42 protein-coding genes, 1 tRNA gene and 1 other RNA gene are annotated in these 56,194 nt (G+C 70.8%); 7 read left to right on the forward strand and 37 right to left on the reverse strand.

Translation table 11 applies throughout. The features are described 5' to 3' along the window. Nucleotides 1–78: 78 nt before the first annotated feature. The 5 genes from RB628_RS07615 to RB628_RS07635 all read right to left on the reverse strand — a co-directional run bounded on the left by RB628_RS07615 (nt 79) and on the right by RB628_RS07635 (nt 5,092). On the reverse strand, nt 79–720 hold the full coding sequence (locus RB628_RS07615) for an IclR family transcriptional regulator (RefSeq protein ID WP_318319526.1): 642 nt from the start codon (nt 718–720) through the stop codon (nt 79–81). A 326-nt stretch (nt 721–1,046) separates the two neighbouring features. Beyond that, a complete protein-coding gene (locus RB628_RS07620) occupies nt 1,047–2,858 on the reverse strand; it encodes a DEAD/DEAH box helicase (RefSeq protein ID WP_318319527.1) in 1,812 nt (603 codons plus the stop codon). A gap of 149 nt (nt 2,859–3,007) precedes the next feature. Then, on the reverse strand, nt 3,008–3,397 hold the full coding sequence (locus RB628_RS07625) for a type II toxin-antitoxin system death-on-curing family toxin (RefSeq protein ID WP_318319528.1): 390 nt from the start codon (nt 3,395–3,397) through the stop codon (nt 3,008–3,010). Then, nucleotides 3,394–3,594 (reverse strand): CopG family transcriptional regulator, encoded by a 201-nt coding sequence (locus tag RB628_RS07630; RefSeq protein ID WP_053741608.1) that lies wholly within the window; start codon nt 3,592–3,594, stop codon nt 3,394–3,396. Before RB628_RS07630 ends, RB628_RS07625 begins: the two co-directional genes overlap by 4 nt. Nucleotides 3,595–3,619: 25 nt before the next feature. Continuing rightward, nucleotides 3,620–5,092: an MFS transporter gene (locus tag RB628_RS07635; RefSeq protein ID WP_318319529.1), complete on the reverse strand. Its 1,473-nt coding sequence runs from the start codon at nt 5,090–5,092 to the stop codon at nt 3,620–3,622. Nucleotides 5,093–5,335: 243 nt separating this feature from the next. Here RB628_RS07635 and RB628_RS07640 point away from each other — a divergent pair. Further along, a tRNA-Cys gene (locus RB628_RS07640) sits at nt 5,336–5,407 on the forward strand. A gap of 157 nt (nt 5,408–5,564) precedes the next feature. On the opposite strand, the gene RB628_RS07645 is transcribed toward RB628_RS07640, so the two are convergent. From RB628_RS07645 to RB628_RS07695, 11 genes are all read right to left on the reverse strand, one after another. Further along, nucleotides 5,565–6,449: an SUKH-4 family immunity protein gene (locus RB628_RS07645; protein WP_318319530.1), complete on the reverse strand. Its 885-nt coding sequence runs from the start codon at nt 6,447–6,449 to the stop codon at nt 5,565–5,567. 146 nt (nt 6,450–6,595) lie between these two features. After that, complete coding sequence (locus RB628_RS07650) at nt 6,596–6,724, reverse strand: hypothetical protein (protein WP_318319531.1); 129 nt, start codon at nt 6,722–6,724, stop codon at nt 6,596–6,598. Next, nucleotides 6,721–9,033 (reverse strand): xanthine dehydrogenase family protein molybdopterin-binding subunit, encoded by a 2,313-nt coding sequence (locus tag RB628_RS07655; protein ID WP_318319532.1) that lies wholly within the window; start codon nt 9,031–9,033, stop codon nt 6,721–6,723. Before RB628_RS07655 ends, RB628_RS07650 begins: the two co-directional genes overlap by 4 nt. Next, nucleotides 9,030–10,793 (reverse strand): 2Fe-2S iron-sulfur cluster-binding protein, encoded by a 1,764-nt coding sequence (locus RB628_RS07660; RefSeq protein ID WP_412180609.1) that lies wholly within the window; start codon nt 10,791–10,793, stop codon nt 9,030–9,032. The genes RB628_RS07655 and RB628_RS07660 overlap by 4 nt, the downstream gene beginning before the upstream one ends. Beyond that, entirely contained in the window at nt 10,790–11,683 is an 894-nt protein-coding gene (locus tag RB628_RS07665) for an FAD binding domain-containing protein (RefSeq protein WP_318319533.1), read from the reverse strand. The genes RB628_RS07660 and RB628_RS07665 overlap by 4 nt, the downstream gene beginning before the upstream one ends. Nucleotides 11,684–11,996: 313 nt before the next feature. Next, nucleotides 11,997–13,640: a beta-N-acetylhexosaminidase gene (locus tag RB628_RS07670; protein WP_318319576.1), complete on the reverse strand. Its 1,644-nt coding sequence runs from the start codon at nt 13,638–13,640 to the stop codon at nt 11,997–11,999. 10 nt (nt 13,641–13,650) lie between these two features. Further along, the gene (locus RB628_RS07675; protein WP_318319534.1) at nt 13,651–14,520 is read right to left on the reverse strand and encodes a carbohydrate ABC transporter permease; all 870 of its coding nucleotides are present in this window, start codon (nt 14,518–14,520) and stop codon (nt 13,651–13,653) included. Next, nucleotides 14,520–15,473 carry a sugar ABC transporter permease gene (locus RB628_RS07680; protein WP_318319535.1) on the reverse strand — a complete coding sequence of 318 codons (954 nt, stop codon included), beginning with the start codon at nt 15,471–15,473 and terminating at the stop codon, nt 14,520–14,522. The genes RB628_RS07675 and RB628_RS07680 overlap by 1 nt, the downstream gene beginning before the upstream one ends. A gap of 4 nt (nt 15,474–15,477) precedes the next feature. After that, nucleotides 15,478–16,794, reverse strand: coding sequence for an extracellular solute-binding protein (locus RB628_RS07685; protein WP_318319536.1), 1,317 nt, complete (start codon nt 16,792–16,794; stop codon nt 15,478–15,480). Between the two features lie 233 nt (nt 16,795–17,027). Continuing rightward, nucleotides 17,028–17,324, reverse strand: coding sequence for a DUF3039 domain-containing protein (locus RB628_RS07690; RefSeq protein WP_053741615.1), 297 nt, complete (start codon nt 17,322–17,324; stop codon nt 17,028–17,030). Nucleotides 17,325–17,354: 30 nt separating this feature from the next. Next, nucleotides 17,355–17,930 carry a YqgE/AlgH family protein gene (locus RB628_RS07695; RefSeq protein ID WP_318319537.1) on the reverse strand — a complete coding sequence of 192 codons (576 nt, stop codon included), beginning with the start codon at nt 17,928–17,930 and terminating at the stop codon, nt 17,355–17,357. 301 nt (nt 17,931–18,231) lie between these two features. Between RB628_RS07695 and murA the strand changes: the two genes are divergently transcribed. Then, nucleotides 18,232–19,578 carry a UDP-N-acetylglucosamine 1-carboxyvinyltransferase gene (gene murA, locus RB628_RS07700; protein ID WP_318319538.1) on the forward strand — a complete coding sequence of 449 codons (1,347 nt, stop codon included), beginning with the start codon at nt 18,232–18,234 and terminating at the stop codon, nt 19,576–19,578. A gap of 289 nt (nt 19,579–19,867) precedes the next feature. Here murA and RB628_RS07705 read toward each other — a convergent pair whose 3' ends face one another. From RB628_RS07705 to RB628_RS07760, 12 genes are all read right to left on the reverse strand, one after another. Then, nucleotides 19,868–20,149, reverse strand: coding sequence for an HU family DNA-binding protein (locus tag RB628_RS07705; RefSeq protein WP_037692421.1), 282 nt, complete (start codon nt 20,147–20,149; stop codon nt 19,868–19,870). 366 nt (nt 20,150–20,515) lie between these two features. Continuing rightward, the gene (locus tag RB628_RS07710; RefSeq protein WP_318319539.1) at nt 20,516–21,931 is read right to left on the reverse strand and encodes an NAD-dependent malic enzyme; all 1,416 of its coding nucleotides are present in this window, start codon (nt 21,929–21,931) and stop codon (nt 20,516–20,518) included. A gap of 325 nt (nt 21,932–22,256) precedes the next feature. Then, nucleotides 22,257–24,578 carry a HelD family protein gene (locus tag RB628_RS07715; protein ID WP_318319540.1) on the reverse strand — a complete coding sequence of 774 codons (2,322 nt, stop codon included), beginning with the start codon at nt 24,576–24,578 and terminating at the stop codon, nt 22,257–22,259. A gap of 172 nt (nt 24,579–24,750) precedes the next feature. Next, entirely contained in the window at nt 24,751–25,533 is a 783-nt protein-coding gene (locus tag RB628_RS07720; RefSeq protein ID WP_318319541.1) for a zf-HC2 domain-containing protein, read from the reverse strand. 47 nt (nt 25,534–25,580) lie between these two features. Next, nucleotides 25,581–26,102, reverse strand: a complete 522-nt coding sequence (locus tag RB628_RS07725) for a sigma-70 family RNA polymerase sigma factor (protein WP_044471680.1) — start codon at nt 26,100–26,102, stop codon at nt 25,581–25,583. A gap of 361 nt (nt 26,103–26,463) precedes the next feature. Continuing rightward, a complete protein-coding gene (locus tag RB628_RS07730; RefSeq protein WP_318319542.1) occupies nt 26,464–27,075 on the reverse strand; it encodes a CGNR zinc finger domain-containing protein in 612 nt (203 codons plus the stop codon). Nucleotides 27,076–27,488: 413 nt separating this feature from the next. Continuing rightward, nucleotides 27,489–28,655 carry a uroporphyrinogen-III synthase gene (locus RB628_RS07735; RefSeq protein WP_318319543.1) on the reverse strand — a complete coding sequence of 389 codons (1,167 nt, stop codon included), beginning with the start codon at nt 28,653–28,655 and terminating at the stop codon, nt 27,489–27,491. A 122-nt stretch (nt 28,656–28,777) separates the two neighbouring features. Further along, the gene (locus RB628_RS07740) at nt 28,778–30,160 is read right to left on the reverse strand and encodes a nitrate/nitrite transporter (protein ID WP_318319544.1); all 1,383 of its coding nucleotides are present in this window, start codon (nt 30,158–30,160) and stop codon (nt 28,778–28,780) included. Between the two features lie 604 nt (nt 30,161–30,764). Beyond that, on the reverse strand, nt 30,765–32,018 hold the full coding sequence (locus tag RB628_RS07745; RefSeq protein WP_318319545.1) for an acyltransferase: 1,254 nt from the start codon (nt 32,016–32,018) through the stop codon (nt 30,765–30,767). After that, nucleotides 32,015–34,213, reverse strand: coding sequence for a polysaccharide deacetylase family protein (locus RB628_RS07750; protein ID WP_318319546.1), 2,199 nt, complete (start codon nt 34,211–34,213; stop codon nt 32,015–32,017). Before RB628_RS07750 ends, RB628_RS07745 begins: the two co-directional genes overlap by 4 nt. A 149-nt stretch (nt 34,214–34,362) precedes the next feature. Then, a complete protein-coding gene (locus tag RB628_RS07755; RefSeq protein WP_318319547.1) occupies nt 34,363–35,229 on the reverse strand; it encodes a hypothetical protein in 867 nt (288 codons plus the stop codon). Nucleotides 35,230–35,547: 318 nt separating this feature from the next. After that, nucleotides 35,548–36,519 carry a LysR family transcriptional regulator gene (locus RB628_RS07760; RefSeq protein ID WP_318319548.1) on the reverse strand — a complete coding sequence of 324 codons (972 nt, stop codon included), beginning with the start codon at nt 36,517–36,519 and terminating at the stop codon, nt 35,548–35,550. An 83-nt stretch (nt 36,520–36,602) separates the two neighbouring features. Between RB628_RS07760 and RB628_RS07765 the strand changes: the two genes are divergently transcribed. The 3 genes from RB628_RS07765 (at nt 36,603) to RB628_RS07775 (ending at nt 41,404) form a co-directional block, all read left to right on the forward strand. After that, entirely contained in the window at nt 36,603–37,943 is a 1,341-nt protein-coding gene (locus RB628_RS07765) for an MFS transporter (RefSeq protein ID WP_318319549.1), read from the forward strand. A 159-nt stretch (nt 37,944–38,102) separates the two neighbouring features. Next, on the forward strand, nt 38,103–40,391 hold the full coding sequence (yicI, locus tag RB628_RS07770) for an alpha-xylosidase (RefSeq protein WP_318319550.1): 2,289 nt from the start codon (nt 38,103–38,105) through the stop codon (nt 40,389–40,391). Further along, entirely contained in the window at nt 40,391–41,404 is a 1,014-nt protein-coding gene (locus RB628_RS07775; RefSeq protein WP_318319551.1) for a LacI family DNA-binding transcriptional regulator, read from the forward strand. The genes yicI and RB628_RS07775 overlap by 1 nt, the downstream gene beginning before the upstream one ends. A 187-nt stretch (nt 41,405–41,591) precedes the next feature. On the opposite strand, the gene ssrA is transcribed toward RB628_RS07775, so the two are convergent. The 5 genes from ssrA to ftsE form a co-directional block, all read right to left on the reverse strand. Continuing rightward, nucleotides 41,592–41,994: a transfer-messenger RNA gene (gene ssrA, locus RB628_RS07780) on the reverse strand. 121 nt (nt 41,995–42,115) lie between these two features. Continuing rightward, on the reverse strand, nt 42,116–42,598 hold the full coding sequence (gene smpB / locus RB628_RS07785) for an SsrA-binding protein SmpB (RefSeq protein WP_318319552.1): 483 nt from the start codon (nt 42,596–42,598) through the stop codon (nt 42,116–42,118). Nucleotides 42,599–42,644: 46 nt separating this feature from the next. After that, nucleotides 42,645–43,823, reverse strand: a complete 1,179-nt coding sequence (locus RB628_RS07790; protein ID WP_318319553.1) for a S41 family peptidase — start codon at nt 43,821–43,823, stop codon at nt 42,645–42,647. A gap of 67 nt (nt 43,824–43,890) precedes the next feature. Next, nucleotides 43,891–44,811 (reverse strand): permease-like cell division protein FtsX, encoded by a 921-nt coding sequence (ftsX, locus tag RB628_RS07795; protein WP_318319554.1) that lies wholly within the window; start codon nt 44,809–44,811, stop codon nt 43,891–43,893. 62 nt (nt 44,812–44,873) lie between these two features. Further along, complete coding sequence (gene ftsE / locus RB628_RS07800; RefSeq protein WP_318319555.1) at nt 44,874–45,563, reverse strand: cell division ATP-binding protein FtsE; 690 nt, start codon at nt 45,561–45,563, stop codon at nt 44,874–44,876. A 267-nt stretch (nt 45,564–45,830) separates the two neighbouring features. Between ftsE and RB628_RS07805 the strand changes: the two genes are divergently transcribed. Next, on the forward strand, nt 45,831–46,022 hold the full coding sequence (locus RB628_RS07805) for a hypothetical protein (protein ID WP_123989665.1): 192 nt from the start codon (nt 45,831–45,833) through the stop codon (nt 46,020–46,022). Between the two features lie 111 nt (nt 46,023–46,133). On the opposite strand, the gene RB628_RS07810 is transcribed toward RB628_RS07805, so the two are convergent. The 4 genes from RB628_RS07810 to RB628_RS07825 form a co-directional block, all read right to left on the reverse strand. Further along, nucleotides 46,134–46,757, reverse strand: coding sequence for a hypothetical protein (locus tag RB628_RS07810; RefSeq protein ID WP_318319556.1), 624 nt, complete (start codon nt 46,755–46,757; stop codon nt 46,134–46,136). Between the two features lie 303 nt (nt 46,758–47,060). Further along, nucleotides 47,061–48,167: a peptide chain release factor 2 gene (gene prfB / locus RB628_RS07815; RefSeq protein WP_318319557.1), complete on the reverse strand. Its 1,107-nt coding sequence runs from the start codon at nt 48,165–48,167 to the stop codon at nt 47,061–47,063. Between the two features lie 375 nt (nt 48,168–48,542). Further along, on the reverse strand, nt 48,543–49,826 hold the full coding sequence (locus RB628_RS07820) for a serine/threonine-protein kinase (protein ID WP_318319558.1): 1,284 nt from the start codon (nt 49,824–49,826) through the stop codon (nt 48,543–48,545). A 351-nt stretch (nt 49,827–50,177) separates the two neighbouring features. Then, a complete protein-coding gene (locus tag RB628_RS07825; protein ID WP_318319559.1) occupies nt 50,178–51,890 on the reverse strand; it encodes a serine/threonine-protein kinase in 1,713 nt (570 codons plus the stop codon). Between the two features lie 471 nt (nt 51,891–52,361). On the opposite strand from RB628_RS07825, the gene RB628_RS07830 reads away from it, so the two are divergent. Next, nucleotides 52,362–56,012, forward strand: coding sequence for an FHA domain-containing protein (locus tag RB628_RS07830; protein WP_318319577.1), 3,651 nt, complete (start codon nt 52,362–52,364; stop codon nt 56,010–56,012). The last annotated feature ends 182 nt before the right edge of the window (nt 56,013–56,194 follow it).

Here is a 56,194-nt window from a genome sequence, read left to right on the forward strand (position 1 = left end):
TCCCGCGTGGGGGCCACTTCCGGCCAAGGGTCACCGCCCTCCCCCTCGTTCACAGTAGGCCCGGCAGTCGCCTGCCGCTCAGCGCAGCGCCTCGGACACTTCCCGGGCGGCGTCCATGACCCGCGGCCCCACCCGCTCGGGCACCGTGTCGGCGAGCATCACGACCCCGACGCTCCCCTCGACCCCCGTCACGCCGATCAGCGGAGCCGCGGCCCCGCTCGCGCCCGCCTCCAGTTCCCCGTGCGTGAGGGTGTATCCGGGATCGATGGGGGGCTGCTGCCGGGCGGAGAGAATGGCCTTGCCGGCCGCGCCGCGCTCCAGGGGGTGACGGAAACCGGCCCGGTAGGCCACGTGGTAGTCGGTCCAGGTCGGCTCGACGACGGCCACGGCGAGCGCCTCCGTCCCGTCGACCAGGGTCAGGTGGGCGGTGGCGCCTATGTCCTCGGCCAGCGACCTGAGCGCGGGCAGCGCGGCCTCCCGTACGAGGGGATGCACCTGGCGTCCGAGACGCAGCACCCCGAGCCCGACGCGTGCCCGGCCGCCCAGATCACGCCGTACGAGCGCGTGCTGTTCCAGGGTGGCCAGCAGGCGGTACACGACGGTCCGGTTCACGCCGAGCCGGGTCGACAGTTCGGTTACGGTCAGCCCGTGGTCGGTGTCGGCGAGCAGCTTGAGGACGCGCAGTCCCCGGTCGAGCGTCTGGGAGGTCTCCGCGGTCACGACGCCCACTCCTTCACGTGGTGAGGTCGGCAGCCCCTGGCGGCGGATGCGTCACCGGTCCCGTGGGCGACGCGCGTCAGAGGCGGCCGATCGGCGCGGCCCGGGCTCTCCCGGACACGGTCGCTTCACGACTGCGCTCCGCGGCGGCGCTGCCACGGGGCGTGTACGTTGCGGGGACATTAGCGAAGGCGGTTCGCTCAGCGGAAGGCTCCGTCCAGAATCCGGGCACTCCGCGGTACGGACTACTGCGCTTCCTCCCGATATGCCCAGCGTGTGCACGACCACCCACGCCCCCTCACCGGACGCGCCGGGCAGTGGTGAGGCCGTCACCGCATCCGGGTTGCCCACTCCTGCACCTTGGCGATGCGCTGTCGCAACTGTCCCGCGGTGGCCTCCGCGCTCGGGGGCCCGCCGCAGGCGCGCCGCAGCTCGGTATGGATCACCCCGTGCGGCTTGCCGGTCTGATGGACGTACGCGCCGACCATGGTGTTGAGCTGCTTCCTCAGCTCCAGCATCTCCTTGTGGGAGACCACGGGACGCCGCTCGGCGGGCAGTTCGAGAAGGTCGGCCTCGTCGTCGGGCTTCTTGCGGCTGTGCGCGATCTGCCGGGCCTGCCGCTTCTGCAGCAGCAACTGCACCTGATCGGGTTCGAGGAGGCCCGGAATCCCGAGGTAGTCCTGCTCCTCGGCACTCCCCGGGTGCGCCTGCATGCCGAACTCGGCACCGTCGTACAGCACCCGGTCGAAGACGGCCTCGGACTCCAGCGCCTCGAAGGAGAACTGCTCCTGCTCCCCGGTGTCCTCGTCCTCCTCCCGGTTCGCCTCGTCCATCTCCTTCTCGGACTCGGCGTACGGGTCCTCCTCGCCCTCCTTCTTGGGCTTGTCGAGGGCGTGGTCGCGCTCGACCTCCATCTCGTTGGCGAAGGTGAGGAGGTCGGGGACGGTCGGCAGGAACACGGAGGCGGTCTCGCCGCGCCGCCGGGAGCGCACGAAGCGTCCGACGGCCTGGGCGAAGAAGAGGGGGGTGGAAATGGTCGTGGCGTACACCCCGACCGCCAGCCGAGGCACGTCAACACCCTCGGACACCATGCGGACGGCGACCATCCAGCGGGATTCGTTGTGCGCGAACTCGTCGATGCGGTCGGAGGCGCCGGTGTCGTCGGAGAGGACGACGGTCGCCCTGGTGCCCGTGATGTCGCGGATCAGCTTGGCGTAGGCGCGGGCGGACTCCTGGTCGGAGGCGATGACGAGCGCGCCGGCGTCCGGGATGCCCTTCCGTACCTCGGTGAGCCGCTTGTCGGCGGCCCGCAGCACGCTGGGCATCCACTCGCCACGCGGATCGAGGGCGGTACGCCAGGCCTGCGAGATCGCGTCCTTCGTCATCGGCTCCCCGAGCCGAGCGGCGATCTCATCACCGGCCTTGGTGCGCCACCGCATCTGCCCGCTGTAGGACAGGAAGATGACGGGCCGCACGACATGGTCGGCGAGCGCGTTCCCGTACCCGTAGGTGTAGTCGGCGGAGGACCGCCGAATCCCGTCGTTCCCCTCCTCGTACGTGACGAAGGGGATGGGATTGGTGTCGGAGCGGAAGGGCGTACCGGTGAGCGCGAGCCGCCGGGTGGCGGGCTCGAAGGCCTCAAGACAGGCCTCGCCCCAGGACTTGGAGTCACCAGCGTGATGGATCTCGTCGAGGATGACGAGAGTCTTGCGCTGCTCGACGCGATTGCGATGCAGCATGGGCCGCACGCCAATCCCGGCATACGTGACGGCGACGCCGTGGTACTCCTTGCTGAGCGGCCCGGCGCTGTACTCGGGATCGAGCTTGATCCCTATCCGCGCCGCCGCATCGGCCCACTGCTTCTTCAGATGCTCGGTGGGCGCGACCACGGTCACCTGCTGCACGACATGGTGGTGCAGCAGCCAGGAGGCGAGCGTCAGCGCGAACGTCGTCTTGCCGGCGCCGGGAGTGGCGACGGCGAGAAAGTCACGCGGCTGCTCCTGCAGGTACTTCTCCATCGCCTTCTGCTGCCAGGCGCGCAGCTTGCTGGCGGTGCCCCAGGGGGCACGGCCGGGGAAGGCGGGCGAGAGGTGATGGTTCGGGGCGGCAGTCGTGGAGGCACTGGCGGCGGTGGTAGTCACGGTCTCCGGGGGTGCTGGGTCGGGCGGCTCTGACACGGCTGAAGCCACAGCGACGACTGAGGCTACGTATGACAACCGGGCCACCCTACCGGCGGCCCGGGGCTGTCAACGTGCGTACGACGCGGGGTGACCCGGGGATGGGACTCAGCTCACATCGACGGCTCGGCCAGGTCTCGCAGTACCTCGGAGATGGCCTTCACCTCGTCCACGCTGCCGGAGGCCACCGCGATCACCAGACGTTCGGCGACATCGATGTCCGGCCGCAGCTGGACGTCGTTCAGCGCCAGGAAGACGACGCAGGACGTCCACGCGGTGCGCTTGTTGCCGTCAACGAAGGGGTGGTTGACAGCGAGCGACTGCAGGAGGGCCGCCGCCTTGTCGAACAGGTCGGAGTACGCCTCCTGCCCGAACATCGAAGCCGAGGGGCGATGCACGGCCGACTCCAGCAGACCGGCGTCGCGGACGACAACTTGCTGATCATCGACAGCGAGTCCTGCGATGTCCAGAACGTCCTCGGCCGACAGATAGATGCGCGTCACTTGAGCCGCTCCAGCAGTTCGGCCCACTTGACGGTCTGCTCCTTGGCTGCCTTACGGACCAGCGCCTCGTGAGCGGTCCTGGAGAGGTAGTCGTCCACAGCCTTCAGCAATATGGCGTGCATACTCGTGCCCTCCTCCTCGGCACGCAGCTTCAGAGCTTCCGTCTGGTCGTCGCGAAGACGCAGGTTCATAGCCATACTAAAACGGTACCACTTGATGGGGTCAGGTTGGTACCACTCGGGAGGGGGCGGCCCGCACCCGCGTCGTCACCCAAGCCCCCACCAACGCCACCCCCGCCATCGGCAGGAACACGGCGGCGAAGGCGGCCGGATGAGAATCGCCGCCCGACGCGGCGGAGGCATGAGCCACCGTCCCCCCGCCCAGCGCGGCGAAGGCCGCACCCCCGCCGGCCAGCAACAGCACATTGGAGAGCCCGTCGGAGATCTGCAGGGCGGCGGAGTTGGTACCGGCCTCCTCGGGGGCAGAGAGGTGAAGCAGCAGCACACTGGTACTGGCGATGACCAGCCCCATCCCGAAGCACCCGAACGCCCACACGACGGCAAGAGTCCACACCGGCACGGAGTCGATCAGCACGGCGGGCGCCCCGGCGATCGAGGCGGCGACCACCACCATCCCGAACGTCATCAGCCGCTCCCGGTACGGCTCCATCCGAGCCCGCGCCTGCACGAACGACCCCAGCGCCCACGTAACGCCCCCCGCCGCGAGCGAGAACCCGGCCATCGTCGGTGACAGCCCCCGCTGCGTGACGAGCATCAGCGGGATGAATGACTCGGCGGCGATGAACGACCCCGCGGCGACCCCGCGCAACAGGACGACGGACGGCAGTCCGCGCTCGGCCCGATACGTCCCCCGGGGAAGCAGCCCGAACGCGGCGGGCACGAGCAGCGAGATGCCGAGGAGCCCGGGAAGGAGCGAGAACCACCTCAGATCCTGGGCCGCGTACTGAAGCAGCCCTGCCCCGAGGGAAATCCCCAGGGCAAGCCGAATACGACGTCTCCCCTCCTCCGCACCCCGCTCCCCCTCCTTCACGGCCCCGGAGGCCAGCCGCCGTATCTGAGGCAGCGCGAGGGCGAGCGGAAAGACGACGAGCGCCGGAATCCCGACGAACACCCACCGCCAGCCGAGCTGCTCGGTGACGGCACCCGCGGCAAGGGGCCCGACCACGGAGGGCACCACCCAACTGGCGGCGAACGCGGCCATGATGGAGGCCCGCAACCGCTCCGGATAGGCCCGCCCGACCACGACGTACAGGGAGACGATCACCAGCCCGCCCCCCAGCCCCTGCACGGCCCGCCCGGCGATGAACAGCCACATGACCCCGGCGGTCCCGGACAACAGCAACCCGGCGGCAAAGGCGGCGATGCCCGTGGTCAGCGCCCCCAGCGGCCCCCTGCGGTCCGACCACTGCCCGGCAAGCACCATCCCGAAGAGACTGGTCGTGAAGTACCCGGAGAACGCGAACGCGTACAACGACACCCCGTCCAGCTCCCGCGCCGCAACGGGCATGGCCGTTCCCACGGCAGTCGCCTCAAAGGCGATCAGCAGCACGACGGACACGATCCCGACACTGAGCGCCCGATAGGAACGCCCCAGCACCCCCTCACCGGGTACGCCAGCGAAAGAGGTGTCCGCGTCGGCGGCGACGCCCGTGTCGCCCGGTTCCAGGGTGGTCATGAGGGCCAGCGTAAGAGTCGTCACCGATCTTGACCCCTGTCCGAGGTAGGGGCAGACCCGGGACCTTGGTCGTACGCCCACCGGCACAGGACCCCCGATTCGTGAACGGCGTGTGGCAGTCCCATTGCAGCGCGCCCGGTTCCCTTGTTCGCCCACGCTCCCCGCCCCTACGGTCAAGTCACGAAGTTCGGAACGGACAAGGGAACGGCCACAGAAACCGCCCCCACACTCCGCTCCCAACCCGGCCGTGTACCCGAGTGGTTCAGGGATTCGCCTGCAAAGCGAATGACGCGGGTTCGATTCCCGCCACGGCCTCAACGTCTTGACCAGGCAAAACGATAGGGCGGCCCCCCATCGGGGGTTCCGCCCTATCGATCGTCTCCGTCTCAGTTTCCGTCTCGGCGCAGCAGTACGCCCGTGAGGACAACCAGCTGACGTCAGACGTGGGTTCGATCCCGCGAGCACCCGGCGTTCAGAGCACCCTGCCCGCCTCGTCCTCGAAGTCGATCGTCTTCACTCGGTGCAGCAGCCACAGGGTGAAGGCGAGGGCCGAGATGTCCGTGTTCAGTCGGCGCAGGGTGGCCTTGGGCTCGTTCCAGATGAGGATCGCTCCCGTTCTGCCGTCCAGCACCAGGCTGTTGCCCTCGGCCAGTCGGCCCAGCCGGATCAAGTCGCCTGCCTCCTGAGGGAGTTCGGCTGTCGACTGCTCGTCCGCGCAGTACTCCCCGAGTGTCGGCAGCGGTATCTCCGTGTCCGGGGGAAAGAGGAAGCAGTCCTCCGGGAGTCCCGTGCCGCTCAGGAAGCGGCGGGTCGGTTCGTGGGTGAGCGGGGCCGGGAAGTCGACGTCCTCGAAGCGGGCCACCTTGGTGTGGCCGAACTCCTGCTCAAGGAACCGGGCGGGCAGGTCCAGGACCAGGCCCGACTCCGCGCCGGGGGCGGCGAGCCTGGCCAGGGGGCGGATCAGGGCGGCCATCTTCCAGTACGGGAGCACATCACCGCCCGCGCCCCGCGCGAACACCGTCAGCAGGTGCCGGGAGGTCTCCGCCACGGTCGTCGAGCCGAACCTGCCTGCGGAGAAGGCCAGTTGGCCTCGCGCGGCTGCCATCTCCTCCGTCACCGCCGCGAACCGCAGCAGCACCTCCAGCGCGGAGGCCGGCGCGCGCCGGTCCATCGGGGCGGGGCGGTTGCGCGGGGAGTACGTCGTGCACGTCTCCCCCGTCGAGTCCGCCACCGTCCGCAGGGCCCCGGTCCGCACGGCCCCGGAACGCAGTGCGCCGAACCTCACCTGGCCCCTGCCGGCCGGCAGTCCCACGCGCGTCAGCGACTCGTCCCTGGTCAGAGTGATCGTCGTGCTCATGGTTTCCCCCGCGCATGGTTGTTCACGGTCCTCCGGGCGCGACGCCGAGAACGTCCGCTGCCCGGCAGGCCCTCCCACTGCCCAGAACACTACGCGGCACCACTGACAACGACCCCTGACCTGCGGCGGAGCCAGAAAAAACGCCCTCAGCCGAAGTACACGCCACCCATGACAACCACGACCGCCGCCACCACGAACAGCAGCACCCACGCCAGCACCTTGCCGGGCGTCGGCCCGGGTTCGCAGCGCTGCTCCTCCGGAGCCGGAGTCGTCATGGCGCTGTCACCACCACCGCCGCCTGCGGGCGGATCGGGAGACGGTTCACCGGGCGGCCCGTCGCCGCCCGTACCGCCGACGCGATGGCCGCCGGGGACGTCACCACCGGTACCGCGCTCGCCGCCTTCGCGCCGAAGGGGGCGACCACGTCCCGTTCCTCGACCAGCTTGACGATGTGGATGTCCGGGGCGTCCAGGGCGGTCGGAAGTGCGTAGCCCGTGAGGTCGGGGTGGCGGATCAGCCCGCGTGCGGAACGCAGGTTCTCCGTGAGCGCGATGCCCACACCCTGGGTGACGCCCGCCTCGATGCGGGCCGCCAGTTGCGCCGGGTTGAGGACCCGGCCGACGTCCTGGGCGAGCGCCACTTCCACCACCCGTACCGAGCCCAGCTCGATGTCGACGTCCACCACCGCGCGGATCGCGCAGAAGGCGAGGCCCACGAAGGCGTCGCCCTGGCCGGCCTCGTCGAGCGGCTCCGTGGGGTGGGGGCGGCACTGGGCCGTGGCCCAGAGTTCCTTGCCGTCCAGCGCCTCAGTCACCGTGGTCGACAGGACACCGTCGTAGGAAGTGATCTTGCCGTCGGTGATCTGGAGCAGCTCCGTGGACATGCCGAACTTGTGTGCGAGGGGCTGGAGGAGCTGGGTGCGGACCATCTTCGCCGCCCGTTCCACCGCGCCGCCCGACACCCAGGTGTGGCGGCCCCGGGCGCCCGGACCGGCCGGGGGCTGGTCGGTGTCGACGGGGGCCACGCGGACCTCGTCGATACCCAGCGTCTCCTGGACGATCTGGCGGGCCAGGGTGGTGAAGCCCTGGCCGGTTTCCACGGCCGCGCACAGGACCGTGGCGACGCCGTCGTGGACCTTGACGGTGGCCGTCGAGACCTCGTCCGCGCCCTCGGCGCCGAGCATGTGGACCATGCCCAGGCCGTAGCCGACGCCGCGGCGGACGGCACCGGGTTCGCCCGCGCCCTCGGGACCGCCCGGGAGCAGCCACTCGTCCTCGGGGGTGTCCTTGGGGAGCGCCGGGAGCGGGAAGTCCCTTACCGCCTGGAGGAGTTCGGCGACCGGGGCCGGGCAGGTGACGGACTGGCCGGTCGGGAGGACGTCTCCCGTGGCCATCGCGTTGCGCAGGCGCAGCTCCGCCGGGTCGACGCCCAGCTTCTTCGCCAGCTTGTCCATCTGGGCCTCGTAGGCCGCGCAGACCTGCATCGCGCCCTCGCCGCGCACATGGCCCGAGGGGGGGTTGTTTGTGCGCACCGCCCAGCCCTCGATGAAGGCGTTGGGGACGACGTACGGGCCGCAGGCGAAGGAGACGGCCGCCGCGAGGGCCTCCCCTGAGGTGTCCGCGTACGCGCCCGCGTCGAGCAGGATCTGTGCCTCGACCTTCACCAGCTTGCCGTCGGTGTCCGCGTGGTGGCGGTAGCGCAGGAGGGTGGGGTGTCTGTGGACGTGGCCCAGGAAGGACTCCTCGCGGGTCGCCGTCAGTTTCACCGGGCAGCCCGTTTTCAGCGCCAGCAGGCCGAGCGGGAGCTGGAAGCCCTGGTCCTCGCGGTCGGCGGTGGCGCCCGGGACTCCCGTGACGACCACCTTCACCCGCTCCGGCTCCAGGCCGTAGCAGGCGGCGGCCGCGTCACGGTCCGCGTGCGGGTCCGTCGAGGCGAGGTACAGCTCCACGCCGCCGTCGGGACGCGGTACCGCGAGGCCCGCCTCCGCGCCGATGGGGGCCGGGTCCTGGCGGCCGATCCGGTAGAGGCCCTCCACGACGATCTCGCCGGCCGCGTCCGGGTCTCCGTGGCGCAGCGGGATGTGCCGGATCAGGTTGCCGTCGGGGTGCAGCGGTTCGGCCTCGAAGGCCTGCTCGGGGTCGGTCACCGGGTCGAGTACCTCGTACTCGACGATGACGGCCGCCGCCGCCATGCGCGCGGTGTCCGGGTGGTCGGCGGCGACGGCGGCGATGGGCTCGCCGTGGTGGCGTACGACGTCGGAGGCGAACATCGGGCGGTCGGCTCTGCCACGTCCGTGGAGTTCGACCCCGGGCACGTCCTCGTGCGTCACGACGGCCCGGACGCCGGGCATCTCGCGCGCGTGGGTGGTGTCGATGGAGACGATGCGCGCGTGCGGGTGCGGGGAGCGCAGTACGGCGGCCCACAGCAGGCCCTCGGCCCACAGGTCGGCCGCGTACGGGAACGTGCCCTCCGTCTTCGCACGCGCGTCGGCGGCCGGCAGCGACACTCCGAGGCCGTGCGGGAGCGCCTCCGCGTCGGGGGCGGCCTGCGCGGCCGTGGTCGCGGTGGCGGCTTCGTTGCTCACCTCTGGCCTCCGTCCTGGCCGTGAGTCTGGTCATACGCGTGCGAGTCGTGGTTCCGGGCGGGCTCGAAGCCCGGGGCGTCGAACGCGGAGGGGTTGACCCCACCCCCGCCCGGTCCGGCCTGGTGCGGGATGCGTGCCTCGCCGTCCTCCGCGTCGTCGGCGGCGTGCGCCTCGCGTTCGGCGACGACCTCGCGGACCGCCTCCAGGACGCCCCGGTAGCCGGAGCAGCGGCACAGGTTGCCGCACAGGGCCTGGCGCGTCTCCAGATCGGTCGGGGCGGGGTTGCCCTCCAGGAGGTCGTGCACGGTCATCGCCATCCCGGGGACGCAGAAACCGCACTGCACGGCACCGCACTTGGCGAGCGCCCGCTGCACGTCCGAGGGCTGCCCCTCGGTGGCGAGGCCCTCCACGGTGCGCACCTCGCTGCCGGCGGCGGTGACCGCGGGCACCAGGCAGGAGGCGACGAGCCGTCCGTCCACCTGCACGTTGCAGGCCCCGCACTCGCCCTGGGAGCAGCCGTCCTTGGCGCCGGCGAGACCGAGGCGCTCACGCAGGACGTAGAGCAGCGACTCGCCGACCCAGGCGTCGGTGACGGGCCGGTCGGAGCCGTTGACGCGCAGCACGTACGAGGCGAGGGGGTGTTCCTCGCCGGGCAGTCCGGGGGCGTCGTCGGCCGGGTCGGCCGCGTCGGGCTCCGCGTCGGTCGCCGTGGCACCGGCTTCGGCGGTCGCGTCCGACTCGCCCGCCACGGGCTCCCCAGCGGCCTCCGCCGAGGTTTCCGGCCCGGAGATCGGGTCGGGGTCCGCGGCGGCCTCTGCGGGGCCGCCAGGGCCTTCGGCGGGTTCGTGCAGGACGTCGGCGGGGCCGTGATCCTCGTCGGCGACCGTGTGACCGGTTTCGGTGGGGCCCTGCAGGACGTCGGCGGGGCCGTGATCCTCGTCGGCGACCGTCTGACCGGCTTCGGCGACGGCGTGACCGGACGGGTCGGCCTGGTGACCGGTCCGGTCGGGTGTGCGACCGGCGCCGCCCGTTTCGTGTCCGGTTTCGGGCGCGTACCGCGTCCCCGCGCCCATCGTCCGATCGGGCCCGGACTCCCGCTCCGGCCCGGGGCCGGAGGCCCAGGGCTGTCCCGCGCCCTCCGTCGCCCAGGGCGCGGGCGCGCCGCCGGGGAGCGTGGCGGGCGGCGTGCCGCCCCACTGCTCGACCAGCGCCGAAGTGCTGAACTCACCCGATTCGTCCGGAAGATCACCGCCGGCGACGGGGATCCGCCACTCGCCGGTCACCTCGCGACCCGGGGCTCCGGGACCCGCGGCCTCCGGTGCGCCGGGCGCCTGGTCGAAGTTCCACTGCCCCGTGGAGCCCTGCTCGTAGGTGAACCCGTCCTGGCGCTGGGCCTCCTGGGGCACGGCGTTCGGGTCCGGCCAGTGGGCGCCCCCGGGGGGCGCGGGCGGCGCCCCCCAGGCGCCCGGCGCGTCCGGGGCGCTCGGGGAACCGTCCTCGGCCCCCGTGCCCGGTGCTGCCGCTATCTGCGGGGGCACGTACCCGTGGCCGGGCGCGGCCAGCGGACTGTCCACCGAGGCCAGGAAGGCGTCGATGCCCCCTTCGGGGAGCTTCACGAAGGCGGTGGCACCGTCGTCGTAGTCGCCCTGGGGCAGCGGGTCCCAGCGGCCCCCGCCACGGGGCGCGTCCCCCTCGCGTTGCCCTTCCAGCCCCCCGTGCCGGTCCCCGTACTGGTCGTCGCTGTACTGGTCGTCGGTCACGAAAGTGCCCTCCCCAGTGCTCGTCGGGCCAGCGCGGCGACGGTGCGCCGCAGGTGCAGTACAGCGGGCGGAAGCGGTGGTACGGAACCGTCCTCGGCCGGGGCCGGATCGGGGATGCAGGCCGCGGCGACGTACTCCCCGAAGGCGCCCAGTGCTTCCGGGACGATCGTGCGGCTGTTGTCCCAGTCGATAAGCCGGGCGACCCACTGCTCGGCGTCCAGGGGGCGCAGCGGCATCGGCGCTATGGCGCCGACGGCGCACCTGACTCCGCGCCGGGCGGGGTCGAGGACGAGTGCGACGGACGCGAGGGCGCGCCCGGGGCCGGTCCGTCCGGTGGCCTTCAGGAACACCTGGGGGGCGTGCAGCAGGGGCACGCGCACGAAGCCGATGAGTTCACCCGCGCGCAGCATCTCCACACCGGCCAGCAGGTGCGACACCGGGATCTCACGCCGGGCACCACCGGGGCCCGCGATGATGAGCGTCGCCTCCAGAGCGGCCAGCACGGGCAGGGCGTCCCCTGTGGGGGCGGCCGTGGCGATGTTGCCGCCGAGGGTGCCCGCGTTGCGGATCTGCGGCGGACCCGCGGCACGCGCGGAGGCGGCCAGGGCCGGGATCAGGGCGGCGAAGTCGGGGCGGCCCATCCGCGCGTGGGTGAGGCCGGCGCCGAGCAGGGCGTGGCCGTCCTGGTACTGCCAGCCGCGGATCTCGCTGATCCGGCCGAGGCCGACGAGCGCGGCGGGCCTGAGCTGCCCGGAGTTGACGGTGACCATGAGGTCGGTGCCGCCCGCCACGGGAACGGCGGCGGGCATGGCGGCGAGCGCCGCGACGGCCTCGTCCAGCGAGGCGGGCAGCGTCACGGCCTGCGCCGCCTGCGGTGTGTGCGTGGTCAAACCGGCTGCCCCTTCCCGCTGCCCCACCTGGTCCCACCTGGTCCCACCTGTGTTGCCGTACGGTACGTGCTGACAGGGCGGACGTGGCAACTCTGGCACATTCTCGCGAGACCCGAACGCAGGGGTCCGCTAGGAGGCATTCGCCCCTCTCACCAGCGGGATGGTCCGTTTTCGCACGGCATCGCCGATCGATTCCGATTGACACTCTTCGTTGACTGTTGTGCGCGTTTCTCCTCGTGAGGACGTCGTGAGGGCCCTGTGGCGACAGAGTTTCGGGGCACGCGCGCGGGGACACGCCGCTTCCCGGGCCGCCTCACACTTTCGGGGGCGCTCCCTCGATCGGGCGTCCGAGGACGCCGGGGCGTTGCTGCCACGGACGCGGCCCCGCGGGCGGCCGATAGCCGACACCGAGGGCGTCAAGTCGCGCGTAGTGGGAGGTCATCCGGCGCTCGAAGTCGGCGAAGTCCCGTTCGGCGGGCGCGGGCAGGGCGCTCCAGGCGACCTCGGCGAACGCGGCCAGACGCGGGAAGGCCTGGTAGTCCACGCGCCCGGAGTCCTCCATCACCTCGGTCCACAGGTTGGCCTGGGTGCCGAGGACGTGCCCAGCCTCCTCGGGGCCCAACTCCGGTGGAACCGGCTCGAACCGGAAGACATCCTCAAGAGTGCGGACGTACCCGATGGGGACGGGTTCGCCGGTGCCGTCGTGCTGACGGTGGTCCAGGTACACCTGCTGCTCGGGGCACATGACGACGTCGTGGCCCGCGCGCGCGGCCGTGATGCCGCCCGCGTATCCGCGCCAGGAGGAGACGGCGGCGCCCGGTGCGAGGCCGCCCTCCAGGATCTCGTCCCAGCCGATGAGCCGGCGCCCGCGATCGGCGAACCAGGTGTCGAAGTGCCGTACGAACCAGGACTGGAGCCCGTCCTCGTCGCCGACCCCGAGTTCCTCGATGCGGGCCTGCGCGGTGGGCGAGTCCCGCCACTGCTCCTTCGCGCACTCGTCGCCGCCGATGTGCACGAACGGCGCGAACTCCCCCGCGCCCGCCGGGAACAGACCGAGGACCTCCTCGAAGACGCCCTCGTAGAAGCGCAGGGTGTTGTCAGTGGGGGCGAGTACGTTGTGGCTGACCCCCCAGTTGTCCCAGACGGAGAGGGAGGCCGTGTCGATGACGTCGGTGTTGCCGAGTTCCGGATACGCGGCGATGGCGGCCTGCGAGTGCCCCGGTACGTCGATTTCGGGGACCACGCTGATATGCCGCTCGGCGGCGTAGGCGACGATCTCGCGGATGTCGTCCTGAGTGTAGAAGCCCCCGTGCGGCTTCTCCTCCCACAGCGGTGAGGCACGGTGGCCGGATTTCGTACGGGCCCGCCAGGAGCCGACCTCGGTCAGCCTCGGGTACCGCTTGATCTCGACGCGCCAGCCCTGGTCGTCCGTCAGATGGAAGTGGAAGACGTTGAGTTTGTGCGCCGCCATCAGGTCCAGGTAGCGCAGAACGCCGTCCTTGGGCATGAAGTGCCGGGCCACGTCGAGCATGAGGCCGCGCCAGCGGAAGCGGGGGGTGTCCTCGATGGTGACGTGTGGCACGGCCCAGGTGCGGCCGGGGCCGAGCGGGGCCTTTCGGCAGGCGTCGGGGCCGAGTAGTTGCCGCAGTGTCTGGGCACCCCAGAAGACACCGGCCGCGCTGCCGCCCTCGATGAGGACGCCGTTCCCGTCGCTGACGAGGCGGTACTCCTCGGGGCCCAGTTCGGGGTCGAGCACGAGCCCGATGCCGTCGCCGTCGGTGTCGTCGAGTTCCCGCCCCTCGCGCAGTGGCAGACCGGTGGCCTGCCAGAGGACGTTGCGCAGCCAGTGACCGACGCCCTCCAGCCCGGTGCCCGCGTAGAACTGGGAGTGCGCCGTCAGCCGCACCTCGCCGGAACCCGCGACGACGCTGCGGGGCGCCGGAATCACTTCCTTCAGTGAACTCACGTCAGTCCTTAACCGCTCCACCGAGCCCCGACACCAGTCGGCGCTGCACGAGTACGAAGAACACCAGCACCGGAATCGTCATGACCGTGGAGGCGGCCATCACGCCTCCCCAGTCCGGATCGTCGGGCTTGTAGAAGACCAGCAGGGCCATCGGCAGCGTCGACTGGGAGGTGTCACTGATGATGAACGACTTGGCGAACAGGAAGTCGTTCCAGGCCGAGATGAAGGAGAACACGCTCGTGGCCACCAGCCCAGGGAAGACCAACGGGAAAAGGATCTGCCACAGAAATCGCGACCGGCTCGCCCCGTCGATGTACGCGGCCTCCTCCAGCGCCTCCGGAACCGCCTTCACGAAACCCCGCAGCATCCAGATCGCGAAGGGCAGCGAGAAGGCGATGTGCGGCAGGATCAGGGCACCCAGCGTGTTCAGTTGCCCGAAGTCCCGCATGAGGAAGAACAGCGGGATCGTGAGCGCCTCCACGGGCACCATCTGGGCCACCAGGAACATGATCAGCAGGGTGGTCCGGAATCGGAACCGGAATCGGGTCACCGCGGTCGCCGCGAGAAACGCGATCAGCGCCGAGAAGAGGACCACGGAGCAGGCGACCACAAGACTGTTGAGGAAGTACCGGCCGAATTCCTGCTGCCCGAAGACACGCCGGAAGGAGTCCAGGGAAGGGGCCAGTGTCCAGGGGCGCGGCTCGGTCGACTCGATCTCGCCGGCCGGTTTGAAGGCGCTGAGCACCATCCAGTAGAGGGGGAAGGCGACGACGGCCGCGATCAGCAGCGCCGACACCTCGGCGGCCAGCCGCCAGGGCCGCCGTACGAATCGTCGGACACCTTGGCCACCTTGGACAACGTTGCCGGACATCACAGCTCCTCCCCCTGCCTGCGCAGCAGCCGCAGGTACACGAGCGTCACGGCGAGCAGGATCAGCAGCATCACGATCCCGATCGCCGAGCCGAGGCTGTACTGGGAGGACGCGAAGGCCTGTTGGTAGGCGTAGACGTTGAGGGTGAGGTTCTGGCCGGCGATGCCGCCCCCGTTCGTCATGACATAGATCTGGGTGAAGACCTTGAAGTCCCAGATGACCGACTGGATGGTGACGACCACCAGGATCGGGCGGAGCATCGGCGCCAGTACCGAGCGCCAGATGCGCAGTTGGGAGGCGCCGTCCAGGGCCGCCGCCTCCAGGACCTCGGCCGGGACGGCGCGGATGCCCGCGTACACCGTGACCATCACGAACGGGAAGGAGCACCACACCACTTCGAGCAGCACCAGGAAGAAGGCACTGAGCCGGCCGTACGTCCATGAGTGGTCGCCGAGGCCCAGCATCCGGTTGACCGGGCCGAAGTCCGGGTCGAAGAGGAGCAGCCAGACCGTGGAGCCGGTGACCGCGGGGGTCGCCCAGGCGCCGAGCGCCGCCAGCATCAGCGCCAGGCGGGGCAGGGCGCGGACGCGGGTGAGCAGGACGGCGAGGGCGCAGCCGACGGAGAGCGTGGAGACCACACAGGCCGCCGCGAAGACGACCGTCGCCAGCAGCACCTGCCAGAACTTCGGGTCGGAGAAGATCTCCCGGTAGTTGGCGAAGCCCTCGAAGGTGGCCGGCCTGCCACCGCTGACCTGTGCCTGGGTGTACTGGAAGAACGAGATCAGGCCGAGCTGGTAGATGGGGTAGAGGAGCAGCCCGCCGAGGACGACGATGGCGGGGGCGAGGTAGAGCCAGGGGGTCCAGGTCCTGTCGTACTTCCGCCGGGGGCGCCTTGTCCGCTTCGGTACGGGGGCCACGGGCCGGGCGTCCACACGAGTTGTCTGTGCCGTCATCGCCTCAGCCCACGGTGCTGAAGGCGTCGTCCATCTTCTTCGCCGCATCCGTGGCGGCCGCCGCGACGTCCTTCTTGCCGCTGACGATCTCCTGGAACATCGTCGGCAGGACCAGCGAGGAGTCGATCTGGGACCAGGCGGGCGACGCCGGCACGAACTTGGTGCCCGCGGCGAGGGTCTGCACGAAGGGCGCGACGTACGGCTGCTTCTTGGCGACCACGGCACGCGTGTCGGCGAACGTCGGCAGGAAGCCCATGGCGTCGAAGAGTTCGGTCTGCGTCTGCTTCGAGGCGAGCTGTTCCATGAGGTCGACGGCGAGCGTGCGGTGCGAGGTGCTGTTCAGCACACCGAGGTTGTTCCCGCCCGCGAACGCCGGTGCCACCGAGCCCGCCTCGACACCCGGCAGCGGTACGACCGCGTAGTCGCCCTTGACCTTCCCGGCCTCGACGGCCGCGTGGTTGAAGTCGCCGCCGATCGCCATGCCGGCCTTGCCCGCGGCGAAGGCGGTGATGGTGTCGTTGCCGCCCATGCCCGCGCACTTGGCGGCGGGGCAGTTGTCGTCGCCGAAGAGGTCGGTGTAGGCCTTGATGCCCTTCTGGGAGGCGGTGCTGTCGATGGCGGAGGCGTAGGAACCGCCCCGGCCCGTGGCGAGTTCGCCGCCGTTGGCCCAGACGAAGGGCATCGCGCCGTAGGTGAAGGCACCGCCGACCACGAGCCCGTACAGGTCGGGCTTGGCCGCACGGATCTCGTGGGCGGTCCTGGTCAACTCGGGCATGGTCTTCGGCACTTCGAGGCCGAGTTCCTTGAAGACGTCGGTGCGGTAGTACAGGGCGCGGACGCCGACGAAGAAGGGGGCGCCGTAGACCTTGCCGTCGACGGTGACGGACTGGCGGGCGGTCGGGTCGGTGTCCGACGCCTCGTCCCAGGCCGCGAACTCCTTGCTGACGTCGAGCAGTCCGCCGTCGGCGACATAGCCGGCGGTGTCCGTGTTGCCGTACTCGATGACGTCGGGGGCGCTCTTCGGGTCGTTGAAGGCGGCCTTGATGCGCTGGGCGCGGGTCTCGACGGGGATGTACTCGACCTTGACGTCGGCGCCCTTGTGGGTCTTCTCGAAGGCGTCGACGACCGACGCGACGACCTTCTCCTTCGGGGTGTTGCCGACCTCCTGGAAGAGCCACACACGCAGGGTGCCGGTCTGCTCGTCCTTGTCGGAGGAGGAGTTGTCCGAGGTCTCGGGGGCACAGGCGGTGGCGGTGAGCCCGGCGAGGGCCAGGGCGGCCACGGAGGCGGCCAGTCGGGCAGATCGGACAGAGAGCTTCATCTGGCGTTTCCTCCGGAAAGCGTTGCAACATATGCAATGAACGTTTTGCTCTGCACAACACCTCGGAGGTTATGGACTACATGGACATGGCCACAAGAGGTCTTGGTCACGTCTCCACCACTCTGTGACCGGCCGACGCACCCCGTGCAACGACAGACAGCACAAAGGCCCCCAGGGCGCGCAAAACGCACCCGGGGGACCTTTACAAGAACAGAACAACCAGTCGGCGCGGCCTACTTCTTGCCGTCGCCCTTGCCCTCGTCGCCGCCGGAGCCCATGGACTCGTAGATCTCCTTGCACATGGGGCACACCGGGTACTTCTTCGGGTCGCGGCCCGGTACCCAGACCTTGCCGCACAGCGCCACGACGGGAGTCCCGTCGAGGGCGCTCGCCATGATCTTGTCCTTCTGGACGTAGTGGGCGAAGCGCTCGTGGTCGCCGTCGCCGTGCGAGGTCTGTGGCGCCGGTTCGACGAGGGTCCCCGTACCAGTCCCGCGCTGGGGCTGGGTCTCAGGCTCAAGAGTGCTCATAACCGCCAAGGGTACTGAAGGTCACAGCCGTCAGTTGAGCGAAGGGTCGTCCGGGTATGTGGCGACCATCGCCAGCTCGCTGCGCTGGCGCCGGAGGACCTCGCGCCACAGCCGTTCCGGGGCCGGGGAGGAGATGTCGCCGGGCTCCGACTCGACGACGTACCAGGCGCCGTCCGTCAACTCGTCCCGCAGCTGCCCCGGACCCCAGCCCGCGTACCCGGCGAAGATCCGCAACGACCCGAGCGCCTTCGCCAGCAGTTCGGGCGGCGCCTCCAGGTCGACGACGCCGATCGCGCCGTGCACGCGCCGCCAGCCGAGAGGTGTGCGCTCGCCGGACCCCCCGCCGCCGGGGATGACCGCGATGCCGAGCGCCGAGTCGAGGGAGACCGGGCCGCCCTGGAAGACGACGCCCGGTTCGCCGGCGAGTTCCGCCCAGCCCTCCAGGATGTCCCCGACGCCCACCGGGGTCGGCCGGTTGAGGACGACACCGAGGGAGCCCTTCTCGTCGTGGTCGAGAAGAAGCACCACCGCGCGGTCGAAGTTCGGGTCCGCCAGGGCGGGCGTTGCCACGAGCAGCCGCCCTGTGAGCGAGGACACCTCGGTCATGCCAGACATGATCTCGCATCTTCCCCCTGTGCGGGGAGCCAATCGGGGTACCCGGGTGAACGCAGCTCAGGGCGCAGAGAAGCGGGGCGGGCGCGCGCCCGCCCCGGTAACCGCACGTGCCCGGCGGCGAACGGTTCGTGTTGTGGCAAAGCTATGACACGGCTGGGCGGTGCCTGGACTTACAGAAGGGGGGTGTGCGGCGATTACCCTTGCCCTTCGGCTCCTGGGCGTGCCCGTACGACCGCGTCCTGCACGACGGGCCCGCCAACATCCCCGCCCAACTCATCGGAACGCGAGATACATGACGGTCATCGGCACAGACGACGTACTGCTTGTCCACGGCGGCACCCCGCTGGAGGGCGAGATCCGTGTCCGCGGTGCGAAGAACCTCGTACCGAAGGCCATGGTCGCCGCCCTGCTGGGCAGTGCGCCAAGTCGACTGCGCAATGTCCCCGACATCCGTGACGTCCGTGTCGTGCGCGGGCTGCTCCAACTGCACGGGGTGACGGTCCGTCCGGGCGAGGAGCCCGGCGAGCTGATCATGGACCCGTCGCATGTGGAGAGCGCCAACGTCGCCGACATCGACGCCCACGCGGGGTCGAGCCGTATCCCGATTCTCCTCTGCGGTCCTCTCCTGCACCGCCTCGGGCACGCGTTCATCCCGGGTCTCGGCGGCTGCGACATCGGCGGCCGGCCGATCGACTTCCACTTCGAGGTGCTGCGGCAGTTCGGCGCGACGATCGAGAAGCGGGCGGACGGGCAGTACCTGGAGGCTCCGCAGCGGCTGCGCGGTACGAAGATCCAGCTGCCGTACCCGTCCGTGGGCGCGACCGAGCAGGTCCTGCTGACGGCGGTGCTGGCGGAAGGCGTAACGGAGCTGTCCAACGCGGCCGTGGAGCCCGAGATCGAGGACCTCATCTGCGTACTGCAGAAGATGGGCGCGATCATCGCCATGGACACCGACCGCACGATCCGCGTCACCGGTGTCGACAAACTCGGCGGCTACACCCACGCGGCCCTCCCGGACCGCCTGGAGGCCGCGTCGTGGGCGTCGGCGGCGCTGGCGACCGAGGGCAACATCTATGTCCGCGGCGCCCAGCAGCGCTCGATGATGACGTTCCTGAACACCTACCGGAAGGTCGGCGGTGCCTTCGAGATCGACGACGAGGGCATCCGCTTCTGGCACCCCGGCGGCCAGCTGAAGTCGATCGCGCTGGAGACGGACGTACACCCCGGCTTCCAGACGGACTGGCAGCAGCCGCTGGTCGTCGCCCTGACGCAGGCCACGGGCCTCTCGATCGTCCACGAGACGGTGTACGAGTCCCGCCTCGGCTTCACCTCCGCGCTCAACCAGATGGGCGCGCACATCCAGCTCTACCGCGAGTGCCTCGGCGGCTCCCACTGCCGCTTCGGCCAGCGCAACTTCCTCCACTCGGCGGTCGTGTCCGGCCCCACGCGCCTCCAGGGCGCCGATCTGGTCATCCCGGACCTCCGGGGCGGCTTCTCGTACCTCATCGCGGCCCTGGCCGCCCAGGGCACCTCCAGGGTGCACGGCATCGACCTGATCAACCGGGGCTACGAGAACTTCATGGAGAAGCTGGTGGAGCTGGGCGCGAAGGTGGAGCTGCCGGGCAAGGCGCTCGGCTGACCGCCCCCACCCCACAACACCCCCAGAGCAGCCCGGCCCCGACCGGGATCCGGGGCCCCGGACGGACACAGCACGAAGAAACCCGTCGAACAGGACACGAAGGCCGAACCACCGGACAAAGCGCTCGGCTGACCGCCCCCACAGCAGCACCGGCCCCGGCCGGGATCCGGGGGCACGAGGGTCGGGCCGCCGGGCAACGCGCTCGGACAGCCCGTCCGGGTACGGCGATGGGGCGGCCACCCTGACCGGGTGGCCGCCCCATTGGCGTTGTTACAAGCCTTGCGGCGAGTTACTTGCCCTTCGCCGCTTCCTTGAGCTTGGAGCCCGCGGAGACCTTGACGCTGTAGCCGGCGGGGATGTCGATCGGGTCGCCGGTCTGCGGGTTGCGCGCGGTGCGAGCGGCACGGTGGGTGCGCTCGAAGGTCAGGAAGCCGGGGATGGTGACCTTCTCGTCGCCCTTGGCGACGATCTCGCCGACGGTCTCGGCCAACGCCGCCAGAACGGCGTCGGCGTCCTTGCGCGTCACCTCGGCGCGGTCGGCCAGCGCGGCCACCAGCTCACTGCGGTTCATGTTGTTACTCCCGTGTTCTTCTTGCTGTTGAGCGTGCCCCGCGGCGGAGCCGCATGGTGGGCACAGCGAAGCCGATGCTGCCAGGGTCCTTGGTGGGGCCCCGGACCCGGGTCCGTCGCCGGACCCTCGCGCCCGAAGACGCATCCTGCCCCCACCTGCGGCGGGAAAGCCAATCCGGCACCCCTGAGGAGTCATACGAACACCCTTGGGAGTCACCCGGAAAGCGTCACGGCCGGGGCCGACAGCCTGAGTCTGGCCGCCACCCTAGAGCCGCCCGGGGGCAGGGGGCCCCCGACGCGCCGGTACGGGGGCCCGTGGCAACCGTCACATCACGGCGCGCGTCGCCATGTGGCGGGCGCCGGCCGCCTACTCGGCAGCGGCAGCCGCCTTCGCGGCATCCCGCACCGCCCCGGCCACCGCCCCGGCGACCTTGTCGTTGAAGACGCTCGGCACGATGTAGTTCGGGTTCAGCTCGTCCTCGGTGACGACGTTCGCGAGTGCGGTGGCCGCCGCGAGCATCATCTCCGTGTTGACCGTGCGGGACTGCGCGTCCAGGAGACCGCGGAAGACGCCCGGGAAGACCAGCACGTTGTTGATCTGGTTCGGGAAGTCCGAGCGGCCGGTGGCCACGACCGCGGCCGTCTGGCGGGCGATCGCCGGGTCGATCTCGGGGTCGGGGTTCGCGAGCGCGAACACGATCGCGCCGTCCGCCATCGCGGCCACGTCATCGCCGTCGATGACGTTGGGGGCCGAGACGCCGATGAAGACGTCGGAGCCGCGCACCGCCTCCTTGAGGGTGCCGGTGAGGCCTTCGAGGTTGGTGTTGTCCGCGATCCAGCGCAGCGGGGAGTCCGGGGCCGCGTTCACGAGGTCCGCGCGGTCCGCGTGGACGACACCCTGGATGTCGGCGACGACCGCGTGCTTGACGCCCGCGGCGATGAGCAGCTTGAGGATGGCCGTGCCGGCCGCGCCGGCGCCCGACATGACGACCCGGATGTCGCCGATCGCCTTGCCCGTGACGCGCAGGGCGTTGGTGAGGGCGGCGAGGACGACGATCGCGGTGCCGTGCTGGTCGTCGTGGAAGACGGGGATGTCGAGGGCCTCGCGGAGGCGGGCCTCGATCTCGAAGCAGCGGGGGGCCGAGATGTCCTCGAGGTTGATGCCGGCGAAGCCCGGGGCGATCGCCTTGACGATCGCGACGATCTCGTCGGTGTCCTGGGTGTCCAGGCACAGCGGCCAGGCGTCGATGTCGGCGAAGCGCTTGAAGAGGGCCGCCTTGCCCTCCATGACCGGCATGGCGGCCATCGGGCCGATGTTGCCGAGGCCGAGCACCGCGGAGCCGTCGGTGACGACCGCGACGGTGTTGCGCTTGATGGTGAGGCGGCGCGCGTCCTCGGGGTTCTCGGCGATCGCCATGCACACGCGGGCCACGCCCGGGGTGTAGATCATGGAGAGGTCGTCACGGTTGCGGATGGGGTGCTTGGACTGCATCTCGATCTTGCCGCCGAGGTGCATGAGGAACGTACGGTCCGAGACCTTGCCGAGGGTGACGCCCTCGATACCGCGGAGCTTCTGGACGATCTCGTCGGCGTGCGCGGTCGAGGTCGCCGCGATGGTGACGTCGATCCGGAGCAGTTCGTGGCCGGAAGCGGTGACGTCGAGGCCGGTCACCGAGCCTCCGGAGGACTCCACGGCGGTGGTGATCTGGGAGACCGCGGTTCCGCTCGCGGGCACCTCCAACCGGACCGTGATCGAGTAGGAGACGCTGGGCGCCGTTGCCATGGCCGACTTCCTTCTGCTTTCACCCTGATGCTTGGTTTGCCGTCCGATCGTCGCACCTACCGCGGAGTAGCTGGTAGCGGGGCCTCGATTGCGAACGTTTTGTTCTCAGTACGTTCGCCAGGACAAAGAGGTCCACGCCGCTCCGCGGCGTGGACCTCTTCATGCACTTCTACGTCAGTGGCACCGACCCGCCATGCTCGCCTCGCGGCAAGTGGTCGCTCGTAGCGACGAAGGTTGGGCCCGGGGGCTTGGATCGAGCCGGTGCCAACGTCAACGGTAACAAACGATCCCCGTAAGGCAATTCCCATCGGCCCCGGTCTTTGCCTCAGTCACGGAGAAGGTCCGGCACACCTCCCGCATCGGGCTCGTCGCGGTCCGCCGAGACGACCGTGAGCTGCTGGGTCGCGCGGGTCAGGGCGACGTACAGAACGCGCAGGCCGGCCGGGCTCTCGTCGGCGATCTCCGCCGGGGAGACGACCACCGTGGCGTCGTACTCCAGGCCCTTGGCCTCCAGGCTGCCCAGGGCCACCACGCGGTCGCCGAGGCCCGCCAGCCAGCGGGCCGCCTCGTCGCGGCGGTTCATCGCCACCACGACGCCGACCGTGCCGTCGACGAGGTCGAGGAGGCGGGCAGCCTCCTCCCTGACGGACTGGGCGAGCGAACCCCTCGCCGCCACGAAACGCGGCTCGACGCCCGTCGAACGGACCGCCCTCGGGGACTGGGAGCCCGGCATCGCCAGAGCCAGCACTTTCGCCGCCAGGTCCGCGATCTCGGCAGGGTTGCGGTAGTTGACGGTGAGGGTGAAGCGGCGGCGCGGGCGGGAGCCCAGAGCCTCGTCGCGGGCCTCCGCGGCCTCGTCGGGGTCGGACCAGGAGGACTGGGCCGGGTCGCCGACGACCGTCCAGGTGGCGTGCCGGCCGCGGCGGCCGACCATGCGCCACTGCATCGGCGTGAGGTCCTGGGCCTCGTCGACGATGACGTGGGCGTACTCGGTGCGCTCCTGGGCGAGCCGCTCGGCCCGTTCGCGCTGCGACTCCTCCCGTACCGGCATCAGCTCCTCAAGGCCGGTGAGCTGGTCCAGGGGGTCCGCCTCGCGTCTCTTGCGGGGGCGGGCCGGGGTGCCGAGGATCGCGCTGAGCTCGTCCAGCATGGCCACGTCGTGGACCGAGAGGCCGTCGCGCTTGAGAGCGCGGGCGACCCGGCGGACCTCGCCCGGGTTCAGGATGCGGCGGGCCCAGCGGCCGAGGCGGCGTTCGTCGGACATGGCGGCGAGGACCGACGCGGGGGTCAGTTCCGGCCACCAGGCGTCCAGGAACGCGATGAAGTCGTCCTCGGTCGAGACGTCCTCGTCGAAGGAGGAGCGCAGTTCCGCGGCCAGTTCCGGGTCGGTGTGCCGGCCCTGCGCACCCGAGCGGGCCCACAGGGCGTCCAGGAGGAGCCTGCGGGCGCGGGGGCGCAGCAGGTTGACGGGGGCGGTGCCGCTGAGGACCGACTCGCGGATGCGGGCCAGTTCGGGGGCCTCCAGTTCGATACGGCGGCCGAAGACCACGACCCTCAGACGGGTGGTCACCGTCGGCGAGTCGAACTGCTCCAGGGCACCTCGCGCGGCCTTCCGCAGCACCTTCAGCATGCGGTAGGACCCCTTGGCGCGGGCCACGGCCGGGGAGTCGTACAGGGTGGCCTCGGCGCCGTCGACCAGGGAGCCGATGGCGCGGATGGCGACCTGGCCCTCCTCCCCGAGGGAGGGCAGGACGCCCTCCGTGTACGCCACCAGGAGGGGTGTCGGGGAGACGATCAGGATGCCGCCCGAGTACCGGCGCCGGTCCTGGTAGAGGAGGTAGGCGGCGCGGTGCAGGGCGACGGCCGTCTTGCCGGTGCCCGGGCCGCCCTCGACGTACGTCACCGAGGCGGCGGGGGCGCGGATCACCAGGTCCTGCTCGGCCTGGATGGACGACACGATGTCCCGCATGGTGTGGCTGCGGGCCTGGCCGAGGGCGGCCATCAGGGCACCGTCGCCGATCACCGCGAGTTCGCGGCCGTCCAGGGACGCCTTCAGCTCGGGGCGCATCAGGTCGTCCTCGACGCCGAGGACACGCCGGCCCTTGGAGCGGATGACGCGGCGGCGGACCACCCGGCCCGGATCGACCGGGGTCGAGCGGTAGAAGGGCGCGGCGGCCGGGGCGCGCCAGTCGATGACGAGGGGCGAGTAGTCCTCGTCGAGGACGCCGATACGGCCGATGTGGAGGGTCTCCGCGATGTCGGCGGTGCTGTCGGGGCGTACGGCTCCTTCCGCGGGCTCCACGGACGTGTACGCGCCGTCCGGTCCCTTCTTGCCGTCCATCCCCCGCAGCAGGTCGATACGGCCGAAGAGGAAGTCCTCGAACTCGTTGTTCAGCCTGTTGAGGTGGATGCCGGCGCGGAACACCTGGGCGTCCCGTTCGGCGAGCGCGCCTGGGGTGCCGACCTGGCCGCGCTTGGCCGCGTCGTGCATGAGGAATTCCGCCTCGTTGATCTTCTCCTCAAGACGCCGGTACACCCGGTCCAGGTGTACCTGTTCGACGCTGATCTCGCGGTCGCGGACGGAGTCCTGAGCTGAGGAGTCCTCGACCGGTGCGAGCGCCGTTTCCTGCTGAGCCTGAGCGGCCACCGGGCCCCCTTCTGACGTGCTGGGCAGCCGTCAACCGTACGCGAAAGGGAGGCCGCGAGGCTACGCGTCCGCCCCAGGACACCGTACGAGTATGCGTACGAGGCGTCCTGGGGCGGTCGCGGAGCGGCTGTGGGACTACTGCGGGACTACCGCGGAAGTGGTGCGCGCGGGGTCAGGCGTCGACCTCGACGAGCTGTTTGCCCGCGGAGGTGACGATTTCGAAGTGGTCGATCTCGTCGGGAGTGAAGGCCGTGCCGCCATGGATGTAGAGCGGGCTGCGGGCCACTTCGGTCGCGGCGTCCTTGATGCCGTAACCCGCCTCCGGGACGGACCAGTTGGACATCGTCTCGCGCGTGCCGTCCTTGCCGACGACGATGAGCGAGCACTTCAGCGGACCCTTGACTCCGGCCAGCTCCAGCACCGCGCCGACGCCCCAGCCCTTCGTCTCCATCGCCACGGTCGCGGTGACCTTGGTGGTGGGGTCGGTGGCGGAGACCCGGTCGCTCATGAGGCCGAAGGCATCCTTGGCGGAGCCGGTGGCCTTTGTCGTCACCGTCGGCGAGGGAGTGGCGACGCTGTTGGTATCGCCGCCGGTGGTCGCGAACACCGTGGCCGGGCCGCCGATGATGAGGGCCGCCGCGGCGGCCACCATGTAGAAGCTGCGCCGGCGCTTGCTCGCACGCCGTTCCGCGACCTCGTCGACCAGCCGCGTCGCGAGCTGCGGACTCGGGCGGGCGGACAGCGACTCGCCGATGGCGGGAGATCCCTGGGTACCGGGCAGGTCCGCGAGGGCGGCCAGCATCGGTTCCATCCCGGCCAGCTCGTCGAGCTGCTGGGCACACCATTCGCAGCCCGCGAGGTGCGCCTCGAAGGCCGTGGCCTCCGCGTCGTCGAGGATGCCGAGGGCGTAGGCGCCTACGGTTTCGTGTTCGTTCGGGCCTTGGGAACCCTGCATTCCTCGCATGGAACCAGGACTACCCGCTCCGAACCCCCCGTAAATGCTCATGCCGTCACCCCCCGCTCCTCCAGTGCGAGCTTCATCGAACGCAGGGCATAGAACACCCGTGAGCGCACCGTTCCGCTGGGTATGCCCAGCGTCTCGGCCGCTTCGTTCACCGTACGCCCCTTGAAATAGGTCTCGACCAGGACCTCCCGGTGGGCCGGGGTCAGGTCGTCCAGCGCGTCCGACAACGTCATCAGCCACAACGCCTTGTCGATCTCGTCCTCCGCGGGGATGACCTCCAGCGGCGACGGGTCCACCTCCTGCGGCCGGGCCTGCCGGCTGCGGTGGCCGTCGATGACGATGCGCCGGGCGACCGTCACCAGCCAGGGGCGTACCGAACCGGTTGCCCGATTGAGCTGACCGGCGTTCTTCCAGGCACGGATCAGTGTCTCCTGCACGACGTCCTCGGCTCGTTGCCGGTCTCCGGCGACCAGCCTGAGGACATACGCGAGGAGAGGCCCTGCGTGCTCTCGGTACAGCGCACGCATCAAGTCCTCGTCGGGTTCCGAGGGCTGGGACATGCGATGTCGGGCCCTCGGTGCTCGTTCATTGGCCACGACGGAATCCTTGCGCACGCCCACCTCCGCTGTCCCGGGTTCCCCCAGTCGGTCGCTCACCCCGAGGTACGGAGGGGGGCTCCGGGATGTTCAACGCGCGACCACAACTTTCCTTATCTGGACGTGACGTGAGGGACAAGGGAGCACATTCCCGCCGCAACTGCTTTACATTTCCGCCACATTGGCAAGATCGGGGCGATGCCCGCAGCGCGTCGGCCGGAAACTCACGTGTAACCAACGTCACTGCAACCCGCGGGAGTTGACAGGCCCGATTCCGCCCGACAGGACCGCTATGGGCGATCTGTGGCTGGTATCCGCGGACGGTCTACGCGCGTGCCAGAGCGGCCCGCCGCCGATGTCTCGCGACCCGTTCCCGGTTGCCGCAGATTTCACTCGAACACCATCTGCGCCGTCTGCCCCGGGACGTGTCGAGGTACACGACGGGGCAGTTGTCGCCCTCGCACTGGCGCAGACACGCGCGCGCGACGGGATCGGTGAGCAGTTCCACGGCGTCCCTGGCGACCACGCCGAGCAGGGCCGCGCAGTCGGGCGGCGCGTGCAGCTCCCGTACGAGAGTGCCGTCCTCGGCACGGACGGCGCGGGGGGCGGGGGGCGCGGGGCGGGCGAGTTCGTTGAGGCGGGTGAGGGCGTGGTCCAGGGGGCGGAGGTCGGCTGCCGGGGGACTGTGCACCAACTGGCCGGTCAACCGGCCGGTCAGGTCCCGCATTTCGCGGAAGTGCGCGACCCAGGAGGCGTCAACGTGACGCAGGGGTGTGCCCGCCGGGACGAGTCCGGATGCGGCGATCCAGGCGCGGAGCGGTTCGACGGCGCCGAGCCGTTCGTCGGGGTGGGTGGTCGCCAGCAGGTCCAGGCAGATCCGCCCGGCGTCGAAACGCAGCTCGTACGAGGCCGTGGCCACGGTCGTCTCCGATGCCATGTGCCTGTCACCGCCTAGGAGTCGCCACCGTACGGGACAGCCGAGATGCCGGTGGGATGCCAGTGAGGGGTCGGGGGAACCGTTCCCTCTACAGTGCCTGTCCGCTCTCGCGGCCGGAACCCCTCGTACGGGCTCGCTCCGCGGGATACGCGGATCATTCGCCCGCGCGCCGGTGGGGGCCGGTCGCGCGGTTCCCCGCACCCCTGTCGGGGCGCGACGCGCCCTGTGCGCTGGTGGGCGTGGGCCGCGCTCGTCGTGAGCGGGAGGGGGCTGGTCGCGCCCGCGCGGCGGAGCCGCATACGGCACAGCCCCCCTGCGCGCGGGCGAGCGTCCCGCTCGACGGCGGCCTCGCGGACCCCGGCGGCCCCGTACGGATCGCCGGGCGCACCGCCGTACGCACGGAGTGCGGGGGCTCAGGCGTCGGAGTACTTGGCGTCGGCCGCCGGGTCCAGGGCGAGGCGATAGCCGCGTTTGACGACCGTCTGGATCAGTTTGGGCGCCCCCAGAGCGGTGCGCAGCCGGGCCATCGCCGTCTCCACGGCGTGCTCGTCGCGGCCGGTGCCGGGCAGCGCGCGCAGCAGTTCGGCGCGGGCGACGACCCACCCCGGCCGCCGGGACAGCGCCCGCAGCAGGGACATCCCGGCGGGCGGTACGGGACGCAGGGCGCCGTCGACGAGGACGGCGTGGCCGCGGATCTCGACCCGGTGCCCGGCGATGGGCAACGCCCGCGCCCGGGCCGGGAGTTCCTTGCAGAGGAGCTGTACGAGGGGGCCGAGCCGGAAGCGTTCGGGCGACACGGTGTCGACGCCGTGGGCCTGGAGCGGCAGCGCGGTGACCGGGCCGACGCAGGCGGGCAGGACGTCGTGGTGGAGGGCGGCGAGGAGTTCCGGGAGCAGGCCCCGCTCCTCAGCCCGGGAGAGAAGGGACGCGGCGGCGGGGGCGCTGGTGAAGGTGAGCGCGTCCAGGCCGCGCGAGACGGTGGCGTCGAGCAGCCGGTCGACGGGGCCGATGTCCTCCGGCGGCATCCACCGGTAGACGGGCACACCGACGACCTCGGCGCCCGCCGCACGCAGCGACTCGACGAAGCCGGGCAGGGGCTCGCCGTGCAGCTGGATGGCGATACGGCGTCCGTCGACGCCCTCCTCCAGGAGCCGGTCGAGCACCTCGGCCATGGACTCGGAGGACGGTGACCACTCCTCCGTGAGCCCGGCGGCCCGGACGGCCCCCTTGACCTTGGGGCCGCGCGCCAGCAGCTCGACGTCACGGAGACAGACGATCAGGTCCTCCCCGAGCCCCCAGCCGTCGGCGGCCTCGATCCAGCCCCGGAAGCCGATGGCGGTGGTGGCGATGACGATGTCCGGTGCCTGGGAGATCAGCTGCTTGGTGGCGGCAAGCAGTTCGCTGTCGTCGGCGAGCTGCACGATCCGCAGAGCGGGTGCGTGTACGACGGCTGCGCCCCGTCGCTGGAGCAGTGTTCCGAGTTCGTCGGCCCGACGCGCGGCCGTGACACCCACGGTGAACCCCGCGAGGGGGCCGTGGTCCGGTGGGCCCTGTTCTGGTCGCTGCTGTTCGTCGTACATGGCTCTCGTCCCGCAGTCGAGTCACATCTGCACTAGCGTGCCGAACGAGCCTGTCAACGGCGCGTGACAGGCTCGGATCGGATTCATGTCGCTGGTGTTACTTAAGCCGCTTTGGGTGAAAGTCACACCTCGGCGTAGCTGAGCTGGGGCTTCGCCTCGGAGGCCGTGGTTTCCGTGGTCTGGGCGCCCGCCGGACGGCGAAGGTATACGGCCCAGGTGACCAGGAAGCAGACCCCGTAGAAGGCGAGGAAGGCGACGAAGGCACCGGTGCCGGAGCCGACGCTCAGGAAGGACTGGCGGAAGGCGAGGTTGATGCCGAGGCCGCCGAGCGCGCCCACCGCGCCGATGAGCCCCATGGAGGCGCCGGACAGGCGACGGCCGTACGCTGCGGCCTCCTCACCCGCCAGCCCCTTGGCGAGAGCCTTGGTGTGGAAGATGCCGGGAATCATCTTGAACGTCGAGCCGTTGCCGAGGCCGGTGAGGACGAACAGGGCGATGAAGGCCGTGGTGAACAGGGGCAGCGACTTCTCCATGGACGCGACGACGATGACGCCGGTGGCGGCGGCCATGCCGACGTAGTTCCACAGCGTGATCTTCGCCCCGCCGAAGCGGTCGGCCAGCGCGCCGCCCACGGGCCGGATCAGCGAGCCCAGCAGCGGGCCGATGAAGGTGACGTACGCGGCCTGGAGCGGCGTACGGCCGAACTGGGTCTGCAGGACCAGGCCGAAGGCGAAGCTGTAGCCGATGAACGACCCGAACGTCCCGATGTAGAGGAAGGACATGATCCAGGTGTGCGCGTCCTTGACGGCGTCCATGGCGGCGCCGGTGTCGTTCTTCAGGGACGTGATGTTGTCCATGTAGAGCGCGGCGAGGACGGTGGCGATGATGATGAACGGGATGTAGATCCCGAGGAGCACCCGCGGTCCGCCGCTCGCCCCGATGACGGCGAGGCCGATGAGCTGCACGACCGGGACGCCGATGTTGCCGCCGCCGGCGTTGAGCCCGAGGGCCCAGCCCTTCTTGCGGAGCGGGAAGAAGGCGTTGATGTTGGTCATGCTGGAGGCGAAGTTGCCGCCGCCGATGCCGGCGAGCATGGCGCACACGAGGAACGTGGTGAAGGACGTCCCCGGCTCCATGACGATGAACGCCGCGATCGTCGGGATGAGCAGCAGCGACGCGGAGACGATGGTCCAGTTCCGGCCACCGAAGAGGGCGACGGCGAAGGTGTAGGGGACGCGGACGACGGCGCCGACGGCCGTGCCCATCGACACGAGGAAGAACTTGTCGGCCGGGGTGAGCCCGTACTCCGGTCCCATGAACAGCACCATCACGGACCACACTGTCCAGATGGAGAAGCCGATGTGCTCGGAGAGCACGGAGAAGAACAGGTTGCGGCGGGCGATCTTCTCGCCGGTCGCGTTCCAGAAGGCCTCGTTCTCGGGATCCCAGTGCTCGATCCAGCGGCCTCCCCTGCCGGGGGCGGGGGCTGTACTAGGGGCTGTCATGACGCCTCCACGGTGGTCCGGGGCTCGGGTGGTTCTTTTCGTGGTGCTGAGCGGTGATGAGTCCCGAAGGTAGGCAGAGCGCGTTTCCGCACTGTGGCTGTGGGTGACCGGAAGGGAACTTTGCTCTCACCCCGCGAGGAGGTGGGATGAGAGGTTACGCAGACGGAGGTCACGGCCAGAGCACGGCCAGGGGGCCGAGAGCCCCTCCTGAGGCCCCGGCCCCGCTGTCCTCCACCGGACCCCAGCACAGGGAACGGGAGGATCCGTAGGTACGGCCTGGCAACCGACGTACTCCCGAAGCTCGGCGCCGTCGACCTGTCCGAGGAAGAGGAAAACGACGACTGACGTGACAGAAAAACGGCCCGGCGCCCACCAGGGTGCCGGGCCGTCCCCCTCTCCTGAGCGAAGGCCGCGCCCGAGTACGCGTACCCGAGGCGAAAAAGACAGGTGCACCCGCCGAGGCCGCCGGCTACCCGGCTCCGGCGGCCTGCTGGACCGGATCGACTCGCTGCTCATCGCGCCGGCCGTCCTGCTCGTCCTCAGCTGAACCTCGTTCGCCCGCCGGACCGCCCCGGGCTCCCGCAAGCGGTCGTGAGCGGTCGTCTCACCCTCTCCGTCGCCCTCCCCCGCGCCTCGCCCCGTTCGGCCACAGCCGTGGGCTCCGCTTCGCGGCGATGTCCTCGATCCAGCCCAGCGTCAGGATCATCAGGCCGATCAGGGGCCAGACCAGAACGAACATCCACACCGTGTACGTCGCGTCCAGCGCGGACATCATCCCCTCGGTCATGAACGGGACGTCGTACAGGGGGTCGAGGATCGGGATCGTGGCCATGATCAGCAGGTTGTGCCAGAGATAGATCGTGACCGCTCGGTTGTTGGAGAGCGTGACCAGCTTGTCCCACCTCGCCAGGCGTCCCGGGAGTTCCTGCCACGAAGGGGAGTACTGGAGCAGGATCACCACGAACCCGAACGACCAGGTCGCCTGGGCCAGCGGAATGTCGTTCAGGTCCCAGCCGTCGGGGCTCTTGTGACCCGAGGCCCACCAGATACCGAAGGCCATGACCAGGGCCGCGCAGGACACGGACACATAGCGCGGGATCTGCTTCAGCAGGCCCTCGTGGTGGGCGAAGCCCAGCACCCAGCAGCCGCCGTACACCGCGAAGTCGGTCACCGCGTTGCCCGTCTCGCCGGGGATGGTGACCACTCCCGTACCGACGACCGCCGTCAGGGCCAGAGGAGCGAGCAGCGTCGGCCACGGGAACCGGCGGTACGCCCACAGCAGCAGCGGTGAGGCGATCACGAACCACAGGTAGGCCCGCAGGTACCAGAGCGGGCCCGCGGCCTGGACCGCCCAGGTGTCCTCCAGCACCCCCGACTTGGAGCCGATGCTCCACGGGAAGGGCGGGGCGCCGATCGGGACGACGTAGTTGAGCAGCTCGACCAGGCCCCAGGTGCCGCCGTGGCCGGAATCCCTGGCCGGGTTCCAGCCGCCGATGAACATCAGCGCCAGCACCACGGCGCTGAACGCCCACAGCGGGGGCAGCAGGCGCCGGATCCGGCCCCGGACCACCCCGAGGGCCGGCCGGTTCAGGGAACGGGCCATCAGGGAGCCCGCCAGCGCGAACATCACGCCCATGGACGGGAACAGCACGGTCAGCCACGCCCAGCCGAACAGGTGGTACACCACGACCCGGACCAGGGCGATGCTGCGGAGCAGGTCGAGATACCGGTCGCGGCCCGGCTTCTGCGCCCGGGGTGCGGTGGGCGGCTCGTCCGCTGTCGGCTGGCGCGGGACGTCGTACGACGGCGAGACCGTCGCGTCTTCCGGCGTCGTGGCGGCCGTATGTCGCTGGGTCATCCCACGGGCCTCCTGTCGTCGCTGCCGCTCGTCCGGGCGGCCGGTACGGCGTCCGGCGCCGCGCCGACGACGCCGGTGCGCCGCAGCTTCTGCCAGCGCAGGCGGCCGCCGGTGAGTGCGGTGATCCAGGACTGGAGCAGGACGACGTACATGAGCTGGCGGTAGAGGATCTGCTGGAGCGGCAGCGAGATGAGGTGGCTCATCTTCTCGCGGTCGAGCCGGAACGCGTAGGCCGCGCACATGAGCTGGATGGCGAGGACGCCCAGCCAGGCGAAAACGGTCTTCTCGGTCGGGCCGAACACCAGCCCGTAGAGCAGGAACACGTCGATCAGGGGGGCGAGGAGCGGCGCCACCACCATGAACAGCGACACGAAGGGCAGGCCCACGCGGCCGAAGCGGCCCGACGGACCCCGTTCGACGACGGAGCGGCGGTGCTTCCAGATCGCCTGCATGGTGCCGTACGACCAGCGGTAGCGCTGGGACCACAGCTGCTGGACGGATTCCGGGGCCTCGGTCCAGGCGCGCGCGTTCTCCGCGTACACGACCCGCCAGCCGTCGCGATGCAGGGCCATCGTGATGTCCGTGTCCTCGGCGAGCGTGTCGTCGCTCATCCCGCCGACCCGCTTGAGGGCGCTGCGCCGGAACGCGCCGACCGCTCCCGGGATCGTCGGCATGCAGCGCAGGACGTCGTACATACGGCGGTCCAGGTTGAAGCCCATCACGTACTCGATGTGCTGCCAGGCGCCGATCAGGGAGTCCTTGTTGCCGACCTTGGCGTTGCCGGCGACGGCGCCCACGCGCGGGTCGGCGAAGGGCTGGACGAGTTCACGGACGGTGCCCGGCTCGAAGACCGTGTCGCCGTCCATCATCACGATCAGGTTGTACCGGGCGTTCGCCACGCCCCTGTTGAGGGCGGCGGGCTTGCCCGCGTTGAGCTGGCGCACGACGCGTACGTTCGGCAGGCCCATGTTCTCGACGATGCGCGCCGTGCCGTCGCTCGACCCGTCGTCGATGACGATCACCTCGATGGGATGCTCGCTCCGCATCAGCGAACGCACGGTGGCCTCGATGCACTTGGCCTCGTTGTACGCCGGGACGAGCACCGACACCGGTTCGGTGATCGGCGGGCCCCAGCTGAAGTCGGGGCGCCGGGTGCGGCGGGCGTGGATGGCGGAGAGCAGCAGCATCAGGCCGAACCGGGTGAACACGAGGACGCCGATGATCGCGAGACCGACGACCAGCACGCCGGTGATCCCGTCGGAGGCCCGCACCAGGAAGGTCCACGCCTTGCCCTTCGCCAGTTCGACACCCGCGACCGGCGTGTGCGCGCTGGGCGCGTCGAGGGCCTCGGTGAGGTTGCGGAACTCGTATCCCTGCTTCTTCATGTCGGGCAGGAAGCGGCCGAGGGCCTCGACGGTCTGGTGGCGGTCGCCGCCGGAGTCGTGCATGAGGACGATCGCGCCCTTGCCGCCCTTGGGGGTGGCCTGGCGGATGATCGCGTCGACGCCCGGCTTGCGCCAGTCCTCGCTGTCGGTGTTGTTGACGACGGTGATGTAGCCGCGCCTGCCGATGTACTCCGTGACCGGCCACGACTTGTTGTCCATGGCGTCGGCGAAGGAGGAGTACGGCGGCCGGAACAGCGACGTACGGATGCCCGCCGCCCCGGCGAGCGCCAGCTGGTTCTGGGACAGCTCCCAGTCGATCCGGGCCTTCGACTGGAAGGAGAGGTCGGGGTGGTTGAAGGTGTGCAGCCCCACCTCGTGGCCCTCGTCCACCATGCGCTGTACGAGATCCGGGTAGCGCGAGGCCATGGTGCCGGTGACGAAGAAGACCGCGTGCGCGTCGTACTTCCTGAGGACGTCCAGAACCCTGGGGGTCCACTTGGGGTCCGGACCGTCGTCGAACGTGAGGACGAGCCGGTGGTCGGGCATCTGCAGGCTGGCGGTCCGGCCGCTTCTGGTGTCGATGACCGGGCCGCCCTCCAGGATCTCCTTCGGCACCCGGTCGGCGGAGGCCTCGGTCTGGATGCGGTGGTCGGCGAGGATTTCACTGTGCACGTACCCGCGCAGCATCAGCATCGCCATCAGGGCGACCAGGATGAGCGAGGGAAGCAGCAGGCGCATGGGCAGCCGTCGGCGCCGGGCGGTGCCACCGGCGCCGTTCCGGGCGCCGTGGCGGCGGGTGCGGGATGCCATCAGAGGTTGTTCTCCGGGGACGAGGAGACCAGAACGGGGCCGGCAGAGTCGGTGGACGTCCTGAGGATGTTCTTGTGGGCGGAACGGGCGGAACGGGGGGAGCGGGCGGAACGGGCGGGCCGGCGTCGGCCAGGAGCCATGGGAAGCCCCTAGGCCGTCGAGGTGGCCGGAGCCGATGAGGAGACCGGGTCGCCGGTGGACGGGGAATCGGTGGCACTCGGGTCGACGGGACTCTCGGCGATCGGATTCGGCTCGCTCGTACCGTCGGCGACCGTGCCGGTGTCGGTGCCGCCGTCGGTGGCCGGTGACTCCGACGGTTCGGGCGAGGAACCGCCGGTCTCCGACGGGCTCGGCTCCGGCGAGCTGGACACCGTCACGGACGGCTCGGGGTCCGGGTCGGGGGTGGTGACCCCGGTGTCGGGCTTGCTGGCGCTGGCCGAGGGCCTGGGCTCGACGGACGGACCCGGGGTCGCGGCGCTGGGCGAGGAACCCGGTGTGACGGCGGCGGAGCCCTGCGACGGTGTGACTCCCGCGCTCACCGGCGCCCCCGGGGTCGGCGTGACCCCGGCCGAGTCCGACGGCTGCACCGACTCGGCGGGCAGCGGCGTCGTCTCGACCTGACCGGCCGGCTGCTCGTCCTTCTGGCCCGGCACGGGCAGCCAGGGCGCGTTCGAGTTGCCCGACAGGAGGGTGGCGACGATGACGACGGCGTACACCGCGCAGGAGATGCCGACGGCGATGCCTATCCGGCGGTATCTGCGGCTGCGGCGGCCGGTCTCGTCGACGAAGACGGGACCGTCGCCGACCCCGTCGGCGTCCTGGCCGTCCTTGGCCTGCCGCACGAGGAACTCTTCGAGCTGCCGGCCCACTCCGTCGAGCTGGACGGTCACCTCGTGCGGGTCATGGGTGTGACCGGCCTCGACCGGGTTCTCCCATGGACGCTGGTAAGGGACGCCGAAAGAGATTCCGCTTTCCGCGGGCCGCGGCGGGGCGGCCGCGTCTCTCTGCCTGGGCACGGGCCCGGGATACCCGAGCTCGCTTCCGCTGCCGCCGGAAACCGCTTGCGCCTCCGCCGCGACCTCGGGCCACTGGGCCCCGGCTTCCGGCCCGTCGGGCCGAGCGCCGGAACGGGCCTCAGGTTGGGCGTCTTCGCGCCACTTCTTCACACGCACGCACATCCCCCCACGGGAACCTTTCGGGCGCGCGTACGATTCCGGGAATTTCGTACTATCTTTGTTCGAATCGGACCCCCATCCGATCCGAGCGCCCCCATTTATCACACTGCATCCGGGCCTCGAATGTAGCGCACATGGAGGTCCCGTGTTTGCCATGTGTTACTTGTGAGACCAAAAGATCTTGAGATCGATGGCCGGAATCCATCCGTCCACAGGCCTCCGCAACCACCCCTCCTCCTCCGCCAGCCGGGCAGCGGCCCGCCGGAGAGCGTCGACTGCGGGATGCGCCAGACCTTTCCGCCACACCAGCGACACGGGCGACAACGGGACAGGGTCGACCAGCGGGCGCAGCACCGTTCGAGGCATGGCCGGGAAGCCCACGACGGCCAGAACGGGGTTCCGCATCTTCGCCATGATCCGCTGGAACTCCTCGTCGCCCACAGCGAGCGGCGCGGGTGGCGCGATGCCGATGCCGCGTCCCTCGAAAAGCTGACGCGCGAGGTCGGTCCACTCCGGGGTCCGGGGGTTCCCCGCACCCGCGTACACGGTCTCCCCCGCCAGCGCGGCCAACGGCACCTCGGGCAGCGCGGCCAGTCGGTGGTCCTCGGGCAGGGCGACCGCCATCGGCTCGTAGCGCACGGGTTGCTGGTCCAGTTGCGCCCGCAACACCGGATCCAGGCCCGCGAAGCGCCCGAACGACGCGTCGAGCCGGCCCGCGAGCACCTCGCCGGCCGCGAAGGTGAGTCCGCTCTCGAACCGGGCCATCAGCTCATGCTCCGGGGCGAGTTCACGCGCCCGGTGCAGCACCCGCCGCCCGGTGGCCAGCCCCGGCGAGTTCAGGTCCACCAGCAGCGGCCGGGCCTCCCCGAACGCGGCCAGCAGCTCGTCGTGGGCCGTCAGCACCCGCCGGGCGTACGGCAGCAGCCGCTCACCGTCGGCCGACAGGGCCACCCGCCGGGTCGACCGTACGAAAAGTTCGGCGCCCAGCTCCCGTTCCAGGCGCCGGATGTCACGGCTCAGCGCCTGCTGGGCCACGTAGAGGCGGGCGGCGGCCCGGGTGAAGTGCAGCTCCTCGGCCACGGCGACGAAGGCGCGGAGGAGACGGGGGTCGAGGTGGTTCGGGGCAGGCATCCGGCGAATTTACATCGGGAGTGCGTCAATCGACCGGGAACAGGTGTTGGACCCCGTGATCGGCTCCGGGCGACGGTGAGCGCATGCCGCAGCCGTCACCCCGACCGCATCCCCGTCCGCGTTCCCGGCCACTCCCCGCCATGACCCAGGACACCCTGGTCATCGCCGACCTCGGCCCCCGCACCCGTACCCGTACGAAGGAAGCCCACCGCCCGTCCGGCCCGTACCGCCGCCTCTTCACCGTCCCCGGCGCCCGCGCCTTCACCGCCGGGAACCTGATCGCCCGGCTCCCCATGGGCATGTTCAGCGTGAGCGCGGTCATCATGATCGCCGGGTCGCGCGGCTCGTACGCCCTCGCCGGCGCCGTCACCGCGACCGGGCTCGCCGCGACGGCCGTGGTCGCGCCCTGGACCGCACGGCTCGTCGACCGCTGCGGCCAGGCCCGAATCGCCGTACCGGCCACTGCGCTTGCCGCCCTCGGCTCGCTCGCCCTGCTGCTCTGCGTGCACTACGACGCCCCCGACTGGACCCTCTTCGCCGCGTACGCCGCCACCGCCACGACGCCCAACACGGGCGGGATGTCACGCGCCCGCTGGGCCCATCTCCTGAACGGCGACGAGAAGGCGCTGCACACCGCCAACTCCTTCGAGCAGGCGGCCGACGAGCTGTGCTTCATGCTGGGCCCGGTCATCGCGGCCTTCCTCTGCGGGGCGTTGTTCCCGGAGGCGGGCACGCTGGTCGGGGCGGTGCTGATGATGACGGGCGTGCTGCTGTTCGCGGCCCAGCGGTCGACCGAGCCGCCCGTCCGGGTCCACGTCGAAGGGCTTCACCCGCGCGGTACGTCTCCGCTGCGCGCCCCCGGAATGCGCCCGCTGCTCGCCGTGTGTCTTGGCACGGGCGCGGTGTTCGGGTCGATGGAGGTCGTCACGATCGCCTTCGCGGACGAGCGGGGGCACCAGGCGGCGGCCGGTGCCGTACTCGCCCTCCAGGCGGCCGGATCGTGCGCGGCCGGACTGCTGTACGGGGCGCTGAAGCCGGCCGGGCCCGCCGCGCGGCGCCACCCCTGGTGCCTGGTCGCGATGACCGTACTCATGGCGCTCCCTCTGCTCGCCGCCGCCCTGACCGGCTCACTCCTCGTCCTCGCGGGCGCGCTGCTCATGGCCGGGACGGCCACGGCGCCCACGATGATCACGACCATGACACTGGTCCAGAGCCGCACCCCCGAGGACCGCCTGAACGAGGGCATGACCCTCGCGGTGACGGGTCTCCTCGGCGGCATTGCCTGCGGTTCGGCGGCCGGCGGCTGGGCGGCCGAACAGGTGTCCGCGACTGCGGGCTACGGCGTCCCCGTCGCGGCGGCGGTGTGCGCGCTGCTGCTGTCACTCGCCACGACCCGCCGGGCCAATTCGCGTATATCCCATTGACTCGTTCACACGCCACACATACCTTCGCCCATCGAAGCGCTTCGACACCAGGCATCGAATCGGTTCGACGACCCCTCCGTGACGGGTGACCTACGTCGTCCCGGTGAGCCGTGGGTGCCGTGGGTGCCGTGGGTGCCGTCAAGTGAAGGGGTACGGGCTGTGAAGTTCACCGACGGCTACTGGCTGCTGCGCGAGGGCGTCACCGCCGCCCACCCGGTCGAGGTCCTCGATGTGACGGACGCCGACGGCACGCTGGACATCCACGCACCGACCCAGCCCATCCGCCACCGCGGCGACCTGCTGAAGGGACCGGTCGTGACGATCAGCGCCCACGCCCCGATGCCCGACGTCATCGGCGTCACCTTCACGCACTTCACGGGCGAGCAGCCGCAGAGCCCCCGGTTCGAGGTACGGAGGGAGGAGTCGGCGGCCCACACGGAGTACGACGAGGAGCACGCGACCCTGACCTCCGGCACCCTCTCCCTCCGGGTCAGCCGCACCAGCCCCTGGCGCGTCGACTTCCTGGCCCACGGCCGCGTCCTCACCAGCAGCGGCCCCAAGGGCATGGGCATCATGCGGGACGCGACGACCGGGGCCCACTACCTGCGCGAGCAGCTGGGGCTGGGGGTGGGGACATCGGTGTACGGCCTGGGCGAACGTTTCGGCCCGCTGGTCAAGAACGGCCAGGTCGTCGACATGTGGAACGCCGACGGCGGCACGGCGACCGAACAGGCCTACAAGAACGTGCCGTTCTACCTCACGGACGCGGGCTACGGAGTCTTCGTCGACCACCCCGGCCGGGTCTCCTTCGAGGTCGGCTCGGAGGCGGTGTCGAGGGTTCAGTTCAGCGCCGAGACACAGCAGTTGACGTACTACGTGATCCACGGACCGACCCCGAAGGACATCCTCCGCAAGTACACGGCCCTGACCGGCCGCCCGGCGCTGCCACCGGCGTGGTCGTTCGGCCTGTGGCTCTCGACGTCGTTCACCACCTCCTACGACGAGGAGACGGTGACGTCGTTCATCGAGGGCATGCGGGAGCGCCGGCTCCCGCTGTCCGTCTTCCACTTCGACTGTTTCTGGATGCGCGAGTTCAACTGGTGCGACTTCCGGTGGGACCCGCGGGTGTTTCCCGACCCCGAAGGCATGCTCCAGCGGCTGAAGGCGAAGGACCTGCACATCAGCGTCTGGATCAACCCGTACATAGCCCAGCGCTCCCCACTCTTCGCGGAGGGCAAGGCACTTGGCCACCTGCTCCGCAGACCGGACGGCAGCGTCTGGCAGTGGGACCTGTGGCAGCCCGGGATGGCCCTGGTCGACTTCACCAGCCCGGCCGCCCGCGACTGGTACGCCTCGAAGCTGGAGGTGCTGCTCGCCCAGGGCGTCGACTGTTTCAAGACCGACTTCGGTGAACGGGTGCCGCTGGACGTGGAGTTCGCCGACGGCTCGGACCCGGAGCGGATGCACAACTACTACACCTACCTCTACAACAGGACCGTCTTCGACGTGCTGCGCAAGCACCGCGGCGAGGGGGAAGCGGTCGTGTTCGCGCGTTCGGCGACGGCCGGCAGCCAGCAGTTCCCGGTCCACTGGGGCGGCGACTGCGAGGCGACGTACGAGTCGATGGCGGAGTCGCTGAGAGGCGGACTGTCCCTCGGGCTCTCCGGCTTCGGCTACTGGAGCCACGACATCGGCGGCTTCGAGGGCACACCGAGCCCGGCGCTCTTCAAACGCTGGATCGCCTTCGGCCTCCTCTCCTCCCACAGCCGTCTGCACGGCAGTTCCACCTACCGGGTGCCGTGGCTGTTCGACGAGGAGGCCGTGGAGGTACTGCGGCTGTTCACCCGGCTGAAGCTGCGCCTCATGCCGTATCTGTACGAGGCCGCCCGCGCCGCCCACACGGAGGGCGTCCCCATGATGCGCGCGATGGTCCTGGAGTTCCCGGACGACCCCGGATGCGCCCACCTGGAACGGCAGTTCATGCTCGGCCCGGATCTGCTGGTCGCTCCGGTGTTCAGCGACGAGGGAGAGGTCTCGTACTACGTCCCCGAGGGCGAGTGGACCCACTTCCTGACGGGCAGGACGGTGACCGGACCCCGGTGGGTACGGGAACGCCACGGCTTCGACAGCGTGCCGCTGCTGGTGCGTCCCGGGTCGGTGATCCCGGTGGGCGCGGTGGACGACCGCCCCGACTACGCGTACGCCGACGGGGTCACCCTGCACGCGTACGGCCTGGAGCGCGGCGCCCAAGTGACAGTGCCGGTCGGGGACTCGGCGTTCACGGTCGTCCGCGAGGGCGACACGCTGCGGGCGTCGTGCAGCGATCCGTCGGCGCCGTGGGGACTGGCGGCGGGCAGACGTGAGGTGCGGGCGAAAGCGGGCACGGGGTTCCTGACGGTGGAACTGGGGTCGGTGGAGTCGGGGTCGGTCGAACCGGGAGACCAGTGATGGTGAAGATCACCGATGTGGCACGGCACGCCGGGGTCTCCCCGAGTACGGTCTCCTACGCGCTCAGCGGCAAACGCCCGATCTCCGAGGAGACCCGGCAGCGCATCGAACGTTCCATCCACGAACTCGGCTACCGCCCCCACGCGGGCGCCCGTGCCCTGGCGAGCAGCCGCTCCAACGTACTGGCACTGGTGATCCCGTTACGGACGGGCATCCACGTCCCGGTCGCGATGCAGTTCGCGGTGTCGGTGGTGACGGCCGCGCGCCGCCACGACCACGACGTGCTGCTTCTCACCCAGGAGGAGGGCGAGGGAGGTCTGCGCCGGGTGGCGGACACGGCCCTCGTGGACGCGCTGATCGTGATGGACATCCAACTGCACGACCCCAGGCTGCCGTTGCTGCGCGCGCTGGACCTCCCCTCGGTCCTGATCGGCTTCCCGTCCGACCCGGCCGGCCTGACCTGTATCGACCTGGACTTCAGGGCGGCGGGCGAGCTGTGCGTGGAGCGTCTGGCGTCCCTGGGGCACCGGGTGATCGCCCTGGTCGGCTCACCGCCCGAGGTGTACGTACGCCGGACCGCGTTCGCCCAGCGCGTGGTCCAGGGGTTCACGGCCGCGGCGGACCGGGGCGGGCTGTCGTCCTCGGTGCACCCCTGCGAGGCGACGCCGGCCGCGGCCCGGGTGGTGGCGGAACAACTCCTGCGCGAGCACCCGGCGTTGACGGGGGTCGTGGTCCACAACGAACCGATCCTGGAACCCCTGATCGACGCCTTCGAACAACTCGGGCTGAGAGTCCCCGGCGACCTCTCCATCACCGCGATCTGCCCGGACGACCTGGCCGAGAACCTCCCCGTACCGGTCACGTCGGTGGCCATACCGTCGGCGGAGGTGGGGTCGGGGGCCGTAGACCTGCTGATGAGGAAACTGAACGGCACGGGCCACGTCCCGGAGGCAACGCTGCTGCCACCCCGGCTGACGGAACGGGCGAGCACGGTGGCGCGGGGGGCACCGTGACTCAGCCCGCTTCTCGTCGTGCATCCGTCAGTCCAGGTGCTCGGGCTTCTCCTGGGGGCCTCCTGCAGTCCCTCGCCCCAGAGCGGTGAGCTGAAGTAACAGTCCGTAACGCCCTTCGTGCGCAAGGCACGCCAAGGGCCCCGCCGCTCGAAAGCGACGGGGCCCTTGGCACTGCATAACATGGGAATTGTGGAGATGGCGGGAATCGAACCCGCGTCCAACGGTGCGGAATCAGGACTTCTCCGTGCGCAGTTCGCTGTGCTTTTCTCGGCCCCGGCAATCACGCGAACAAGTCGCCGACGGGCCCAGTCACTGTTAGATTTCCCTCTTCACCCCGTGACCGGGATCAAGGTTTAGTCCCCTAGCTGATGCCAGGATCCGGGTCGGGAACACCCCCGGGCTGACACTCCCTTTAGTAAGGAGCAGGCTCGTCGCTACCTGAAATCAGGCGGCGAGGGAGAACTGCTGCTTGGGAGAATCGCTGTTGGAATTGGCGATTATTTTTTTCGGCCTGTGGTTTACGAGATCATGGCCGCTTCCTCGGCACGCTTCCCCTGCTTCGACAGCCGCTGTCGAAACCGATCATCCCCATGTTGTTTTTTCAAGTCCTCCGAAGAGGAGTCCCTCCGGGGAGGGACACACGCACCCTCGGTGAGGTGCAGTTGCCATCGTACGTGAACAACGCACGACGATGCCACCGAATTCCCGGCGCTACGCGCTCTGCTGCCTGCGCCGCACGGCCGAGACAGCCCGGTCCGTCTCGCGCCGGTCCTGCTTCTCCCGCAGCGTCTGCCGCTTGTCGTACTCCTTCTTGCCTCGCGCCAGCGCGATCTCGATCTTCGCCCGGCCGTCCTTGAAGTACAGGGCGAGGGGCACGATCGCGTGACCCGACTCCTGCGACTTGGACTCCAGCTTCTCGATCTCCGCGCGGTGCAGCAGCAGCTTCCGCTTGCGCCGGGCGCTGTGGTTGGTCCAGGTGCCCTGGCTGTACTCCGGCACGTGCACGTTGTGCAGCCACGCCTCGTGCCCGTCGAGCTGGACGAAGCCGTCGACGAGCGAGGCCCGCCCCTGCCGCAGCGACTTCACCTCGGTACCGGTGAGGACCAGACCGGCCTCGTAGGTGTCGATGATGGCGTAGTCGTGACGCGCCTTCTTGTTCTGGGCGATCAGCTTGCGCCCTTTTTCCTTAGCCATAGTGCCGCCCATTTTCGCACTAGGAGGGCGCTGGAGGGAAAGCCGATTACGAGGGGTCGCCCAGACCGCTGAGTACGGTCTCCGCCTGCTCCAGCGCTCCCTGGCCGGCGTCGAGGTCGGGCGTGAGGCCCACGCCGTCGACGCCCCGCCCCGACGGGGTGCGGTAGTGACCGACGGTCAGTTCGGCGACGGAGCCGTCGGGCAGCCGGCTCGGCATCTGCACCGAGCCCTTGCCGAAGGTCCTGGCGCCCACGACGACCGCCCGGCCGCGGTCCTGGAGGGCGCCGGTGAGCAGCTCGGCCGCGCTCATCGTGCCGCCGTCGACGAGGGCGACCAGCGGTCTGGTGGTGTCGCCGCCCGGATCGGCGTGCAGGGCGCGCTGCTCGCCGTTGACGTCGTACGTGGCGACCAGGCCGCCGTCGAGGAAGGCGGAGGCGGCGGTGACGGCCTCGGCGACCAGCCCGCCCGAGTTGCCCCGCAGGTCGAGGATGATCCCGGCGCCGGCCGGAGCCTCCCGTACGGCGGTCCGCACCACCTCACCGACGCCCTTGGTGAAGGCGGCGACCCTGATGACGGTGGCCTTGCTCTCGGCGACCTGCCGGACGGTCGCGGAGTCCGTGGAGAGCCGTGCCCGGCGTACGGTCTCGCTCCACGCGCGCGTGCCACGTTCCAGCCCGAGGCGGACGGTCGTACCGGCGGCGGCGTCCTGTGCGTCACCGCGGAGTAAGGAGACGACCTCGGTGACCGGCCGTCCGTCGACCTCCCTGCCGTCCACACTCCGCAACCGGTCTCCGCTACGGATGCCGGCGACGGCCGCGGGCGACCCGGCACGCACCCTGGTGACCTCGATACGACCGCCCCGCTCGCGCCGCGCCCACAGCCCGACGCCCGTGTACTGGCCGTCGAGGGCCTCCTCCAACTCCTCGTACTCCCCCGGGGAGTACACCGCTCCCCAGCGGTCCCCGCTGCGGCTGACTGCGCGCTCGGCGGCCTCCATGGGGGACTTGCCGTCGGCCATGGCCTCGGCGGCAGCGGCGGCGACGTCCTCGTGGTGTCCGGCGGGGGCGGCGGCGCGGACCGTGTCCGGGAGGGGGGGCTTGCCCTCGACGGGCTCGGGGAGCGAGCCGGTGGCCGCGCCGGCGACCAGGACACTGGCGAAAAGCAACGTCAGAGCCGCCCCGCGGCCTGCGCGGCGGGGCTGTGTGAACAGGTCGCGGCCCGACATGCCGGTGAGTCTAGGACAACGCGAAGGGCCGTACGGTCGGTTGACCGAACGGCCCCCTTGTCATGCGTCACACCTTCAGGTACTTGCGCAACGCGAAGAACGCGGCCAGCGCGGGCATCAGCACGCTCGCGGCGAGGATCAGCGGCAGCTTCGTCAGTACGGCGTCCCAGCCCAGGAAGGTGATCAGGTTGAGCTTCGAGGACAGCGCCATGCCGTGGTCGATGGTGAAGTACCGGCCGACGACCAGGAAGACACAGGCAAGCCCGCCGCCGATCGCACCGGCGACCGCGGCCTCCATGATGAACGGTGCCTGGATGTAGAACCCGGAGGCGCCGACGAGCCGCATGATCCCGGTCTCACGCCGACGGCTGAACGCCGAGACACGCACCGTGTTGACGATCAGCAGCAGGGCGACGACCAGCATGAGCGCCATCACCCCGAGCGCCGCCCGGTTCATCAGGTTCAGCAGTTCGAAGAGGTTGTCCAGGATGCCCTTCTGGTCCTGCACGGACTGCACCCCGTCGCGCCCGTCGAACGCGGTCGCGATGACCTGGTACTTCTCCGGGTCCTTGAGCTTGATCCGGTACGACTCCTGCATCTGGTCCGGGGTGAGCGAACTGGCCAGCGGGGAGTCGCCGAACTGCTCCTTGTAGTGCTTGTAGGCCTCGTCCGCCGACTCGTACGTGACCGCCTGCACGACCGAGTCCATCTTCTTCAGATCGGCGAGGATCTGCTTCTTCTGGTCGCCTGTCACCGCGCCCTTGGCACAGTTCGGGTCGGACTCGGCGTCGCTCTTGTTGCAGAGGAACACCGAGACGTTGACCTTGTCGTACCAGTAGCCCTTCATCGAGCTGACCTGGTCGCTCATCAGGAGCGACCCGCCGAACAGGGCGAGCGACAGGGCGACGGAGACGATGACGGCGAACGTCATCGTCAGATTGCGACGGAGACCGACACCGATCTCCGACAGTACGAACTGGGCGCGCATGGCGTGCTCAAGCCTTTCCGGGGACTCCGAGGACCGTCAGGGTCACTGACCGCCAGTGACCGTCAGTGCTGGTAGCCGTAGACGCCGCGCGCCTGGTCGCGGACGAGACGGCCCTTCTCCAGCTCGATGACGCGCTTGCGCATCTGGTCCACGATGTTCTGGTCGTGCGTCGCCATCACCACGGTGGTGCCCGTCCGGTTGATCCGGTCGAGCAGCTTCATGATGCCGACGGAGGTCTGCGGGTCGAGGTTGCCGGTGGGCTCGTCGGCGATCAGCAGCTTGGGCCGGTTCACGAAGGCCCGCGCGATGGCGACACGCTGCTGCTCGCCACCGGACAGCTCACCGGGCATCCGCTCCTCCTTGCCGCCCAGCCCGACGAGGTCGAGCACCTGGGGCACGGACTTGCGGATCTCGCCCTTCGACTTGCCGATGACCTCCTGCGCGAAGGCGACGTTCTCGGCGACCGTCTTGTTCGGCAGGAGCCGGAAGTCCTGGAACACCGTCCCCAACTGGCGGCGCATCTGCGGCACCTTCCAGTTGGACAGGCGTGCGAGGTCCTTGCCCAGGACGTGCACCTGACCGTGGCTGGCGCGCTCCTCGCGGAGGATCAACCGCAGGAAGGTGGACTTTCCGGAGCCGGAGGACCCGACGAGGAAGACGAACTCACCCTTCTCGACCTCCAGGGTGACATCCCTGAGGGCGGGGTGGCTCTGCTTGGGGTAGAGCTTGGAGACGCTGTCGAATCGGATCACGGATACACCACGGACCATCGGGGGCAGGTGACCGTGACCATACGCGAACCGAGCGCGGGAGCGCAGGCGCGGGAGGGCTTTGCACAAGGCTTGTGCCCTTTTGTGCCGGCCGGGGGCGGCCCCGCGACCTCGACTGAGCCGAGGGAGCGCTGGGCAGGATAAGGCGAGCCGCGCCGAAATCCGCGGAACCTGGCACAGTGGGGTGGGGAACGGTTGCGTTCCCGGAAGCGTTGTGTAAGCGAAAGCGGCGCAAGGAGGGCAAGGCGCATGACGTACGACCGATTGGTGTGCGCGAACTGCGCGGCGCCCGTGAGCGAGGGACGCTGTCCCGTCTGCCGGGCCAACCGCGAGCGGTTGCAGCAGGAGAGCCCGTTCGCCGGACTCAACCCGATGGCGCTGATCGCGCTGCTGGCGGTGCTGATCGCGGCACTGGCACTGCTGGCGCACCAGACGGCATAGCCCGAGCACAGTCCCAGCCACTGGAGCACACGAAGGGCCCGGAGCGACGATGCTCCGGGCCCTTGCGTGTACGCGCTACTGGGTACTGCTTACCGGTACTGCCGGTAACTGCTAGGCCGCAGCGCCGCCGCGGCCACCCACGAGGCGCGGGAGGATGCGGAAGGCGATACCGCCGGCGATCATCGTGGCGGCACCGATGATCAGGAAGGTCGTCTCGGCGGCACCGGTCTCGGCGAGTTCGTCACCCGACCCCTGGGCAGCGGTGTCCGAGCCCGTGTCGGTGAGAGCCGAGGAGCCCTCGTCCTGGGTGGAGGTGTTGGAGCCGCCGTCGGTGTCGGTGTTGTCGCCGCCGTCGGTGTCATCGCCGGGGTCCGTGCCGGAGTCGTCCGTCGGCGTGGAGGTCGGGTCCTCCTCGGTGGGCTCGCTCGGCTCGGTGGAGGGCTCCTCCGGCTCCGAGGGCTCCGGGTCGGCCGTGGTGGGGTCCGGGTCGGGCTCCGGGTCGGGCTCCGAGGGCTCGGGGTCCGCCGTGGTGGGATCCGGAGCCGGCTCGCTCGGGATCACGCTCGGGGGAGTACTCGGAGTCGTTTCCGGGTCCGGGCTCGGCGTACCGGCACAGACCACGACCAGGTCGCACTCGTCGGCGGAGGCGATGCCCGCGGCGGTGAAGGACGCACCAGCGGCGATCACCGCTCCGGCCGCGATCCGCGCGACCCGGATCCGCGTCTTGTTCGTCATATGGCTGCTACCCCCATGTAGCTGAAAATCATCAGTGGAGCCGCGCTCGGGGCGGTGATCGACAGGGGCGGCAGTGAGCGCTCCCGGTTCACATGCGCCCCAGAGATACGCATGCCGAGCGTCACCCTTTCGATTTTCCAAGGGAACGTCAAGGTCGTTGCGTACGCAATGTCCGCTTGTTCCTCCGTTGCCGCACATCGGATCCTGTGAGTGTGACGTAAAACCCAGACATCCCCCGGCACAAAGCAACCGCCGCCCGGTGGGCGGCGGTTGCTTTGTCGATAAGGAGGTCTGCGGGGAGTTCTACTTCTCCTGCTGCTTGCGCCAGCGAATCCCGGCTTCGAGGAAACCCTCGATCTCACCGTTGAACACGGCCTCGGGGTTGCCGACTTCGTACTCCGTCCGCAGGTCCTTGACCATCTGGTACGGGTGCAGGACGTACGAACGCATCTGGTTTCCCCAGGAGTTGCCGCCGTCGCCCTTGAGGGCGTTCATCTTCGCCTGCTCCTCCTGGCGGCGCCGATCGAGGAGCTTGGCCTGGAGGACGTTCATCGCGCTCGCCTTGTTCTGGATCTGCGACCGCTCGTTCTGGCAGGAGACGACGATGCCGGTGGGGAGGTGGGTCAACCGCACCGCGGAGTCGGTGGTGTTGACGCCCTGGCCGCCGGGGCCGGACGACCGGTAGACATCCACCCGCAGTTCGGACTCGTCGATCTCGATGTGGTCGGTCTGCTCGACCACAGGCAGGATCTCCACACCGGCGAACGAGGTCTGCCGGCGACCCTGGTTGTCGAAGGGCGAGATGCGTACGAGGCGATGGGTGCCCTGCTCCACGGACAGCGTCCCGTAGGCGTACGGCACCTGGACGGCGAAGGTGGTCGACTTGATACCGGCCTCTTCTGCGTACGACGTCTCGTAGACCTCGGTCTTGTAGCCCTTCTGCTCGGCCCACCGCAGATACATGCGCTGCAGCTTCTCGGCGAAGTCGGCGGCGTCCACGCCACCGGCCTCCGCGCGGATGTTGACGAGGGCCTCACGGGCGTCGTACTCGCCGGAGAGGAGGGTGCGCACCTCCATCTCGTCGAGTGCCTTCCTGACGGAGGTCAGCTCGGCCTCGGCCTCGGCGCGGGTGTCCGGGTCGTCCTCCTCCTCGGCCATCTCGAAGAGCACGCTCAGATCGTCGATCCGCCCGCGCAGCGCCTCGGCCTTCCTCACCTCCGCCTGGAGGTGGGAGAGCTTGCTGGTGATCTTCTGCGCTTCCTCCGGGTCGTCCCACAGGGACGGCGCTGCCGCCTGCTCCTCGAGCACGGCGACATCCGCCCTCAGCTTGTCGAGGTCCAGGACGGCCTCGATCGACTCCATGGTCGAGGAGAGGGACTTGAGCTCTTCGGATACATCGACGACTGCCACGACACCAGCGTAACGGCTCCGCCGAGCGGCAGACTTTCGGCGCCGTGTCTTCGGCGGGGCCGGCAACGGGGGGCAGGGTCGATGCAGCCCAGGCCGCGTCTACCACCCGCCCACCCGTTCACCGCATCCTGTCCGGCCCGGGCGCGGGCATCGCGGCCCGTCTCACGATCGAGGGCCCGCCCCCTTCATCCCCAGCTTCTTTCCCGCCCACCCGCCCAATCGCCCCCACCGCTTCCACAGCACACGCGGCACCCCTCCAGCCCGTCCGGCGACCGAGGACGAGCGCGTTTCAGCGCGAAGGGGGGGCCGGGGCGCAGCCCCCAGGAATGGGACGTGACGGGACGGGTAGGGGCGGCGGGGGCGAGAACACACACCTCACGGTGACGCCGGCGCCGAGTTCCTCGTGTCCTGGGGCGTCGCCCCCGCGTCGTCCCCCGTCGTGGCCACCCACGTACCGACCCCCACCGCGGTCACCAGCACCACCGCAGCCACCCCCAACGTCGCCCTGCGCCGCCGCGCCGAAGCCCGGTGCCGGGCCGAGCCCGGACGCGGGGCCCCCGCCGACCGCGGCACACGCGCCGTGCCCAGCGCCCCGCCCGCCAGCTCGTCCGGCCCCGGCACCCGCATCGACGTATGCGTGTCCCGGTTCGAGTCCGGCTTCGCCCCCCGCACCAGAGGCACCGCACCCCGCCGCACCCGCTCCCCCGCCGCCACGGACACCTCGTCGTACGCCTCGTCCCGCGAAGCCTGCCCCTGCCCCCGGCCATGACCCTGACCATGGCCCGGCTCCGGCCCGTCCTCCGACTCCGGTTCGTCCACGTCCAGCGGCGGCATCCCCACCAGCAACGGCAACTGCTCCCGCAGCCGCACCCCCAGCTCCGACGCCCGCAACCGCGACGCCGGCGCCTTCGCCAGGCACTGCACGATCAGCTGCCACAGTTCCTCGGGAATCCCGGGGAGGGGAACCACCGTCTCCGTCACATGCCTGCGCAGCACCGCGCCCGGGTGACCGCCGCCGAAGGGCGTGAAGCCGGCCAGCAGCTCGTACAGGACCGTCGCCAGCGCGTAGATGTCGACCGCCGCGCGCGGTGGCAGACCTTCCACGATCTCCGGCGCCAGATAGTCCGGCGTACCGATGATCTTCGTGGCCTTGGTCCGCCGCGGTGAGTCGATCAGTTTCGCGACGCCGAAGTCCGTCAGGAGGGCGGGGTGCGAGCCGCCGGGGCCCAGGGGACCCTGCATGTCCAGCAGGACGTTCTCCGGCTTCACGTCGCGGTGCACGACCCCGGCGGCGTGCGCGGCGGCCAGTCCGTCCGCGATGTCGGCCACTATCGCGACCGCCGCCTCGGGCGCGAGCCGGCGCTCCCGGTCGAGCCGGGTGCGCAGGTCCGTACCCCGCACCAGGTCCATGACGAGCGCGAGGTCGTTCCCGTCGACCACCAGGTCCCGTACGGAGACGATGTTCGGATGCTCCAGGCCGAGCAACGCGGTCCGCTCCTGCACGAAGCGGCCGACGAGTTCCTGGTCCGACGCCAGATCCTCGCGCAACAGCTTGACGGCGACGGGCCCCTCGGGTCCCTCGCCCAGCCACACCGTGCCGGCGCTGCCCCGCCCCAGGATCTGGTTGGCGGTGTACCGGCTGCCGATCTTCCGTGCCAAGACTGCTCCTACAGACGCGTGTTGCCGACGCTGGGCCGATCCGGGTCGTACCCCCGGCGGCTACGCCGCGGGCCCCGGACCTCCAGCCGACAGACCCCGGCCTCAGCCGATACTGCGCCGATCCGGGGGTGACCCCGGACCCTCAGCCGACGAGACCTCGGCCTCAGCCGACAAAACTACGCGTCCGGAGCCCCAACCTTCACCGCCGGGACGGAAATCACCCGCCAGGTGTCGACAAATCTCCAGAGTCGCACCGGAATGACGGCCGGAGCACCGCCCGTCTGCTCCCCAGATGCCCCGGCTACCACCCGATTGCCCGGACGGCAGCCTCACAGCCGGGCCGCCGGGGCACTACTGCCCGACGTCCCCGGAACCCCCGCCCAGCTCCCCTACCCACCCGCTGACCGTGTCGATCAAGTCGCCGAGTTGCGCGAAGAACCCCTTCGTCGATCCGATCCATCCCTGCAGCGGGCTCAGTTCCCAGATCAGCCACGCGGCGACGAACAGGATGATGATCGTGAACAGGCACCCCTTGAGGCAGCCGAGCCCGGGGATCTTCATCGGGTTGGCGCTGCGCTGCCGGGGTTCCCTCGGCTCCCTGGGCGGCCGGCCCTCGGGCCGCTGAGGGCGCTGGGGCTGCTGGGGTTGCTGAGGCGCGGGCGGCGCGTACCGCTGCTGCGGCTGGTGTTGAGGCGGCGCGTACTGCTGTTGCTGGGGCGGCTGCCCCTGTCCGGGCCCCTGGGGATACCCGTATCCGGGCTGCGGCTGCGGCCCCCGCTGCTGACGCGACGGCGGCTGCTGCTGGTACGGCGGCTGCTGGGGCTGTTGCTGCGGCGGCCGGCCCGGCTCTCGCTGGGGGCGGCGGCGCAGTGGGTCCTCGCCGGGGTCCAGGTACTGGATCTGCGTCTGCTCGTTGCGGTCGCGGGCGGCACGCAGCTGGTTCTGCCAGGGGTGCGGCTCCTGGGGCCCTCCGCCAGGCTGGTTCTGCGGCACGGGCGGCATGACGGCCGTGGGGTCCGCGGCGCCCACGGAACCAAGCCCCCCGGTGTGCGGCAGCACGCTGGTGGCGGCGTTCGGGTCGTACGCTCCCGGCGCGCCCGCGCCGTGCGGCAGCACCTGCGTCGGGTCGCCCGACCCGGGCACCGCGGTCGGCGCGGGATCGGGTGCGAGCAGATGCACGACCCCTTCGGCCGCCGCGATCTGCATCGAGTTGGAGTGGACGCCGATGCCCTCGGCGACGACGCGGAGCCCGCGCGCGAGGTTCTCGGCGCTGGGCCGTTCGTCCGGGTTCTTGCGCAGACAGCGCTCGATGACCGTCCACAGGGGTTCGGGCACGGTCGAGGGGCGGCGCGGCTCGGCGGTGAGGTGCTGGTGCAGTACCTCCAGGGCGGACCCGCCGCCGAACGGCGGACGGCCGGTGACCAGCTCGTACATCAGGATGCCGGCGCCGTAGATGTCGACGGCGGAGGTCTGCGGGCGGCCTTCGGCGGACTCCGGGGCGACGTACGCGGGCGTGCCGACGAACTCGTGGGTACGGGTGAGGCCCGGGGAGTCGGCGAGGCGGGCGATGCCGAAGTCGGTGAGCATCGGGTGCATCCGGCCGTTGTCCTGCATAAGCAGGACGTTCGCCGGTTTCAGGTCCCGGTGCACCACACCGTCGGCGTGGCTGACGGCGAGCGCGTCGGCGATCTGGGCGGTCAGGAGGGCGGCGGCGACGGGCGTGAACGGACCGTTCTCCCGCAGGTAGCGGTGCAGGTCGGGCCCGTCGATGAGGTCCATGACCAGCGCCAGCAGATCGCCCTCGACCACCAGGTCCCGTACGCGGACGATGTTGGGGTGGATCAGCCGCAGCAGCACGGACCGCTCGCGCAGGAAGCGCATCACGATGTCCGCGTCGTTGGCGAGCTCCTCCTTGAGGACCTTGATCGCCACGGTCTCGCCGGGCTGGCCGGGCACGGCCGCCTCTGCTCCCGCGGTCTCCCGCTGGCGGGCGCGCCAGACGGTGCCTGTGGCGCCGCGTCCCAGCGGCTCCTCAAGGAGGTACTTGCTCCCTACCGGCCGCACGTCGTGGCTCCCTTACATACGTACATCCCGTACACGGTGTTTCCGACCCACTGTAGTGCCGCTCTCCCAGGACACCCCGGGCAACGGCCGCCGTCCACAGACGGCTACGTACCGCGTCCTTCGCGCGTTCGATGAAAAGACATGGGAAAGCGTCGGAAAGTCGTGGGGAAAGACGTCTCGATCGGTCGTCCCGGTTGCCGAATCCGGAACGTGACCGATCTCAAACCGATAACCAAACCGATCCCAAACGGACAGCGGCCTGTCCCCGGTCAGGCACTTTTACGGGCAGAGGCGACCATTCAAGATCACTTATCGGTGGGGGGCGGGCGCGTTGTCAGTGGCAGGTGGGAGGATGCCTCCAGAACTGGCCGACGTGCTCGTGTGCGGTGGGGGAAGTCCGCGGTGGTGGGACCCGTGGCGTGGCTTCGTCCTCCTTCCCGGGTGCCCGCGCAGAAGGGACCTCTGACGGCGATGCAGATCCGGCTGACCGTCGTAGACCCGCTGGGCCCGCCCTCGGAGCCGTGGGCACGCGCCGCGAGCTGCGACGTGCTGGTCACCGCTCCCGCCGGCACGGCGCTCGCCGCGGTCGCCTCCGCCCTGGCGTCGGGGGTCGCGGGGGACGGGGGTTCGTCCCTGCCAGAGCGTGGCCGGGACCGCGAGAGCGGCGGCGCGGTGGTGCTCTACGCGGGCGACCAGCGCCTCGACACCCAGCGCTGCACCCTCGGCGAGCCCCCGCTGGTCGACGGCGCCGTGCTGGCCCTCGGCACCCCCGCCGAGCCCGAACCGCACCCCGAGGCGGACGAGGTGGCGGCGCAGCTGCACGTGGTCGCGGGACCGGACGCGGGCGGGGTCCATCTGCTGCACGGCGGCCAGATCACCATCGGCCGCTCCGCCGACGCCGACGTCCCGCTGGACGACCCGGACGTCTCCCGGCTGCACTGCGCGGTCACGGTCGAGGCGGACGGCCGCATAGCGGTCGCGGACCTCGGCTCCACGAACGGTACGACCCTGTCCGGCACCCGCCTCGGCACCCGCCCGGTCCGCCTCGCGCCGGGCGCGCTGCTGCGCATCGGCGAGTCGGCACTGCGGCTGGCTCCCCCCGGGGACGCGGGCGCGCGCGCCGGCACGACTCCCGACGGTGAGGGCCATGTGCGCGTGAGCGTCGCCCAGGGGCAGCCGGAAATTCCGGGGCGTACGGCGGGCGGGCCGCAGAACACGCAGGACACCGAGGACACGCACGGCAGGCGGTCCTCCCCCACGACATCCCCCTCTCGTCCGTCGCCCGCGCGCGTGCAGCCCGGCGGCACCGCGAAACCGCCCTCCGGTGAGACCCATCACGCCTACGGTTCGGCGAGCTGGGGAGCGGCCGGGAGCGTGCCCGAGCCGCCCGGCAGTCGGGGCTCGGCGCAGCCGCTCGTCCCGGGGCAGGGCCGGGCACCGCGGATCGAGAACCGGGGGGCCACCGGCGCGGCGGGCACGGCCAGGGCGACGGGCGGTGCCGGGGACACCCACGGCGCCGGGTTGTCCATGCCGGGAGCGGCGTCCGGGGCTGCCCCGGTACCGCCGGCGCGCTCCCATGACGAGGACGAGGCTTCCGCAGGCAGTGGCCGCAAGGGGACGCCCCTGCGGGGGACGGACGTTCCGCAGGGTGTGCGCAGGCGCGGTGGGCTCTCCAAGTGGGCACGGCGACTGACCGGCGGGCGCACGGAGCAGGAGACGCCCGAGGGCGAGATGTCCTACGACGACGAGGAGCCGGTGTCCGGCCAGGCGGCCCCGGAGTCCGCGGGCGCCGTACCGCAGGCACCGGAGAGCTGGCCCGACCCGGCGGCGCTGCTGCTGACGGCCCTGGGCCCCGGCCCCCGGCTCTGGGAGCGCGGCCCGGGACACCCGGAAGCGCTCACGGTCCGGCTCGGTACGGCGGACCGCGCGGCCCCCGACGGCTCGGGACTGCTGCCCGCCGTACCCGTGACCGCCGGGCTGCGTGAGGTCGGGGCGCTGGGCCTGGCGGGACCGCGCGCGCGGCTCGCGGGGCTGGCCCGCGCGGTGGTGGCCCAACTGGCCTCGCTGCACTCCCCCGATGCCCTGGAAATCGTCCTGATCAGCACGGACCGCTCGCGCACCGCGGAGGAGCGCACCGCCGAGTGGTCCTGGCTCGGCTGGCTCCCGCATCTGCGCCCCGGACACGGCCAGGACTGCCGTCTCCTCCTCGCCTACGACCGCGAACAGGCCACGGCCCGCGCGGACGAACTCCTGCGGCGCCTGGAGGACCACGACATGGAGACGGCGGCGAAGAGCCCCGTCTCCGGCGGCGGAGAAACAGACCGGAGGGACGACCGGGGAGACCGGGGCGCCCCCCAGGGAGCGGCCCGGCGGCCCTCCTGGGCCCGGGACGACGACGCCGGGTCTGCGGACGGTTTCGCGGGGCCGTACACCGTGGTCGTCGTGGACGGGGACCCGGGCGGTGCCGCGGTCCGGGAGGCCGTCGCACGGCTGGCACAGGAGGGACCGCGGGCCGGGATACACGTCGTGTGCCTCGCGGAGACGGAACCGGCATCGCCCGCGTCGCCGGTGACGGACACGTACGAGGCGGCGTGCGCGGCCTCGCCGCCGTTCCGCGAGTGCGGGGCGGTGGCGCTGCTCGGCGGTGACGTGGCCACCGCGCTGCATGTGATGCGGGTGGCACGGGCGGGGGTGACGGCGCCCGGGCGGACGGACTCCGCCGCCGCGGACTCCGCCGGCGCGACGGGCCGGACGCCCGCCGGGAGCGCCGGGCTGGTCGGGCAGGGTTCCGTCGCCGCCGTGGACGCCGTGTCCCTGGCCTGGGCCGAGCGGTTCGCGCGGGCGCTGGCCCCGCTGCGCACCGACGGTGCCGCCGGGGGCCGGCAGCAGCGGGTCTCCGCACCGTTGCCGCAGGCGGCGCGGCTGCTCGACGAGTTGGGGCTCGCCCGGGCCACCCCGGCGTCCCTGATGGCCCGTTGGGCGGACGCGGCCGACGACAAGGAGACGCTGGGCGGCCGGGCGTGGGCCGTACTCGGGGCCGGCCCGCGCGGTCCCGTCGGCGTGGACCTCGCGGTCGAGGGGCCGCATCTGCTGATCGAGGGACCGCCCGGAAGCGGGCGTACGGAGCTGCTGCGGGCGGTCGTCGCGTCGCTGGCCGCCGCCGAGCGGCCCGACCGGCTGGGCATCGTGCTGATGGACGGCCGGGACGGCACTGGTGGGAGCGGTGGCGGCGGGGGCGCCCAGCACGGGGAGGGGCTTCGGGTGTGCACCGACCTTCCGCATGTCACCACCCACCTCACGGCCAACGACCCTGTCCGGATGCGGGAGTTCGCCCAGTCGCTCAGCGCCGAGCTGAAGCGGCGGGCCGAGTTGCTCGGGCGGGTCGGTTTCACGGAGTGGCACACCGGCAACGGACGCGAACTGTCCGGCCGGATCGGGCCGCAGCGGTCGGGGTCGAGCACGCACGGTTCGGGAGGCGCGGGAGCGGGGGCACGGACGGAGACGGGGCCGGTATCGGGGCCGGGAGCAGGGGCCGGGGATCTCGATACGCCGCCGAGTTCGACGTTGCGGCTGCGGCCGGCGGCGAGTCGGCGGCGTACGGAGACACCGCCCCTGGCCCGTCTCGTGGTGGTCGTGGACGATCTGGACGCGTTGGTGTCGCCGGCGCTGGGGTCGCCGGGGCGGCCGTCGGCGGGGTCCGTGGTGCGGGCGTTGGAGGCGGTGGCCCGGGAGGGCGAGCGGCTCGGGGTGCATCTGGTGGCCGCGGCGGGCGGCGGTGGGCGTACCGCGGAGACGGAACTGGCCCGGGGGGCCGCGCTGCGGGTCGTGCTGGACGCGCCGACGCCGGGGCCGGACGAACCCGCGGCCGGGCGGGGGCGGTTGAGCGGGTCGGACGGGAGGGGGATCCCGTTCCAGGGGGGGCGGGTGACGGGGCGTATCCCGCGTACGGCGACGCTGCGGCCGACGGTGGCCGCGCTGGACTGGCAGCGCATGGGTGATCCGCCGGCGCGTCGGCCGGTGCGTGAACTGGGCAACGGGCCCACGGACTTGGCTCTGCTGGCCAGCGCGCTGGAACGAGCGGCGCGCTCGGTGTCGGCGGCGGAGGTGCCGTCGCTGCTGTGACAGAGGGCGGGTTTTCCTCGCCCCCGCCGCCCCTACCCGTCCCATCCTGAACCTGGGGGCGTTGCCCCCAGACCCCCTACGGCCCTGAACGGGCCTCGTCCTCGAACGCCGGACGGGCTGAGATACTCGGACCTGGCCTGCAGAAACAGCGCGGGCGGGCGGCAAAGAAGCTCGGGCCGAGC

Origin of the sequence: Streptomyces sp. ADMS (genome assembly GCF_033441795.1) — a bacterium.
In the GTDB taxonomy this organism is placed as follows: Bacteria; Actinomycetota; Actinomycetes; order Streptomycetales; family Streptomycetaceae; genus Streptomyces.

Bases quoted from the DNA above. Each gene is read 5' to 3' on its own strand.
- RB628_RS07680 (WP_318319535.1), bottom strand. From the start codon at position 15,473: ATGACGGCACAGACAACTCGTGTGGACGCCCGGCCCGTGGCCCCCGTA.
- RB628_RS07745 (WP_318319545.1), bottom strand. From the start codon at position 32,018: ATGACCCAGCGACATACGGCCGCCACGACGCCGGAAGACGCGACGGTC.
- RB628_RS07760 (WP_318319548.1), bottom strand. From the start codon at position 36,519: ATGCCTGCCCCGAACCACCTCGACCCCCGTCTCCTCCGCGCCTTCGTC.
- RB628_RS07675 (WP_318319534.1), bottom strand. From the start codon at position 14,520: ATGTCCGGCAACGTTGTCCAAGGTGGCCAAGGTGTCCGACGATTCGTA.
- RB628_RS07645 (WP_318319530.1), bottom strand. From the start codon at position 6,449: ATGAGCACGACGATCACTCTGACCAGGGACGAGTCGCTGACGCGCGTG.
- RB628_RS07830 (WP_318319577.1), top strand. From the start codon at position 52,362: ATGCAGATCCGGCTGACCGTCGTAGACCCGCTGGGCCCGCCCTCGGAG.
- RB628_RS07735 (WP_318319543.1), bottom strand. From the start codon at position 28,655: ATGTACGACGAACAGCAGCGACCAGAACAGGGCCCACCGGACCACGGC.
- RB628_RS07690 (WP_053741615.1), bottom strand. From the start codon at position 17,324: ATGAGCACTCTTGAGCCTGAGACCCAGCCCCAGCGCGGGACTGGTACG.
- RB628_RS07775 (WP_318319551.1), top strand. From the start codon at position 40,391: ATGGTGAAGATCACCGATGTGGCACGGCACGCCGGGGTCTCCCCGAGT.
- RB628_RS07805 (WP_123989665.1), top strand. From the start codon at position 45,831: ATGACGTACGACCGATTGGTGTGCGCGAACTGCGCGGCGCCCGTGAGC.
- ftsX (WP_318319554.1), bottom strand. From the start codon at position 44,811: ATGCGCGCCCAGTTCGTACTGTCGGAGATCGGTGTCGGTCTCCGTCGC.
- murA (WP_318319538.1), top strand. From the start codon at position 18,232: ATGACGGTCATCGGCACAGACGACGTACTGCTTGTCCACGGCGGCACC.
- RB628_RS07695 (WP_318319537.1), bottom strand. From the start codon at position 17,930: ATGACCGAGGTGTCCTCGCTCACAGGGCGGCTGCTCGTGGCAACGCCC.
- smpB (WP_318319552.1), bottom strand. From the start codon at position 42,598: ATGGCTAAGGAAAAAGGGCGCAAGCTGATCGCCCAGAACAAGAAGGCG.
- RB628_RS07635 (WP_318319529.1), bottom strand. From the start codon at position 5,092: ATGACCACCCTGGAACCGGGCGACACGGGCGTCGCCGCCGACGCGGAC.
- RB628_RS07750 (WP_318319546.1), bottom strand. From the start codon at position 34,213: ATGGCATCCCGCACCCGCCGCCACGGCGCCCGGAACGGCGCCGGTGGC.
- RB628_RS07705 (WP_037692421.1), bottom strand. From the start codon at position 20,149: ATGAACCGCAGTGAGCTGGTGGCCGCGCTGGCCGACCGCGCCGAGGTG.
- RB628_RS07790 (WP_318319553.1), bottom strand. From the start codon at position 43,823: ATGTCGGGCCGCGACCTGTTCACACAGCCCCGCCGCGCAGGCCGCGGG.
- RB628_RS07740 (WP_318319544.1), bottom strand. From the start codon at position 30,160: ATGACAGCCCCTAGTACAGCCCCCGCCCCCGGCAGGGGAGGCCGCTGG.
- RB628_RS07650 (WP_318319531.1), bottom strand. From the start codon at position 6,724: ATGACGACTCCGGCTCCGGAGGAGCAGCGCTGCGAACCCGGGCCGACG.
- RB628_RS07810 (WP_318319556.1), bottom strand. From the start codon at position 46,757: ATGACGAACAAGACGCGGATCCGGGTCGCGCGGATCGCGGCCGGAGCG.
- RB628_RS07725 (WP_044471680.1), bottom strand. From the start codon at position 26,102: ATGTCCCAGCCCTCGGAACCCGACGAGGACTTGATGCGTGCGCTGTAC.
- RB628_RS07710 (WP_318319539.1), bottom strand. From the start codon at position 21,931: ATGGCAACGGCGCCCAGCGTCTCCTACTCGATCACGGTCCGGTTGGAG.
- RB628_RS07685 (WP_318319536.1), bottom strand. From the start codon at position 16,794: ATGAAGCTCTCTGTCCGATCTGCCCGACTGGCCGCCTCCGTGGCCGCC.
- RB628_RS07720 (WP_318319541.1), bottom strand. From the start codon at position 25,533: ATGCAGGGTTCCCAAGGCCCGAACGAACACGAAACCGTAGGCGCCTAC.
- RB628_RS07765 (WP_318319549.1), top strand. From the start codon at position 36,603: ATGCCGCAGCCGTCACCCCGACCGCATCCCCGTCCGCGTTCCCGGCCA.
- RB628_RS07730 (WP_318319542.1), bottom strand. From the start codon at position 27,075: ATGGCATCGGAGACGACCGTGGCCACGGCCTCGTACGAGCTGCGTTTC.
- RB628_RS07630 (WP_053741608.1), bottom strand. From the start codon at position 3,594: ATGGCTATGAACCTGCGTCTTCGCGACGACCAGACGGAAGCTCTGAAG.